We start from the raw sequence: 54,979 nt of genomic DNA, 5'->3' as shown, positions 1-54,979 counted from the left end.
TGTTAACCGCGTCGGCACGCGCTAAGGTGGCAGTACTTTTCGTTCCACCGGCAGCTACCGCATGACTCGCCTCACCCACTTTGACGACGCCGGCCAGGCCCACATGGTCGATGTCGGCGCCAAGAGCGAAACCCGCCGCGTTGCCCGCGCCGGCGGCTACATCGACATGGCGCCCGCGACCTTTGCCCTGCTGCAAGCCGGCAACAACAAAAAGGGCGACGTAGTCGGTATCGCGCGCCTGGCCGCCATTCAGGGCACCAAGCGCACCGCCGACCTGATCCCGCTGTGCCACCCACTGGCACTAACCCGCGTGGCGGTGGAATTCAGCGCCGATGCGGCGACCCACCGCCTGTATATCGAGGTGACCACTGAGACCGTTGGCCGCACCGGCGTGGAAATGGAAGCACTCAGCGGCGTGATGGCCGGCCTGCTGACGGTGTACGACATGCTGAAGGCAGTGGACAAAGGCATGACCATCGCCGGCGTGCAGCTACTGGAAAAACAGGGCGGCAAGAGCGGCCACTGGCTGGCCAGCGCGCCGGAACACAAAGACTGAGCCGCAATGGCCGTGCCATGCGGCCGTTTTTTGTCGCACCGTTAACCCATTTTTGAATAGCGAAGAATAGCGATGAACGATCCCTGGCAACTGTTTGCCGGCCGCGGCGCCAGCCAGCGCCTGCAGCTGCTGCGCGCCATTGCCCAGCACGGCTCGATCAGCGCCGCGGCCCGCGCCTGCAAGCTGAGCTACAAGGCCGCCTGGCAGCAGATAGACAACATGAACCAGCAGAGCGCCGCGCCGCTGGTGGCCCGCGCCACCGGCGGCCGCGGCGGCGGCGGCACTCGCCTCACCGAGCTGGGCGAGCAGCTGCTGCACGCCTGGGACAACGCCGGCAGCGCGCTACAGAGTGCCGACGCCCAGCCGGCGGCGCTCACCGAGCTGTCCCGCCTGCCGCTGCGCACCTCGGCGCGCAACCAGCTGGCCGGCACCATCACCCACATCGAACACGGCGCCGTCAACGACACCCTGCAGCTGCGACTGACCGGCGGCCAACCCCTCACCGCCCAGGTGACGCGCAACAGCAGCACAGAACTCGGCCTGGTGCCCGGCAAGCTGGCAGTGGCGCTGATCAAGGCATCGTGGGTGGCACTGGCCACCCCGGACGCCGCCAGCCGCATCGCCATTGCCAACCGGCTAGAAGGCAGCATCAGCCGGCTGACCCCGGGCGCCGTCAACAGCGAGGTGCTGGTGCAACTGCACGGTGGCGGCATGCTGTGCGCCATTGCCGACAACGACAGCCTCGCCAGCCTGCAACTACAAACCGGCAGCGCCGTCACCGCGCTGTTTTCCGCCCAGAACGTGATTCTGGGCATTCTTGATTGACACAGGAGTCATCACCTCATGCGTTACCCTGCCCTTACCCTGCTCGCCGCCGTGTTTTGCGCCCCCGCCTTTGCCGGCCCGGTCAAGGTAGCCGTTGCGGCCAACGTGCAGTACGCCTTTGCCGACATCGCCACCGCCTTCACCCGCGACACCGGCGTGGCGGTGGAGCCGTCCTACGCCTCCTCCGGCAAGATTGCCACCCAGGTACTGGCCGGCGCGCCGTTCGAGCTGTTCCTGTCCGCCGACGACGAAACGCCGCGCAAGCTGGCCGCCGCCAGCCAGACCGTGCAACCGCCCAAGACCTACGCGCTGGGTGCGCTGGTGCTGTGGTCCACCGACAACTCCTTTGATGGCAAGCAGTGGCAGAACTGGCTGAAGGCCGCCAGCGGCAAGGTGGCGATCGCCAACCCGCAGACCGCACCCTACGGCGCCGAGGCACTGCGCGTGCTGGACTACTACAAGCTGGCCGACAGCGTGAAGCCGCGCCTGGTGCAGGGTGACAACATCGCCCAGGCCGCGCAGTTCGTGGATAGCGGCGCGGCTCAGGCCGGCTTCGTGGCCAAGGCGCTGGTGCTGGCACCGCAGATGCAGGGCAAGGGCCGCTGGGTGGATGTGCCGGAACAGAGCCACCAGCCCATCGTGCAGGACATGGCGCTGCTGAAACCGGCTGCGGCCAACCCGGATGCGCGCAAACTGTTCGACTACCTCAGCTCGCCGGCCGCACGCGCCATCCTGCAGCGCTACGGCTACCGCCTGCCATGAACCGTCTGCCCGGCTTCGTTACCGGCGTGCATAGCGCCGACGGCATCCACCTGCTGCAGGTCAGCGTCGGCGAGCACCACTGCACCACGCTGACGCTGGGCGATGCCGCACCGGCCGGCGTCGGCCAGCAGGTGGTGCTGGGCTTTCGCGAGCTGGATGTGGCACTGGCCTGCGACTTCGTCGGCGACATCAGCATCCGCAACATCCTGCCCTGCCGCGTGACCGAGGTGACGCTGGGCGCGCTGCTGGCCCGGGTGGCGCTGCGCTGCGGCCAGTTGCGCTTTCACGCACTGATCACTCGCCAGTCGGCGCTGCGCCTGCAGCTGGCACCGGACATGGCGGTGAGCGCGCTGATCAAGTCGCACGCCATGCTGCTACTGCAAGGAGGCGCCGATGATTGATCTGCAACCGCTGTGGCTCACCGCGCGGCTGGCGGCCACCACCACCGCCATCCTGCTGCTGCTCGGCGTGCCGCTGGCCGGCTGGCTGGCGCACAGCCGCCGCTGGTACAAACCGCTGCTGGAGACCCTGGTGGCCATGCCGCTGGTACTGCCGCCGTCGGTGCTGGGTTTCTACCTGCTGCTGGCCTTCGCCCCGACCGGCCCGCTGGGGCAATGGCTGCAGCGCTTCGACATCCGGCTGCTGTTTTCCTTTTCCGGCCTGGTGGTCGGCTCGGTGCTGTTCAGCCTGCCGTTCATGGTGCAGCCGGTGGCCGCAGCACTGTCCAGCCTGCCGGACAGCCTGCGCGAAGCCGCCTACACCCTGGGCAAATCGCGGCTGCATACCTTTGTGCGGGTGGAGCTGCCGTGCATCCGGCCGGCGCTGGTGGCCGGCATGGTGATGAGCTTTGCCCACACCGTGGGCGAATTCGGCCTGGTGTTGATGTTGGGCGGCAACATCCCCGGCGTCAGCCGCGTGGCGTCCATCGCCATCTACAACGAGGTGGAGGCACTGAATTACGCCACTGCCCATGTCTACGCTGCCGTGCTGTGCAGTTTCTCCTTCCTGGTGGTGCTGGCGGTGAACCTGCTGCGCCGCCACGGCGAAAGGTTGGCCGCATGATCCGCTTCCAGCTGCAAAAACGACTGTCGCCACAGATGGCGCTGGACGTGGCCGCTACCCTGCCTGCCGGGCGGATCACCGCCATCACCGGCGATTCCGGCGCCGGCAAGACCACGCTGCTGCGCCTGCTGGCCGGCCTGACCGATGCCGACAGCGGCAGCCTGCAGGTGGCGGGAGAGTGCTGGATCAACGGCAGGCACAGCCTGCCGCCGCAGCAACGCCACGTCGGCATGGTGTTTCAGGATTACGCGCTGTTTCCGCACCTGGACGTGCGCGGCAATATCGCCTTCGGCGCCGCGGCGGGCGATGCCGCGCTGGTGGAGGAACTGCTGACACTGACCGGCCTCGCGCCGCATGCCGCCCAGCGCCCGGCACAGCTGTCCGGCGGCCAGCGCCAGCGGGTGGCACTGGCGCGCGCACTGGCGCGCCGCCCGCGGCTGTTGCTGCTGGACGAGCCGCTGTCGGCACTGGACCCGGCGCTGCGCAGCCGGCTGCAGGACGAGCTGCTGCAACTGCAGCAGCGCTTTGCCGTCACCACCCTGCTGGTGAGCCACGACATTCCGGAAGTGTTCAAGCTGGCCAGCCAGGTGTTGCAGCTGTCGCAGGGCCGCATCGTGCGCCAGGGCAGCCCGGCCGAGGTGTATCTGCAAGGCAATGCCGCCGACCGGCTGCGGCTCAATGCCACCGTGCTGGCCATCCAGCCGGCCGACCTGCTGTGGCGAGTAACGGTGCAAAGCGGCGGCAGCATGGTGGACATCCTGCTGGATGCCGAGGAAGTGGCCGGGCTGCGGGTGGGCAGCCAGCTGCCGCTGCTGGCCGGCACCCTGTGCCCGCTGCCGCAACCGGGCTAAGGCCACGCCAGCAACAAAAAACCCTGCCGTCTGGCAGGGTCAGTGGGCGGCCCGAAGCCGCCGGCCACGGCGCCGACCCTCAGGCCGGCAGCTCGCGCAGGTATTGCGCCACCTTGGCGGCCGGCACTTTCTGCAGCTTGCACAACAAACCGTGATCAACGGCGCCACGGCCATGCCGTTGCCGCAGGGTGACGCCCAGATGCAGCAGCAGGTTGGCCGCCATTTCGGCATCGGCCAGTGCGCGGTGGGCGCGACCGGTGGCCGGCAGCCCTGCCCAGCGAGTGAGCGTGCCCAGCTTGTGGTCCGGCGCCTGCGGTAGCAGCCGGCGCGACAGCAGCAGCGTACAGGCGAAGGCCTGCGGCCGGCTGCGGCCCAACTGCGCTAGCTCGTAATCCCAGAACTTGCTGTCGAAGCTGGCGTTGTGCGCCACCAGCGGCGTGCTGCCGACAAAATCTGCCGCCTCGCGCATCACCTGCGCTACCGGCGGCGCGCTGCGCAGCATGGCATTGGAAATGCCGGTGAGCTGTTCGATCATCGCCGGCACGCGCACGCCGGCGTTCATCAGGCTCTGGTAACGATCGACAATCTGCCCATCCTCCAGCAGCACGATGCCGATCTCGGTGGCGCGGCAACCTGGCCCCGGCGTGATGCCGGTGGTCTCGAAGTCGATGACCGCCAGGCGCTGCTTCATGCCAGCGCCTGTTTGGCCGCCTCTGCCGGGCTCAGGCCGTCGTAGAACATGTCGGTATACCACTCGGCCTGTTCTTCGATGTGGTCCTGCGCCTCTTCCGGGGTGGCGCCAGCGGCCACCAGGTGGGTTTCCACCTCCATGCACCAGGCCAGCAGCGCCAGGGTTTCGTCGTCGAGTTCGTCGTCGTGCTTCTGCTTTTTGGACATGGTTTTTCCTTGCGGATCAATACAATAAAAGAGCCGCGCATTGTACGCGGCCCCGCGGTTTGTGCAAGCGCCTCGCCGACTAATTATCGTCCGGCAGCAGCACTTGCCAATCCATTTCTTCCAGTGGCAGGTGACAGGCCAGCCGCGGCGTGGCCTCGGTATCCGGCCAGCTGTCGCGCGCCGCCAGCGCGGCATCGACCAACCCGGCGCGCAGCAACACGTTGCGCTCCTTGCGGCCAACCATTACCTCGCGCGGCTGTGCCGTGTGGCGGATGTGCACCGCGCAGGTGCCGCAGGTACCCTGGCCGCAGCGCCAGTGCAGCGGCACATCGTGAAAACGGGCGACATCCAGCAGCATGTCGCCAGGCTGGGCGTCGTCGATCTGCGCCAGCAACACGCCGCCACGCCAGAAGCTCAACCGGCTCACAGCGGGTAGACCGCCACCATGTCGCCCGGCGCCACGCGCTGCCCCGGCTGCAGGCGCACCAGCGCATCGGCCCAAGCGCAGGAGGTCAGCACGCCGGAACCCTGGTTGGGGTAGCGGCTCACCGCCAGCTGGCCGTCCTGCTCGATCAGGCGTACGCGCAGGAATTCCTCGCGCTTGGCATCCGGTTTGTTCCACTCGAACGCCGCCGGCAGCAGCCGCACTTGCGGCCAACCTTGCACCGCCTCGCCCATGCGTGCGCGCAGGAAGTCGCGCACCAGCACCGCGTAGGTAACGAAGCCGGACACCGGGTTGCCCGGCAGGCCGATAAAGTCGGCCTCGCCGACCCGACCGCTGACCAGCGGCTTGCCGGGCTTGATAGCGATCTTCCACAGCTGCAGCTCGCCTTCGGCTTCCACCGCCGCCTTGACGTGGTCTTCCTCGCCCACCGACACGCCGCCGCAGGTCATCACCACGTCGGCGCTGGCCGCCGCTTCGCGCAGCGCGGCACGGGTGGCCTCCAGGCTGTCCGGCACGATGCCCAGGTCCAGCACCTGGCAGCCCAGCCGGCGCAGCGCCGGCACCAGCCAGTAGCGGTTGGAGTTGTAGATCTTGCCGGCGGCAAGCGGCTGGCCCGGCTCCACCAGTTCGTCGCCGGTGAAGAACACCGCCACCCGCAGGCTGCGCCGTACCGGCAGCGCCGCCACGCCGATGGAGGCGGCCAGGCCGATGTCGGCATCACCCAGCCGGCGGCCGGCAGTCAGCACCACCTGGCCGCAGGCGATATCTTCGCCGCGACGGCGGATGTTCTGCCCGGCAGACACCGGCGCGGTGAAGCGCACGCTGCCGTCGTCCTGCAGCTCGGCCTGCTCCTGCATCACCACGGCGTCGGCAGCGGCGGGAATCGGCGCGCCGGTAAAGATGCGCGCGGCGCTGACGGCGGCCAGCGGCGGCGGCTGGCTGCCGGCCGGAATGCGCTGGCTTACCGGCAAAAGGTTGGCCGCATCGGCAGCGCGCACGGCATAGCCGTCCATGGCGCTGTTGTCGTGCGGCGGCACGTCCAGGGTGGCGACCACGTCGGTGGCCAACACGCGGCCGGCGGCATCCAGCAGGGAAACGGTTTCGATGGTTTGCAGCGGACGGGCCTGGGACAGCAGCCAGTCGCGGGTGTGATCTACGCTTTGCATGACGGCAGGAAACGGCTAGGGGAAAGCCGCATCATCGCACAGCTTGCGCGGTGGCGGCATACGCCATCGGCAGGGGTGGAAGGCTAGTAGAACTGAGGCTCTTCGAAGCGCTGCCAGTTGGTGATCATGATGCGCGGCAGGCGCAGCTCGGCAGCCAGGCGCTGCTCGATCTCCTCCAGCACCTGGTGGCTGTGCAGGGTGCCGGCCAGGCTGATCTCGGCACGGCGGGTGGCGGAGTCGTCGGAAGTGACAAACCAGATGCAGTAGCGATTCATGTGGCGGCGGTCCGGAAACAGCGATTAGCTGATATATCGGACAAGTCGCTGCCATTCTTCAAGTTTTTTATCAAATGCCGTGGTCAGCGCCGGGCTGGACGACGGCAGCACCAGCAGCTCCACCCCGCAGCCGGCCAGCTGTGCCTGCGCCCGACCCGCGGTCTTGCCGTTGAACGCCACCGCCCGCAGCGCCGGCAGCTCGGCCAGTAGTGCCAGCAAGGGGTTGTAGCGTGCCTCACGGATGTCGGCATCCAGGCTGCCGCGGCGCTGCGCGTCGGCCACCACATCCCACAGGCCGACGCCGTGCGCCTGCAATGCGGCCAACCTTTGCGGGTAGTCCAGCGCCGGCAGCGCGCTGCCGGTCACCGCCGCCATCAGCCGCCAGAACTGGTTGCGCGGATGCGCGTAGTACTGACCGGCCTGCAGCGATGCCTCGCCCGGCAGCGAGCCGAGAATCAACAGCCGGGTGTCTGCCGCCACCACCGGCGGAAAACTGGATTTGCGCATGGTCTGTTCGGCAGCACCGAGCGCACGGCAATCGTCCGCCGCAGGCTCGGCCGACACCGCCGCGGTTGGCACCATGGCCGCGGTAGGCCGCATTAAAACAGGCTGCCCTGCTGCGCCGCCAGCTGCGCGCGCACCGGCGCGAAACTGCGGCGGTGCTCGGCCAGCACGCCGTGCGCCACGATGGCGGCCAGGTGTTCCGGCGTCGGATAGCCCTTGTGACGGGCGAAGCCGTACTGCGGGTGCAGCTGGTCGAGCGCGATCATCTCGGCATCGCGCGCGGTCTTGGCCAGAATGGAAGCGGCGGAGATTTCCGCCACCCTGGCATCGCCCTTGACGATGGCCTCGGCCGGCAGGCGCAGGGTCTTGGGCACCTTGTTGCCGTCGATCAGTACCTTGTCCGGGGTGATGGCCAGCCCGTCCACCGCGCGCACCATCGCCAGCATGGTGGCCTGGAAGATATTGCGCTGATCAATCTCGGCGGCGTCGGCCCTGGCAATAAACCACGCCAGCGCCTTGGCGCGGATCTCCAGCGCCAGCACCTCGCGCTTGGCTTCACTCAGCACCTTGGAGTCGGCCAGGCCGGCAATCGGCCGTGCCGGATCCAGAATCACCGCGGCGGTGTAGACGGCCCCCACCAGCGGGCCGCGTCCGGCCTCGTCCACGCCACAGATCAGCATCGCGCCACCCGCAGCACCGCGCGTGCGGCCAACTTGGCGGAGTCCTGCTTCAGCACCTCGTGCATGCGCTCGAAGGTGCTGATGATCTCCTGGCGGCTGTCCTGATCCTGGTACAGCTTGCCCACCGCGGCGGCCAGCTTCTCCACCGTGGCATCCTTCTGCAGCAGCTCCGGCACCACAAAACGGCCGGCCAGCACATTGGGCAGGCCGACATACGGCAGCTTGAGCTTGCGTTTCACCAGCTGGTAGGTCAGCCATGACAGCTTGTAGCTGATCACCATTGGCCGCTTGGTGAGTGCCACTTCCAGCGTCGCCGTGCCGCTGGTGACCAGCACCACGTCGGCGGCGATCATCGCCATCTGCGCATGGCCGATCAGCTTGCGGATCGGCAGATCCCAAGCCTTGTGGCGGGAGAGCAGCTGGTCGAACTGGTCCAGGGTTGGCCGCGTGGCCAGCGGCACCAGGAACTGCGCGTCCGGGTAATCATGCAGCAGCTTGCGTGCCACTTCGATATACAGCCCGCCCATGAACTCCAGCTCGCTGCGGCGGCTGCCCGGCAGCAGCGCGAACACCGGGCCGTCCTTGCGCAGCCCCAGCTGCTCGCGCATGGCATCGCGATCCGGGGTGAACGGGATTTCGCTGGCCAGCGGATGACCGATGAAGGTGGCGTGCACGCCGGCGGCGTCGTACAGCGGCTTTTCCATCGGGAACAGGCACAGTACCAGGTCAGCGGATTCGCCGATCTTGCTCACCCGCTCCGGGCGCCACGCCCATACCGACGGGCTGACGTAGTGCACGGTGCGCAGGCCGGCCTGGCGCAGGCTTTTTTCCAGCCCCAGGTTGAAGTCCGGCGCGTCGATGCCGACGAACACGTCCGGGCGCTCGGCAATCAGCGTCTTGCGCAGCTGGCGGCGGATGCGCAGCAGCGACGGCAGGCTTTTCAGCACCTCCAGATAGCCGCGCACCGCCAGTTTCTCCTGCGCCACCTGGCTATGGAAGCCACGCGCCAGCATGCGCGGGCCGCCGATGCCGGCAAATTCGATATGCGGATGTGCATGCCGCAGGGCATCCATCAGATGCGCGCCCAACAGATCGCCCGAGGCCTCGCCGGCGACCATGGCCACCTTGAGGGCACCCGGGCGGGTAAACAGCTTTGCAGTCATGGCTTAACGGATGATGCCGCGGTTGGCTGTCTCGAAGAATTGCACGAACAGGTCGAGCTCGGCATTGCCGGCCGCTGCGGCCGTGATTTCCGCCTTGGCGTCATCAAACGACAGGCCTTTGCGATACAGCGACTTGTAGGCGTTGCGGATGTTGCGGATCTGCTCCGGGCTGAAGCCACGGCGCTTGAGGCCCTCGGCATTGATGCCGGACGGCACCGCGCGGTTGCCGTGCGCCATCACGTACGGCGGTACATCCTGCGCCACCGCGCTGGAGAACGCGGTCATGGCATGGGCGCCGATATGGCAGAACTGGTGCACGCTGGTGAAGCCGCCGAGGATCACCCAGTCGCCCACATGCACGTGGCCCGCCAGCGTGGCGTTGTTGGCGAAGATGGTGTGGTTGCCCACCTGGCAATCGTGCGCCAGGTGCACATAGGCCATGATCCAGTTGTCGTTGCCGATGCTGGTCACGCCGCCGTCCTGCGCGGTGCCGATGTTGAAGGTGCAGAATTCGCGAACGGTGTTGTTGTCACCGATTACCAGCCGCGTCGGCTCACCGGCGTACTTCTTGTCCTGCGGCATGGCGCCCAGCGAGCAGAACTGAAAAATGCGGTTGTTCTTGCCGATGCTGGTATGGCCTTCGATCACAACATGCGGACCAACCCAGGTGCCGCTGTCGATGCTGACATTGGCACCGATGATGCTGTAGGCACCGATTTCCACATCCGGCGCAATCTGTGCGCCATCAGCGATGATGGCGGTCGGATGAATGGCCATGCTTACACCTCGCGTTTTGCGCACATGATGACGGCTTCGCAGGCCACCTGGCCGTCCACCAGCGCGCGGGCGCTGTACTTGCCGATGCCGCGCTTGACGGTGATGGTTTCCACTTCGAATACCAGCTGATCGCCCGGCACCACCTGGCGCTTGAAGCGGGCGTTGTCGATGCCGACGAAGAAGTACAGCTCGTTGTCGGCGCGTTGGCCCTGGCTCTTGATTGCCAGGATGCCGGCGGCCTGTGCCAGTGCCTCGATGATCAGCACGCCCGGCATCACCGGGTACTGCTCGAAGTGGCCCATGAAGAACGGCTCGTTGATGGTGACGTTCTTCAGCGCCTTGATGCGGGTATCGGCCACGAATTCGGTGACACGGTCCACCAGCAGGAACGGGTAGCGGTGCGGCAGATAGCTCATGATCTCGCGCACGTCGATGTGTACTGCGGCGTTGTCGGTGTTGTTAACTGCGTCGGTCATGCTTGTACGTCCTTGTTCTGTTGCACTTCTTTTAGTGCTTTTTCAAGTTGTTTGACACGGGTAACCAGCTGATCCAGGTGCCGCAGGTGCGAAGCATTGGTCAACCAGTCTTTATAAGTGGAAAGCGGGAACGACGACGCGTAGTTGTCGGCGTTGCGAATGGACTTGGACACCAGGGTGCCGCCACCGATATGGGTGCGATCGGCGATCTCGATATGGCCGACCATCATCGCGGCACCGCCGATGGTGCAGTTGGCGCCGATCTTGGTGCTGCCGGCGATGCCGGCGCAGCCGGCGATGGCGGTGTGGGCGCCGATTTCCACGTTGTGCGCCACCTGCACCAGGTTGTCGATTTTGGCATCCCGGCGAATGATGGTGTCGGTCAGCGCGCCGCGGTCGATGGTGGTATTGGCACCAATCTCCACGTCGTCCTCGATGATCACACGCCCGGTCTGCGGAATCTTGAACCAGCTGTCACCGGCCCAGGCCAGACCGAAGCCGTCGGCGCCGATTACCGTGCCGCTGTGCACGCCGACGCGGTTGCCCAGCCGGCAGCCGTGGTAGACGGAGACATTGGGGTACAGCACCACGTCGTCGCCCAGCACCACGTCGTCACCCAGCACCACGCCCGGGTGCAGGATGCAGCGTTCGCCGATCACCACGTTGCGACCAACGCTGACCAGCTCACGCACCTCGGCGCTGGCGGCAATGCGCGCGCCCTCGCCGATCACCGCGCGCGGATGAATGCCGGCGCGAGCGTGGGCCGGCGGGTTGAACAGCGTCGCCACCTTGGCAAAATACAGGTATGGATCGGCCACCAGAATCAGGCTACGCCCGGCGGCGGCAGCTTCCTCGGCCAGTGCCGGCTTGACGATGATCGCGCCAGCCGTGGCCGTCGCCAGCTGGCTGCGGAACTTGGGGTTGGCCAGAAAGGTGATTTCCTGTGCCGTCGCCTCGCCCATCGGGGCCAGGCGGCCGATGTCGCGGTCTTCGCCGCGCAGCTCACCGCCCAGCGCGGCGACAATTTGGGAAAGTTTCATCGCTTGTCATCAACAATGAAGCCGACGGCTGTCGGCTTCGGGGTTTCTTGGCGGCTGGCGCTTACTTCTCCAGCTCCTTGAGCACTCTTGGCGTGATGTCGAGCTTGGGACTGACATACACCGCATCCTGCAGTATCAGGTCGAACTGCTCGCGTTCCGCCATCTGCCGGATGATGCGGTTGGCACGCTCCTGCACGGCGGCAAATTCCTCGTTGCGGCGCTGGTTCAGATCGTCGCGAAAATCGCGGGTCTTGGCCTGATACTCGCGCTCGACCGACGCCAGTTCACGCTCCTGCGCCTTGCGCTCGGATTCGTTGTTGCGATTGCGCGCAATCAGCGCTTCCAGCTCCTTGCCACGAGCGGCCAGCCGCTTCAGCTCCTGCTCGCGCAGCGCAAACTCCTTTTCCAGCTTTTTCTGGGCGATGACAGCCGGCGCCGCTTCACGATACACGCGCTCGGTATTGATGTAGCCGATCTTCAGATCGGCGGCCTGCACCCCACCGGCCAGCGCCAGCAGGGTACACAGCACAGCTTTATATAACGCAGGTTTCATCGGCAGTCCTTAGAAGGTCTGGCCCAGCAGGAACTGGAAGCGCTGCACGTCATCGCCCTCTTTCTTGCCCAGCGGGAAGGCATAGCTGAACTTCATCGGTCCGATCGGCGACAGCCATGCCAGGCCGACACCGGTGGAGTAGCGCAAGGCATCGGTCGCGGTGACCGAGGTGTCCTTGTCATCCCACACCGTGCCGGCGTCGAAGAACACGCTAGCACGCAGGCTGCGGTTGTCACGCATGCCCGGGAACGGGAACAGCAGCTCGGCAGAACCGCTCATCTTGCGGGTACCGCCCAGCGCATCGCCGTCGGAATCGCGCAGACCCAGACTGCCACTGTCGTAGCCGCGCACCGAACCGATGCCGCCGACGTAGAAGTTCTGGAAGAACGGCAGGCGCTTGGTCTGGCCATAGCTGTTGGCAAAGCCGACATCGCCGCTCAGGGCGAAGGTGATGTTCTTCGACACCGGCCAGAACCAGCTCTCACTGTGCGTCACGCGGTAGTACTGCAGATCACCGCCCGGCAGGCCCATGTTGACGTTGACGCTCATGCTGTTGCCACGCGTCGGCCACAAAGCGCTATCACGGGTATCGCGCGACCAACCGGCCGTGGCCAGGAAAGTGGTGTTGCGCGCGCCGTTGTCGGCAACGAACTCCTGATACTGATCCGGGCTGTCATCGCTCAGGGTCAGGTTGCTGAATTCAGCGCCCAGACCGAAGTTGATCCGGTCATACTCGGTAACCGGCACCCCGAAGCGCATCATCGCACCGGTGGTGGCGTTCTTGTACAAATCGTAATCGGAGGTATTGGAGTTGTACGGCGTGCTGATGCGGTGATAGACGTCGTAACCGATGCTGATGCCATCCGGGGTGTAGTACGGATCGGTAAACGACACCGCATAGACCTTGGACGACTTGCCCTGGTTGAAGTTGACGGATACCGACTTGCCGGAGCCCAGCACGTTGGACTGCGACACCGAGGCCGACAGCTGCAGGCCATCATCCTGCGCATAGCCGATACCGGCCTGAATGGAACCGGTAGAACGCTCTTTCACGTTTACCAGCATGTCCACCTGGTCCGGCGTATCGGCTACCGGCGGCGTTTCCACTTCCACCGTCTCGAAATAACCCAACAGCTCCAGGCGCTCCTTGCTGCGCTTCACCGCAGCGCCATTGTATTGTGCGCTTTCCAGCTGACGCAGCTCGCGGCGGATCACTTCGTCGCGGGTGCGGGCGTTGCCGGCGATGCTGACACGGCGCACGGTGGTCAAACGGCCCGGATCGACAAAGAAGGTCAGCACCAGGCTCTGCTTTTCCTTGTCGAACTCGGGGGTGACGTTCACGTTGGCAAAGGCATAGCCTTCCGCCCCCAGACGGTCGGACAAGGCGGTAACCGACTCGTTGACCTTCTCGCGATTGAACAGCACACCCGGTGTCACCGTCAGCAGCTTCTTCAGCTCGGCTTCCGGCACTTTCAGATCGCCCGCCAGCCGCACCTCGGACACCTTGTACTGCTGCCCTTCGGAAATGTTGACGGTCAGGTAGACTTCTTTTTTATCGGCACTGATCGACACCTGCGTGGAGTCGATGTTGAACTCGGCAAAACCCTGGTTCAGATAGAAGGCGCGTAGCTTTTCCAGGTCGGCACTGAGTTGCTGACGGGAATACTGGTCGGACTTGGACAGCCAGGTCATGTAGCCGGAAGTGGTCAGCGAGAATTCTTCCAGCAGATCGGCTTCGGCGAAATGGCGGGCACCCACGATATGGATGCTGTTGATCTTGGCAGTCACGCCTTCGACGATGTCCAGCGTGATGGCCAGACGGTTACGATCCAGCTTGGTGATCTGCGGGATGATCTCCACCGAGTACTTGCCCTTGCTGAAGTACTGGCGCTTCAACTCCTGCACCGCCTGATCCAGCAAGCCCTGATCGAAGATGCGCGACTCGGCCAAGCCGTTGTCCTTCAGCGCCTTGACCAGCTGCTCCTTGTTGAATTCCTTGGCGCCGCTGATATCCAGCCGCGAAATAATCGGCCGCTCGCTAACCGACAGCACCACGACATCACCATCGGTTTCAACCCGCACATCATTGAAAAAACCGGTAGCAAACAGCGCCTTGATGGCGGCGGAAGCCTTTTCATCGCTGAAGCTGTCACCCACCTTCAGCGGCAGGTAATTGAAGACGGTACCGGCCTCGGTACGCTGCAGGCCTTCAACCCGAATATCCTTAATGACAAAACCATCGGCCGCCCATACTGGCGACATCAGAACAGCGGAAACAGCAGCGGCAATAAAACGTTTATTCATCTAGTTTTTTTCCCTATTGGGCCAGCAGCCGGGCGAAGTCGTTGAATAGGGCCAGCAGCATGACAGTCATGATGAATGCCATCCCCAAGCGCTGACCGACTTCATAAGCACGCTCCGGGAGCGGCCGCCCCCGAATCAGTTCGACGACATGATACAGCAAGTGCCCACCATCCAATACCGGTATGGGGAGCAGATTGAAGACGCCCAGACTGACACTGATCAGCGCCATAAATTCCAGCAGCGCATCGACACCGGCATCCGCGCTCTTGCCGGCAAATTCGGCGATGGTCAGCGGACCGCTCAAGGCATCCAGCGACACGGTGCCGCCAAACATTGCCAGCATCATGCGTAAGGTGCTGCCGCTCAAGTCTGCGGTACGCTGCAATGCGGCGGCAATGGCGTCGACCACGCCGACATGCTTGCTTTGCAGCAACTGCTGCTGCCACGCCATATCCAGTGCCGGAGCCACCCCGATGCGGCCAACCTGCTGGCCATCCAGCTCCACCGCATCCGGTCGCAGCGACAGCGCCAGCAGCCGCGTGCCGCGCTGCACCTGCAGCTGCATGCCCTTGCCTGGGTGGTTCTGCACCCAGACCACCCATGCCTCCCAGCTGCGAATCGGCTTGCCATCCACCTGCAGCAAGCGGTCACCGGCTTGCAGGCCGGCCCGCGCCGCCGCGCCGCCCGGTTGCACCGCGCCCACCTGCGGCAGATAGCGCACCGGCATCAGACCCAGCTTGACAAACGTGTGTTGATCTAGGGTTTGCAAATTGAAACGCGGCAGATCCAACGGCAGCGACAGCTGTTGCTGCCGGCGCTGGATGCGCAATAGCGGCTTGTCGCCATCGGCGATGACATCGGCAATGCTGCCGCGCAACTCGGTCCAGTCCGCCACCGCACGACCATTCACCGCCAGCACCCGGTCGCCGGGCTGCAGGCCGGCCGCGGCGGCGGCAGTCTGCGCCACCACGGTTCCCACCAGCGGCTGCAGCGTGCTCTGGCTGCCGGACATGGTCCAGGAAAACAGCAGCACCGCCAGCAGCAGGTTGGCCAGCGGGCCGGCCACCACCACGATCATGCGCTGCCATACCGGGCGAGCGTCGAACGCCCGCTCGCGATCCAGCTCCGGCACCTCGCCCTCGCGCGAATCCAGCATGCGCACGAAGCCACCCAGCGGCACCAGCGCGATGCGCCACTCGGTGTCGCCGCGCTGCCAGGAAAACAACTTGCGACCGAAGCCGATGGAAAAGGTCAGCACCTTGACGCCGCAGGCGCGAGCGGCAAGGAAGTGGCCGAATTCGTGAAAGGTCACCAGCACGCCGATGACCAGCAGAAAGGCCAGGATGGTCATCAGACTATCCAGCCCTGAACCAGGCTACGTACCATGGCATCTTTCTCCAGCAGGCTGTCGAGGTCGCCGCTCGGCGCCAGATCGGCCTGCGCCAGTGTGCGCTCGATCAGCTGCGGAATCTGCAGGAAGGCGATGCGACCCTCGAGGAAGGCCGCCACCGCCACTTCGTTGGCCGCATTAAGCACCGCAGAAGCATCGCCGCCGGTGCGCAGACTGTCAAACGCCAAGCGCAGACAAGGGAAGCGCTCGAGATCCGGCGGCTCGAAAGTCAACGCCGACAACGCCATGAAGTCCAGCGGCGCCACCGGCGCGGTGATGCGCTGCGGCCAGGCCATGGCGTAGGCAATGGGGGTGCGCATGTCCGGTGTGCCCAGCTGGGCGATCACCGAGCCATCCTGGTAGCGCACCATGGAATGGATCACGCTCTGCGGGTGCACCACCACCTTGATGCGTTCGGCCGGAGTGGCGAACAGCCAGTGCGCCTCGATCACCTCCAGCCCCTTGTTCATCAGCGAGGCGGAATCCACCGATATCTTGCGCCCCATCACCCAGTTGGGGTGGCGGCAGGCGTCCTCGGCGCTCACCTGCTGCAGCTGCTGCAGGCTGTGCTGGCGGAACGGGCCACCGGAAGCGGTCAGGATCAGTTCTTCGATACCGGCAGCGGCGTGGTCGCCAGCAAAACCGGCCGGCAACGACTGGAACAGCGCATTGTGTTCGCTGTCCACCGGCAGCAGCGCAGCACCGCCGCGGCGTACCGCCTGCATGAACAGCTCGCCGGCCACCACCAGCGATTCCTTGTTGGCCAGCAGGATGCGCTTGCCGGCCAGCGCGGCGGCAACGGTTGGCCGCAAGCCGGCGGCGCCGACGATGGCCGCCATTACCATGTCCACTTCACCGGCGGTCGATACTGTTTCCAGCGCCGCGGCGCCGTGCAGCACTTCGGTGTGGCTGCCAGCGGCGGCCAGGCGGTTGCGCAGCAGTGCCGCGGCAGCGACATCCACCAGCACGGCGAAGGCCGGGCGGAAGCGCTGGCACTGCTCGAACAGCTTGTCCACCTGGCTGTTGGCAGCCAGTGCGTAGACCTGGTAACGCTCCGGGTGCATGGCCACCACATCCAGCGTATTGCCGCCGATGCTGCCGGTAGAACCCAGAACGGTGATTTTTTGAATCGTCATGATGCCCTTAGGACGAAAGGTGCTCAGGCAAACAGGGTATACAGGGCGGCGGAAACGGACAGCACGGCAATCAGGCTGTCGATGCGGTCATACACGCCGCCGTGGCCCGGCAGCAGCTTGCTGCTGTCCTTGATGCCGGCGCTGCGCTTGAACCAGGACTCCAGCAGATCACCCACCACGCTAACCGCGGTGAGGCCCAGCGCCAACGGCAGCAGCAGCGACAACGGCAGCTCCAGCTGCAGCCAGCCCAGGCGGGTAACCGCCCACACGTAGACGGCCACACCCAGCACAGCACCGGCCACACCCTCCCAGCTCTTGCCGGGGCTGATCGCCGGCGCCAGCTTGCGGCGGCCAAAGGCCTTGCCGGCGAAATAGGCGGCAATATCTGCAATCCACACCAGACCCATCACCGCGAACAGCTGGGTGGCGCTGGCCGCGTTATCGTCCGGCCGCCAGGCGATGAAGCCCAGCCAGGCCGGCAGCATCAGCAAGCAGCCCAGCAGCATGGCCTTGCCGCCGCGCGGCATCGCCCAGCGGCGCGACAGCCACAGCGGCGCCAGCAGCAGCCACACCGGCAGCGACAACAGCAGCAGCAACTTGCTCACCACGGCAAAACTCGCGGCCGGCAGCTGGTAAATACCCGCCGCCAGCAAGGAGCTGAACAGCAGATAAGCGGCTTGCGGCCAACCTTTGATGCCGGCCATGCGCGAGAATTCCCACAATGCCAGGCCGACAACCAGCCAGGCAAACGCCGCCCACAGCGGCGCGGACAGGTAAAACACTGCGCCCAGCATGATGGGTAGCAGCAGCAACGCCGTAATGACGCGGGTTATCAGCATGAATCAGCCTCGGCGATGGGCTTGCGGCAGTTGTTCACTGGTGCGACCAAAACGGCGCTCGCGGCTGCGGAAGGAGGACAATGCAGCCTCCAGCGCTTCCTTGCCGAAGTCCGGCCACAACAGATCGGTGAAATACAGCTCGGCATAGGCCAGCTGCCACAGCAGGAAGTTGCTGATGCGCTGCTCGCCGCCGGTGCGGATGAACAGGTCCGGCTCCGGCGCGTAGGCCATCGACAGGTTGGCCGCAAGACCGGCCTCGTCGATCTGCGCCACACCTTGAGCATGCAGGCGGTTGACGGCCTGCAGCACATCCCAGCGGCCACCGTAGTCGGCGGCGATGGTCAGCACCAGGCCGCTATTGGCAGCGGTTTTGGCTTCGGCAGCATCGATGCGCTGGCGGATGGCGGCGGAAAAACGCTCGCGTGCGCCGATGACGCGCAACTGGATATTGTTCTGATGCAGGCGCTCGACTTCGCGGTCCAGCGCCACGAAGAACAGCTCCATCAGAAAATTGACTTCATCCGCCGGGCGGCGCCAGTTCTCGGTAGAGAACGCGAACAGGGTCAGATAGCCGACACCCAGATCGATACAGGTCTTGACGGTGTCGCGCACCGCGTCGAGGCCGCGCTTGTGGCCTGCCACGCGCGGCAACAGCCGCTTCTTGGCCCAGCGGCCATTGCCATCCATGATGATGGCAATGTGCCGGGGCACAACCTGTACCGCCGGCACGCTTTGCGTGGAACTTGCAAACACGCAATGCTCCTTACACGGCCATCAGTTCGGTTTCTTTGGCGGCCAGGGCCTTGTCGACTTCGGCAATGTACTTGTCGGTGAACTTCTGCACGTCGTCCTGACCGCGGCGCTCGTCGTCCTCGGTGATTTCCTTGTCCTTGAGCAGATTCTTTAGGTCGTTGTTGCAGTCGCGGCGCACGTTGCGGATCGACACGCGGGCACCTTCGGCCTCGCTGCGCACCACCTTGATCAGGTCCTTGCGGCGTTCTTCGGTCAGCGCCGGCATCGGCACGCGGATAATCTCGCCCATGGAGGACGGATTCAGGCCCAGGTCGCTGTCGCGGATGGCTTTTTCCACCTTGGCCGCCATGCTCTTTTCCCATGGCTGCACGCCGATGGTACGGGCATCGATCAGGGTAACGTTGGCCACCTGGTTAACCGGCACGTCACTGCCGTAGTAATCGACCATCACATGATCCAGCAGGCCGGTGTGAGCACGGCCGGTACGCACCTTGGCCAGGTCGGTCTTGAAGGTTTCCAGCGACTTTTGCATGCGCTGTTCAGCCGACTTTTTAACGTCGTTGATCATGATTACTCCCATTGCATTCTGAAAAACAAGGCGGAAAGCGGCCCGGGGCCGTTTCCGCCTATGTGGAATCACTAAATCAGCAGTGTACCAGCGTGCCTTCGTCTTCGCCAAGCACGACACGGGTCAGCGCACCCTGCTTGAAAATGCTGAATACCTTGATATTCAGGTGCTGGTCACGGCACAAGGCGAAGGCCGTCGCGTCCATCACTTTCAGGTTGCGCGAAATGGCTTCGTCGAAGGTCAGGGTTTGATAGCGCACGGCATCCGGGTTCTTTTTCGGATCGTCAGTGTAGACGCCGTCCACCTTGGTGGCCTTCAGCATGATGTCCACGTTCATTTCCATGCCACGCAGCGCTGCCGCGGTGTCGGTGGTAAAGAACGGGTTGCCGGTGCCGGCGGCAAAAATCACCACCTTGCCTTCTTCCAGATACTGCATCGCCTTGCCGCGCACGTACGGCTCGGCAATCTGCTGCATGGTCAGCGCGGATTGCACACGGGCAATCAGGCCGGCCTTGGTCATGGCATCCTTCAGCGCCAGTGCATTCATCACCGTCGCCATCATGCCCATGTAATCTGCGGTAGCGCGATCCATGCCGGAAGCGGCCGGTGCAACGCCACGGAAAATGTTGCCACCACCAATCACGATGCCGACTTGCACACCCAGATCAACCACATCCTTGATCTGAGCCACGATCTGCTCGATCGTGTTGCGGTTAATCCCGTAGCTGTCATCACCCATCAGGGCTTCGCCGGACAATTTCAGCAGGATGCGCTTGTAAGCGGGAACTTGGCTCATGATTACCTCTGGCAATAGGTTTGAATTCTGTTTGCGAAACGGCACCCTGTTTTGCAGGGTGCCGTTCCAGGTACAACGCGACTACGAATTACAGCTTGGCGGCAGCAGCCACTTCAGCAGCGTAGTCTACAACCTTCTTCTCGATGCCCTCACCCACCACGAACATGGCGAATGCTTTCACGGAAGCGGATTTTTCAGCCAGCAGCTTTTCAACGGTCACGTCCGGGTTCTTGACGAACGGCTGACCAACCAGGGTCACTTCCGCCAGGAACTTGTTCACGCGGCCTTCAACCATCTTGGCAACGATGTCGGCCGGCTTGCCGGATTCGGCAGCTTGCGCGGTGTAGATCTTGCGCTCTTGTTCCAGGGTTTCGGCCGGAACTTCAGCCTTGGAAACGCAGATCGGCTTGGAAGCGGCAATGTGCATGGCCACGTCCTTGCCCACTTGCTCTTCGCCTTTGAAGTCGACGATAACGCCGATCTTGGCACCGTGCAGGTAGGTAGCGATGGCACCGTCGGTTTCGTAACGTACGAAACGGCGGATAGTCATGTTCTCGCCCAGCTTGGCAATGGCTGCCTTGCGGGTTTCTTCCACCGACTGGCCGTCAACTTCAACGGCAGCCAGGGCTTCAACATCAGCCGGGTTGGCCGCAACAACTGCTTTGGCAGCTGCGGTAGCCAGGGCGATGAAGGTCGGGTCTTTGGCTACGAAGTCAGTTTCGCAGTTCACTTCCACCAGGGCGCCAACGCCGCCAGCAACGAAAGAACCGATGATACCTTCTGCAGCGACACGGCCAGCCATCTTGGAAGCCTTGTTGCCGGACTTGATGCGCAGGATTTCTTCAGCCTTGGCAGCGTCGCCATCGGCTTCTACCAGTGCCTTCTTGCACTCCATCATGCCCAGACCAGTCGCAACGCGCAGGTCGGATACCATCTTTGCGGTGATTTCCGCCATGACTAACTCCTTAAAAATAAATACGTCCCGGAGGATTTAAAAAAAGGGGCTTTCGCCCCTTTTCGCCAAGTGCTTACTCGGCGGCTGCTTCGGCAGCAGCTACGATTTCCTGCAGCGACTGCGCGCGGCCTTCCAGTACGGCGTCGGCAATGCCGCGAGCGTACAGACGGATGGCACGGCTGGAGTCGTCGTTACCCGGAATTACGTAATCAATGCCTTCCGGCGAGTTGTTGGTATCAACCACGCCAATAACCGGGATACCCAGTTTCTTGGCTTCAACGATGGTACCTTTCTGGTAGCCGGTATCGATAACGAAGATCGCGTCCGGCAGACCTTTCATATCCTTGATACCGCCCAGCGAACGCTCCAGTTTTTCAACTTCGCGCTGCATATCCAGCAGTTCTTTCTTGTTGAAACCGGACTGGTCGCCAGCTTCGAGCTGGGCACGCTTGTCTTCAAGACGCTTGATGGACTGCTTCACGGTCTTGTAGTTGGTCAGCATGCCGCCCAACCAGCGATGATCCACGAACGGAACGCCAGCACGGCTGGCTTCTTCGCGGACGATCTCACGCGCCTGACGCTTGGTACCCACGAACAGCACGGTACCCTTGTTGGCAGCCAGACGACGCACATAGTCCTGAGCCTGCACGAACAGCGGCAGGGTTTTTTCCAGGTTGATGATGTGAATCTTGTTGCGGCTGCCAAAGATGTACTGAGCCATCTTCGGGTTCCAGAAGCGGGTTTGGTGGCCGAAGTGTACGCCGGCCTCAAGCATTTGACGCATGGTCACATTGGTGGACATTCTTTAATCTCCAAAAGGGTTAAGCCTCCATCCGTACAGTCAACCCTTGCGGGCACCCTATTGCGTACGGATGTGCGTAATTTCCCCCGGAATTGAGGGAACTCGCAATTGTAGCATCAGCGCAAATCCGCGCTCAAGCCCCATCCTGCTCTTCCCGCTCGCGAATGCGCTGCCTATGCCTGCGCAGCTTGATCCACAGCAGCAGCCAGGTGGGCAAGAAACCCAGCAACAGCAGCACCATCAGCGACTGCACGACCGAGTTCTGCCCCACCGCCAGCATCAATACAAAGTACAACCAGCCTATCAGCACCAAATACATATCAAACAACCGTTTGAAATTTATCGAAGATTGCGACAAGAATAGCGCACTACCACGCACTACACAGGGCTGACCACATGCAAACCCGCTTCACTCAGACATTCGGCGTCGCCAGACCGCTGCTCTGCCCCGGCATGAGCTACATCGCCACGCCGGAACTGGTGGCCGCCACCTGCAACGCCGGCGGCCTGGGCATCCTCGCCACCGGGCCGCTCAGCGCCGAGCAGACGCGCCAGGCCATCCGCCGTATCCGCGAACTTACCGACCAGCCGTTCGGCATCGGCTGCACGCTGATGATGCCGGGTGCACAGGAGAACGCCGAAGTCGGCCTGCAGGAGCAGGTGCCGGTGATCAACTTCTCGCTGGGCAAGGGCGACTGGATCGTGCAGCGCGCCCACGCCTACGGCGGCAAGGTGATTGCCACCGTGGTCAGCGAGAAGCACGCGCAGTCTGCGGCCAACGTTGGCGTGGATGCGCTGCTGGTTACCGGCCACGAGGCCGCCGCCCACGGCGGCGAAGTCACCTCGCTGGTACTGATTCCCGCCATTCGTCGCCTCACCGACTTGCCGATCATCGCCGCCGGCGGCTTTGGCAGCGGCCAGGGGCTGGTAGCGGCACTGGCGCTGGGCGCCGATGCCGTCGCCATGGGCAGCCGCCTCGCCATGACCCGTGAAAGCCCGGTGCACCAGACCACCAAGGAGATGATTCGCCAGCGCACGGTGGCGGACACCCTGTATTCGAAAAACTTCGACGGCCTGTGGTGCCGGGTGATGGACAGCCCCGCCGCCCGCCGCGCCACCCGCAAGCCGCTGGGCCTGCTGCAGGCAGCCTGGCGCGCGGCCGGCGCGGCACGCAAACTGCAGACGCCGCTGCTGAAGGTGGTACTGGGCGGCATGCTGCGCCAGCCGCAGCAACTGCGACAGCTGGCGCAGTTCGGCGCCGCCACCGAGTCCATCCGCCTGGCCATCGAAGACGGCGACCACCAGCGCGGCGTGCAGCTCATCGGCCAGGTGCAGGGCTTGATCGATGACGTACCCAGCGTCGCCGAACTGTTCCAGCGCCTGGAAGACGAAGCACAGCAATGCCGCCAGCAGCTGGGCGCGCTGTAAATAAATAGCAACGGCATTGTCGGAATAAACGATAACGATTATCATTTGATACTATTATCGCCATGTGCCAGCCACCACGGCGCGCACCTTCCGACAGGAGTCCGCATGCTACGGCCCGCCTATAACCTGCAATACCAGCCAGCCGCCACCCACGATGCACCGGCTCGCACCATCAACCTGCAGCTGCCGGCCAACCGCCTCAGCATCGTCAGCGGCGGCAGTGCCGGCGAGCGCAGCCGGCTGCTGGCAGCGCTCGCCGGTCGTCACGACGGCGTACACGGCCAACTGTTCGGCCAACCCGCCTGCCCACAAAGCCTGCAACAACTGACCTGCCGCAGCGCCGAATGTGAGGATGGCTGCCGCCAGACGCTGCACCGCTACGTACTGCAAGGGCGTCAGCCGCACGGCTTCTGGTGGCCGCGCCATGATGCACACGATTTGCAGGTCGTCGAGCTGCTGCTGCGCGAGCTGGGCCTGGTGCCGCTTTCCCAGCAGCGGCTGTGCCAGCTGGATGCCACCACCCGGCAACTGGCCAGCGTGGCCCGCAGCCTGGCCGCCGCCGCCCCCATCGTGCTGTTGGACGAACCACTACCCGCCGCGCAGCCCGCCACCCGTTACCAGTTGCTGACACGGCTGCAACGGTTGGCGCGCACCGGCCGCACCATCGTGCTGAGCCTGGCCGATGCCGTACTGGCCGCCGAGCTGGCCGACTGCCTGCTGGACCTGGACGCGGCCCCGGCGGCACGCAGCGGCCTGCCGCATGCCGCCTGACTTGGTGCCGCACCGCCGCCAGGCGTAGAATCCGTGCATCCCAGCCCAAACGGCCTGCCATGAGCCTGCACCTTCCCGCCAGCCCAGATCCGCAACTCCCGATGCAATGGTGCGTTTTCGATGGCAACGGCCTGTACCTTGCCGCCGAACAGCTGCCGACCAGCGCCCCGCCACAACACACCGGCGCCCGCTACATCGGCCACAACGCTGCGGCCAACCTGTTCGCCACCGAACTGCTGGGGCCGGCGCCAGCCAACTGGCAACAGGTCAGTCTGCGCCAGGCGCTGCTGACCCTGCCGGCCGAATACACCCCGCTGCTGGCACGCGCCGCCCAGCTACGCCGCTTCGAGCACACCCACCGCTACTGCGGCGCCTGCGCCGGGCCGCTGCTGCCCAACAGCCACGACCACGGCAAGCACTGCCCCAGCTGCGGCGAGCTGTACTACCCGCGGCTGTCGCCGGCGATGATGGTGCTGATCTACCGCGGCCGCGAAGTGCTGCTGGCGCGCAGCCCGCAATTCGCACCCGGCATGTACAGCGCGCTGGCCGGCTTTGTCGAGGCCGGCGAAAGCGTGGAGGAATGCGTGCACCGCGAAGCGTTCGAAGAAGTCGGCGTACGCCTGCGCGCGCTGCGCTACATGCGCTCGCAATCCTGGCCGTTCCCGCATTCGCTGATGCTGGCCTTCGTCGCCGAGTACGACAGCGGCGACATCACCCCGCAAGCCGGCGAGATCGAAGACGCCGCCTGGTTCGACGTCGACCGCCTGCCGCTCACCCCGCCGCCGCGCTCGATTGCGCATTTCCTGCTGCTGGATCACCTGTCCAGCCTGCAGCACGGCCCGCGCTGAGCAGCAAACCGGCCGCGGCACAGGCAGCCATGTGTTGCACGGCTGGTTCCAGATGAAACGCCGCACCGGCCCTGTCCGCGTTAACACTTCAACAAACCACGTTCACGTTTTACTATCGACCGACATATAAAACGACCAGCACATTTTAAAGATCAACACCAAGCTGGCGCCCACCCAACCTACAAGTACTTCAGCAAGGAAAAACAACTATGGGGAAACTCTCACTGGCACAGCGCCTGGGCCTTGGTTTTGGCGCTGTCATTCTGCTGCTGGTTCTCGGTTCGGCATTCACCCTCTACCGCCTGACCACCATTCAATCCCGCGTCTCCGAACTGGTGGAGTACCGCATCCCGGTGATCCAGAACTCCCGCACCCTCAGCGGGGCGCTACTGGCATCCACCAACGCCGCGCGCACCATCCTGCTGGAAAGCGACGACAAGCTGGTGGAAGAAAAGATGGCCATCCTGAAAAACTCGGTGACGGTGGCGCGCACCCAGTACGAGCAGATGAAGGCCATCTCGCGCGACGCCTCCGAAGTGGAGCTGGTCGGCAAGATCGGTAAATCGCTGGGCGAATTCACCGGCCTGGTCGACAAGCTGCTGCCGATGATCACCCGCCAGAAGTGGGATGCCTCGATCATCGTCAGCGAAAAACTGGAGCCGCAGGAAAAACTGCTGGGCATCCAGCTGGACAAGCTGATCGCCTATCACACCAAGGTGATGGAAGAACAGAAATCCAGCACCACCAGCACCCTGCGCGACACCATGGTGGCATCGCTGCTGGCGATCGTGGTCAGCGTAGGTGCCAGCATCTTCGTGGCGCTGCTGATTGCCCGTACCCTCACCCGCCAGCTGGGCGGCGAGCCGGACTATGCGGCCAACGTGATGAAGGAAATCGCCCACGGCAACCTGGGTGTAGAAGTGAAAATCCGCAAGGGTGACAACAGCTCGCTGCTGTACAACCTGTCGCGCATGACCAAGGAGCTGAACGACGCGCTGCACACGGTGGAACGCAGCGTGCAGGAAAGCGCCGCCGCATCCGGCGAGCTGCAGAACACCATGCAGCGCCTGATGACCCGCTCCGAAGAGCAAAACCGCGCCGCCGACGACATGGTCAGCGTGATCCAGCAGATGGCGGTGGGCGTGCAGGAACTGCACCGCAGCGCCGACGACACCGAGGCCGCCGCCCGCTCCGCCAGCGGCGAAGCGCAACAGGGGGTGGAAGTGATCAAGGGCGCAGTGCGCGAGATGGACGCCATCAGCACCCTGATCAAGGAAACCTCCGGCAGCATCAACGAGCTGGGCCGCCAGTCGCAGACCATCGACAACATCGTGTCGGTGATTCGTGACGTTGCCGACCAGACCAACCTGCTGGCACTGAACGCCGCCATCGAAGCCGCCCGCGCCGGCGAACAGGGCCGCGGCTTCGCCGTGGTGGCCGACGAAGTGCGCAAGCTGGCCGAGCGCACCACCAAGGCCACCGGCGAGATCGCCGCCATGATCGGCGCCATCCGCATCAGCGCCCAGCAGGCGGTGGAAGCGATGAACCAGTCGGTGGAACGTGCGCACACCAGCGCTACCCAGGGCCAGCTGGCCGGCCAGTCCATCGTGGCGATCCAGAACGGCACCGACAATGTCGGCCAGAGCGTGCAAGGCATCGCCAGCGCGCTGTCGGAGCAGGCGCGCTCCGGCGAGCAGGTGTCGCGCGAGGTGCAGCGCATCACCTCCATCGCCCAGCGCAACCGCGATGCGGCCAACGAGGCCGCCTCTGCAGCCGCGCGCATGAGCGAGCTGACCGAGGAAATCAGCCGCAGCTTCCGCCGCTTCCAGACTACCTGAGCGCCCGCCCGCGCCCTGCCAAGCCGCTGCCCGTGCAGCGGCTTTTTCATGTCAGCAGCCGCAGCAGGCACGGCGCGGCGCAGGCGGAGCCCAGCCGCAACGCCACCGCCGGGCGCCTAACGCCGTTCGCCCGGCCAAGCGCCCGCCCCGCTCGCCCTTGGCCGTACAATTTGTTGCTTGACGCCACCCGCCCGCGACGGCACAAACAGCGACTTGCTTGAAGAGGCGGCACATGCACCATCTGCAAACCATTTATCACCTGCAACCCCGCGCCAGCGCCCGGGTGCAGCAGCGGCTGGCGGTACGCGGCATCGTGGCGCGCGGGCGCGAACTGTTGCTGCTGTACACCGGCCGTTACGACGACTACAGCCTGCCCGGCGGCGGCGTGGAGGCGGACGAGGACCACGCGCTGGCACTGGCACGCGAACTGGCGGAAGAAACCGGCGCGCGCGAGGTCAGCATCCAGCGGCCATTCGGGCTGATCGACGAATTCCGCCCGCCGCGCGGCGACTACGACGTGCTGCACATGCTGTCGTATTGCTATGTCTGCCGGATCGCCGACACGTTGGCCGCACCGCAGATGGAAGCCTACGAAATCAAGAACCGCATGGAGGCGCGCTGGCTGGACGTGGACGCCGCCATCGCCCACAACGAGGCGGTGATGCAGCGCGGCGCGGCCGGCATGGGGCTGTCCATCGTACGCGAAACCGTGCTGCTGAAACTCATCGCCCAAGCGCTGGACGGCGGCCGGCTGTAGACGCCGCCACGCAACGGCCAGGAAAACGGCGCCGGCAGCATGCTCGCAGCCCACGGCTGCGCACCGCTGCCGGCGCCGTTTGTCGGCTGGCCGGCTATTTCACCGGAATCATCAGATGCTGGTACGGCGTGCCCGGCCACATCACGTACGGCACCGAGGTATCCGGCGCGGCTTCCTTGGGATACATGTCGTAGAAAGCCGGCTCGGCGCCGACAATCATCACGTGCGGCCCGGTTTTCACCCAGTGGTTCTGCGCGTCCGGCTTGCTGGCGTAGGGGTCGGTATTGCTGGCATCGGTACCGCCGGACAGCATGTACATCAGGCCGATCTTGCCGGCCGGCGGTGTGGAGTGGCCGATCCAGGCCATCGCCCAGCCCATCGCGGCCTTGTCCATGCACATCGGGTCATGGCCGGGGGTGGCCGGGTTGTCCGGCATGCAGGTAAAGCCGTTGCTGCCCTGGCGCAGCGTGCGCATCTTGCCATCCGCCTCCATCGTCACGATGCTGGCCGTGGCCGCCACCTTGCGCGGCGCCGCGCTCATCGCGCTCTTGATCATCTGCCGTTCGCCGGCCGGTGATGCCTGCGCGGCAGGCAGCTGGATCAGGGTGGCCAACCCCAGGGCAATGGCCAGACAGCGGTGTGTCAAAGCCGGTGTCGACATGATCACTCCTTTGCGATTCAACGGGTGTATACCCGGCTGCCGGCACGGCTGTGTGTAACACCTGGATTGTGCAGAGAACAGTGCACGGCGCTCGCCTTCTCGAGCTGGCAGCCGGGAGCTGAAAACGGAAGGCGCGACACCGCGACAAGTGCGCCTTAAGTGTAGGCAACGCCCGGGCAAGATCAACCGGCCCGCCAACACCTGCGCCGGCCGCCACTGGCAACCCCACGCTGGCGGCCAACCTTGCCGCCACAATGACCAAGGCCCTGCGCTGGCAGGGCCTTGCACTTGGCACCGTGGGCAGCGGCGCGGTTACTCGGCGGTGGTCGGATCGATCATGCCGCGCACCTGCGACACCCGGTTGGCCGGAAAGCCGCCCCGGCGCGCATGCTCCCGCACCAGCTCCTCGTTGGGGGCGATGTACACGCAGTACACCTTGTCGTCGGTGACATAGCTTTCCAGCCACTGCACGCTCGGCCCCAGCTCCTGCAGCACCCCGCAGGACTTGGCCGAGATACCCTGCAGCTCGGCGGCGCTGAGTTTGCCCGCCCCCGGTATCTCCCGTTCAATCACATACTTCGGCATGACAGTCTCCTGCTGGACCAACACCACTGGCGGCTGCGCCCGCAGCGCCTGTGCTCAGCATAGCTGCCTGCGCCGGCAATGGCGGGGAGATTGCGGCACCCGGCCCGCGGCCAACGTTGGCCGCACGCTCAATCGGCCGGTGGTCCTTTCTTCAGCTGCTTCATGAAGGCGCCGAAATGCGGCCGCAGGTCGGCAAACAGCGGGTGATCCTTGTTTTCCAGCATCACCTCGCCAAACAGTTTCAGGCCGATAGCGAAGGCGTCGGTATTGATGCCGGCCAGATCGCTGCGCTGGCGCAGGCGCTGCGCGATCTGGAACAGGTCGTCGTGGTTGCCCGCTTCGAACTGCAGCGGCGCATCGTAAGCGGACGGCTCACCGTTGGCGGTGGCCAGGTGCTCCACGGTCAGGCGGTAGCGATGTTGTTTCATGATGATTATCCATGGTGAAGGCTTGCGGCCAGCCGGTTGGCGGCCACGGGATTAGCGCATGTGGAACAGCTCCTGGTGAAAGCGTGCCGCCGGCAGGCCCAGCGCCAGCAGTTTGTCGCGCAGCTGCCGGCCAAAACCGGCCGGGCCGCAGAACCAGATATCGGCCTCGCGCCAGTCCGGCACGGTACGGGTCAGCCGTTCGGCATCCAGCCGGCCGTCGTGCGGCTGGCACAACAGGTGCAAGTCCACGCCGGCGGCACGCGCCGCGACGGCCAGGCGTGCCATGCTGGCGGCGTCGTAATCGCTGCTGGCGTGGAAAAAGTCGATCTGCTGGCGGCCAGGCTGGCTGGCCAGCGCCTGCAGCCGGGCGACGAACGGCGTCACGCCGATGCCGCCGCTGATCCAGATCTGGCGCCGGTGCGCGCCGGCAAAGGTAAAGCGGCCGTACGGACCTTCCAGCTGGATGCGGTCGCCCACCGCCAGCGTGTGCGGCAGGGTACGGGTGTAGTCGCCCAGCGCCTTGATCAGCAGTTGCACCCGGCCGTCACCCTGCCAGGCCGAGGCCAGTGTGAACGGGTGCGCGCCTTCCTGCGGATCGAAGGTAACGAAAGCGAACTGCCCGGCCTGATGCCCCGGCCAGGCCTTGTCCAGCTGCAGCTCCACCGCCAGCACCTTGAGTTCCGGCTGATAGCTCAGCGCGCTGATGTGCCCGGCGGTGCGCGGCTGGCCGCGGTGACGGCGCAGCAGCGACAGCAGCGCGGACATACTGCCCCCGCCCATCAGCAGCGCTAGCAGCCAGCCGCTAGGCGTGGTCCAGTTGCCGAACTGCAGCAGTACCACGGCATGAAACACCAGCACTAGGTAGGCAAGCGGTAGCAGGCGGTGCAGCTGGGCAAAGCGGCGGTACGGCACCAGCTTGACCAGCGCCACCAGCATCAGGGCGGCCGCAGCATAAAACGCCCACTCACCCAGGCTTTCGGCGCTGTGACGCAGCGACATCAACAGCTGCTGCAAGCTGCCGTCCGGCAAGTGCAGCGGCGGCCGGCGCGGGCGCCCGCCGCGAATCAGCCCCAGCACCGCCAGCCATTTGGGGCTTTGCGTCAGCGCCCAGTGGCTGAGCGACAGCAGCAGCCCGGCGATGCCCAGCCATTTGTGCAGCCGGTACATCTTGTCCAGCCCGCCCAGGCGCGTTTCCAGCCAGGTTGGCCGCATCGCCAGCAGCATGGCGATGCTCATCACCGTCATACCCAGCACTCCGCTGTACTGGATCAGGACATTGCGCCAGGCAATGAAGTTGGGCTGCCCGCCCAGGGCGGCGGGGTTGCTGGCCAGCCACAACAGCGACGCCAGCGCCAGCGCGCCCCAGAAAAACCATGTGATCCTGCGCATGTCTCTTACCTTGCAAGCAAATACCGAATGGTGGCAGCCTAATCGCCACATATCTTTCTCGCAAGATAACTACACAACCGTTAACATCTTGCCGCCACCGTTAACAACTCCGGCAAGGAAACCGCCGATGCGCCAGAAAAACCGCATGCAGGATCACCAGTGGGACAGCGCGCTGGACCCGCAGACCGTGCCGCTGTTCTTGCAGCTGCAATGGGCACAGGCGCAGTCGCTGCTGACCATGCGCCCGATGCTGGCGAAATTCGCGCTGAGCGCGGTGGAGTTCGACGTGCTGGCCACGCTGCGCAACGCCCCCGCCCCGCACCAGCTGACGCCGTCGGCGATTCAGGCGGCGGTGGTGATCAGCTCCGGCGGGTTGACCAAGGTGATGCTGCAGCTGGAGGCGCGCGGCCTGGTTACGCGCCAGCAGCAGGAGCACGATCTGCGGGTCAAGCCGGTGTGTCTCAGCGCCGCGGGCAGCAGCCTGATCGAAGCCGCCATGATGGAAACCGTGGCCGACACCGGCCAGTGGCTGCGCGCACGGCTGGACGCCGCGGAAATCGCGCAGCTGACGCAGTTGCTGGCGCGGCTGGCCGACTAGCGCCGGCACTGCGGCCAACGTTGGCCGCAGGCAAAGCATTTGCCCGCGCCGCCGCCGCGCGCTGCAGATGCCCCATCGCCGCGCGCACAGCGCCAGGCAGGCGGCACTCAGGCCGTGGACAAAGTCACCTGGTTACGGCCGGCGTATTTGGCGTGATACAGCGCGGTATCCGCCGCGTAGATCAGCTGCTCCAGCTCGGCATCGCTCGCCGCCGCCGCGGCCACGCCGATGCTGACGGTGATGCGGATGCTGCCGCCCTGCGGCAATGGCACCTCCGCCTGCTGCACCCGCTGCCGGATGCGCTCGGCCACCTCCAGCGCATCGTGCGCGTCCATCGCCTGCAGCAGGGCCACGAACTCCTCGCCACCCCAGCGGCAGAACAGGTCGTTGCGCCGCAACACGTCCTGCATGATCGCCGTCAGCTGCCGCAGCACCGCATCGCCCATGGCATGGCCATGCTCATCGTTGACGCGCTTGAAGAAGTCGGCATCCATCATCAGCAGCGCCACCCCCTGCCGCTGGCGCTGGGCACTGGCAATCAGCCCGGAGGCGCCGTCGCGGAAGGCGCGCCGGTTCATCGCCCCGGTCAGCGGATCCTGCATCGCCATCTCCGCCAGTTGCTGCCGCAGCTGGTAGCTGTGCACGTATTCGCGATACAGCGCGTACTGCGCGGCGATAGCCAGGCCGGTCGCCGGCCAGATCTGCACCGCGTACAGCAGGTGGGGAAAGGCCAGCTGCGGGTTGAGCAGCGCCTGCAGGTGCGGGCCGAGGGAAAACAGGATGTGCGCGATCATGATCAGCGGAAACGACAGCCCCTGCAGCACCAGAAAGCCGGCCATCTGGAAATACATATAGCCGCCGATGCCATAGATGAAACCATCGTGCAGCCGCAGCAGAATGTCGAAAAACAGCACATCGAACAGGAAAGCGGCGGCAAAGATCATCAGCCGCGAATGGCGCAGCGACAGCGCCGGGTGCGCCATACCCCAGGCCACCCCGAACGCCAGCAAGCCCATGACGAGGCGCAGGCCGATGGTGTGCTGCGCGCCGTTGGCATCGATCACGTAATCCCAGATCCACATACCGGTGGCAAACAGCCCCGATAGCTGCCACATGCGCTGCGAATAGCGGCGCCGGTCGTGGAACTTGGCATCCAGAAAGCCGCTCGGCAGCACGCCCTGCACGGGCAGGCCGAGCGCACAGGCGGCAGCCGATGGCGGCGGCGCCTCTGGTGGCGTTGCAGTAGGCAAATGGTGGCTCATGGTCTCCCTGCCGCTGTGGCCGCGCATGAGGCGCTGACAGTCTTCAGTGTAGAGCGGCAGCGGCGACCGTGCGGCCAACTTTGCAGGCAATCTGCTGTCCAAACCCCGTATGTAAGCACTGGCTGAAACAGCGCTAAGCAATACTGTGATCGTGCCGATAAACCGGCTATATCCGCCCCCGGAGGTCGCCATGATGCCCATCCGCCGCAAGCTGCTGGACGGCTTTAGCAGCACCTTCCCGCCCCTGCAGCAGCAAGGGCGCAGCATGGTGGCGGCCAGCAGCATGCCGGCGGCCAACCCGCAGAATCTGGCCGAGGAATACCTGGCCTGGGCGCGCTGGCTGGATGAGCTGCATCGCCACGCCAACAACGGCGGCGAGCGCGAAGTGCGCGCGCTGGCCGATGGAAAGCTCGGCTTCGTGCTGCGGCGCTGCATGGTGCTGCGCGAGAAAAGCATGCTCGGCGGTTCCGCCGGCCATGTGCTGCTGGACGAGGCCGCGCATCTGGCGCGCGAACTGGAACAGGTGGTGGGCGAGCTCAGCGGCCGCGAGATGACGGCGGTGGACGAATGGCCGCTGCCCTACCGGCTGTACAGCCGGCAGGCGCCGGCCAGCCACGCCCCCACCGCGCCGCCGCGCGGCCATCGCGAGCGGCGCCAGGGCCGCGAACACCGGCAGAACCTGCTCACCGCCGCCGAGCGCCACGATGCCCAGCTGGCACTGGGCAGCCTGCTGCTGGTGCTGCAGCTGCTGCGCCGCTGGCCGGCACTGGCCGAGGCGCCGGCATGGCGTGCGGCCAACCTCAGCCTGAGCCGCACGCGGCAGATGGGCCACCTTGCCGCCGAGCCGACGCCCCCCTCGGACCGCAGCGGCCCTGCCGCCGACAGCAGCCACACACCATAAGCCCGCCGCGTCTACCTTACCGACGCCAGACGCTGGCGAACCCGACCGCCGCCAGCAGCTCCGCACCCGGCCAGCACCAAAGGTTGGCCGCAAAAAAAAAAACGCGGAGCACACTCCGCGTTCCATCCCAGGCACCAGCAAACCCGACTCAGGCCGCCTCGGCGGTGGCTGGCAATGCTGCCGCCTGTTGCTGCCATTGCTGATAGCAGTCCAGGCCGCAGTAGTTGCTGACGTATTCGTCCTTTTCGCTGTTGTGATCCGCCGGAATCTCTTCCAGGCAGACCCGGCACTCAAGCAGGGTGTCCATGCTGCTTCTCCATGCGGCTATACCCCCAGCCTAGGCCACGCCATCGGCAGCGGGAAATCGATTGTGTCTATCCCGCCGATGGCCGCCGGCTATCAGCGCAGCGGACGATTGATCTCCACCGTAATGTGCGCCAGCTCCTCGTGCACTGCCAGCAGGCCGCGCACCTGATCCGGTGTGGTGTCGCCGCTGCTTTCCAGCGCCACGATGCAGGCATAGCTGCCCTGCCCCACCCGCCACAGATGCAGGTCGGTAATGCTGGCCGGCGGCTGCAGGCTGGCGATGGCCTGCTGGATCTCCGCCAGCTGCGGCGCATCCATCTCGGCATCCAGCAGCACCTTGCCGCTCTGCTGCAACAGCCCCCTGGCCCACACCGCCACCAGCACCGCACCGGCGATGCCCATCACCGGGTCCAGCCAGGCCGCACCCCACAGCATGCCGGCACACAGCGCCACGATGGCGAGGATGGAAGTCGCCGCATCCGCCAGCACATGCAGGTAGGCGGCGCGCAGGTTCAGATCGTGATGCGCGTCATGATGATGGTGATGCTCGTGGTGCGGCTCGTGGTGATGGCCGTGCCCGTGCTGATGACCGGCGGCATGCAGCAGCCAGGCGCACAGCAGGTTGACCAGCAGGCCCAGCAGCGCCAGCACGATCGCCTGCTGGTAGTGAATGGGGCTGGGGTTGAGCAGTCGCTGCAGCGACTGCACCAGCATCAGCCCGGCTACCCCCAGCAGCAGCAGCGCGCTGCTGAAGCCGCCCAGGATCTCGATCTTCCAGGTGCCGAAGGCAAAGCGCCGGTCGTAGGCGTAGCGGCGCGCGGCGGCATAGGCCAGCACCGACAGGCCCAGCGCCAGTGCGTGCGAGCTCATGTGCCAGCCATCGGCCAGCAGTGCCATGGAGTTGAACCACCAGCCGCCGAAGATTTCCACCAGCATGGTGATGGCGGTCAGCCACACCGCCCAGCGGGTGTTGCGCTGCGCCAGCGGGTTGCCGAGGTGAAAGACATGGGAATGGCTACGATTGTGCATATTGTGCAGGCCGCTTGATATACTGGCGGGCAGTATATTGCAACGCACTGCAACATACTATCCCCCAGTATATTCAGGACGCACCATGTCGCATCTCGCAGGTAACAACAAGGCGCTACTCACCCGGGTACGACGCATCAAGGGCCAGGCCGAGGCACTGGAAAAGGTGCTGCAGGACGGCGGCGACTGCGTGGCGGTGCTGCAGCAGATTGCCGCCATTCGCGGCGCGGTGAACGGGCTGATGAACCAGGTGCTGGCCGACCACATCCGCGAACACGTCGGCGCCGATGCGCTGACGCCGGAACAGCGCCAGCAGGAGGTGGAGCAGTTGCTCACCATCCTGCAAAGCTATCTCAAATAGATAGGTGGCAAGGTTGGCCGCAGATTCAGCGCAGCTGGCTGAATCCGCGGCCCGTCCGGCCCGGCTACCCGAAGGGCTCAGCCGCTGGCGGCCAGGTTGGCCGCATGAAAACGCAGATGCTCCTCGATGAAGCTGGCCACAAAGTAATAGCTGTGGTCGTAGCCCGGCTGCAGCCGCAGCGTCAGCGGCCAGTCGCGCTTGCTGGCGGCCAACTGCAGCGCCTCCGGTTGCAGCTGCTCCGGCTTGAAGCTGTCCTGCTCGCCCTGGTCCACCAGCGTCGGCAGCGGCTGCGCCTCGGCCAGCAGCTGGCAGCTGTCGTAAGCCGCCCACGCGGCGCGGTCTTCGCCCAGGTAGCTGCTGAACGCCAGCTGCCCCCACGGCACCGCGGCCGGGTTGACGATGGGCGAGAACGCCGACACCGAGGCATAGCGCCCCGGGTTGCGCAGCGCCACCATCAGCGCACCGTGGCCGCCCATGGAATGGCCGCTGATCGCCCGCTTGCCGCTGACCGGAAAACTGCCCTCCACCAGCGCCGGCAGCTCGTCCACCACGTAGTCGTACATGCGGTAGTGCGCGGCCCACGGCGCCTGGGTGGCGTTGACGTAGAAGCCGGCGCCCTGCCCAAGGTCGTAGCGGTCGGCATCGGCCACGCCTTCGCCGCGCGGGCTGGTGTCCGGCATCACCAGCGCCAGGCCCAGCTCGGCCGCCACGCGCTGCGCGCCGGCCTTGGTGGCGAAGTTCTCGTCGTTGCAGGTCAGCCCGGACAGCCAGTACAGCACCGGCACCCGCTCACCGTGTGCGGTCTGCGGCGGCAGATAGATGGCGAAGGTCATCGCCGTGCCGGTGCTGGCCGACTGGTGGCGGTAGCGCTTGTGCCAGCCGCCGAAGGCGCGCTGGCTGGACAGCAGTTCAAGACTCGCGCTCATGCCGGCCTCACTTGGCGAAGTGCACCACGCTGCGGATCGACTTGCCTTCGTGCATCAGGTCGAAGGCGGTGTTGATGTCGTCCAGCGGCATGGTGTGGGTGATGAAGTCGTCGAGGCGGAACTCGCCCTGCATGTAGCGTTCCACATAGCTTGGCAGCTCGGAGCGGCCACGCACGCCGCCAAACGCCGAACCGCGCCACACGCGGCCGGTCACCAGCTGGAACGGACGGGTGCTGATTTCCTCGCCGGCACCGGCCACGCCGATGATCACCGACTCGCCCCAGCCCTTGTGGCAGCATTCCAGCGCCGAGCGCATCACTTTCACATTGCCGATGCACTCGAAGGAGAAGTCCACGCCGCCGTCGGTCATTTCCACGATCACGTCCTGGATCGGCTTGTCGAAGTCGGCCGGGTTCACCAGGTCGGTAGCGCCCAGCTTGCGCGCCAGCTCGAATTTGCTGGTGTTGATGTCGATGCCGATGATGCGGCTGGCGCCGGCCATGCGCGCGCCGATCACCGCCGACAGGCCGATGCCGCCCAGGCCGAAGATGGCCACGGTATCGCCGGCCTTCACCTTGGCGGTGTTCATCACCGCGCCCATGCCGGTGGTGACGCCGCAACCCAGCAGGCACACTTCCTCCAGCGGTGCTTCCTTGCTGATTTTGGCCAGCGAGATTTCCGGCAGCACGGTGTACTCGGAGAAGGTCGAGGTGCCCATGTAGTGGTAGATCGGCTTACCGTCCTTGGAGAAACGGGTGGTGCCGTCCGGCATCAGGCCCTTGCCCTGGGTGGCACGGATCGCCTGGCACAGATTGGTCTTGCCGGACTTGCAGAACTTGCACTCGCCGCATTCCGGGGTGTACAGCGGAATCACGTGGTCGCCCACCGCCACGCTGGTCACGCCCTCGCCCACCGCCTCCACGATACCGGCGCCCTCATGGCCCAGGATGCAGGGGAACACGCCCTCGGAATCCTTGCCGGACAGGGTGTAGGCGTCGGTATGGCACACGCCGCTGGCCACGATGCGCACCAGCACCTCGCCCTTCTGCGGCGGCATCAGATCCACTTCTTCAATACTCAGCGGCTGGTTCGGGCCCCAGGCGACGGCGGCACGGGTCTTGATCATTTGCATCTCGGTTCTCCAGGTCAGGCGGTCAGGACTTGCGGCCAACCTTCGGGGCTGACCGCAGATGCCGTCATTGTAGGAATCGCCAATGCAGAAATAATCGGGTTAAATGGAAACATATTTTTGCAGGTGGGTAACAATCATGCAGTGGCAGGGGGTGGTGGAATTCGTGACCGTGGTGGAAGCGCAGAGCTTTACCGTGGCAGCGCAGCGGCTGGGCATGTCGGTAGCGCAGGTCAGCCGCCAGGTCACCGCGCTGGAGTCGCGGCTGGCGACGCGGCTGCTGTACCGCACCACGCGCCGCGTCAGCATTACCGAGGCCGGCCAGCTGTACTACCAGCATTGCCGCCCGCTGCTGGACGGCCTGCAGCAGGCGGAGCAGGCGCTGTCGCAGGCGCAGGGCACCCCCAGCGGCCACCTGCGCATCACCGCCCCCACCTACTACGGCGAGACGGTGATCGCCCCGCTGCTGACGCGCTATTTGCAGGCCCACCCGCAGATCAGCGCCGAACTGAACCTGGATAACCGCAAGATCGACCTGGTGGCGGAAGGCTACGATCTGGGCATCCGCCTGGGGCCGATGGACGAATCCTCGCTGCAGCTGCGCCAGCTGGGCAGCCGCCAGCACCACGTGTGCGCGGCGCCTGACTACCTGGCGCGCCAGGGCGCGCCGCACACGCTGGCCGAGCTGGGCCAGCACCAATGCCTGGTCGGCACCATCGACTTCTGGCGCTTCAACGATGGCGAGCGCCTGCGCGAAGTGCGCGTCGGCGGCCGGCTGCGCTGCAACAGCGGTGCGGCGCTGCTGACGGCCGCGCTGCAGGGGCTGGGGCTGGTGCAGTTGCCGGACTACTACCTGGCGCCGTACCTGGCCAGCGGCCAGCTGGTGCCGGTGCTCACCGGCTACACCCTGCGCGACGGCATCTGGGCCACCTATCCGCGCAGCCGTTTCATGCCACCCAAGTTGGCCGCACTGCTGGATTTTTTGGCTAAATCCCTGACAAAAAATGCTTAATTGCTATCTTTAACAGGCAGATAGTGAAGTTGAATACTTCGTTTACAATCATCGCCCGCAGAACGGCGAGAACAAGGGAAAACAAGCCATGACCACACTCTTCAAAGCATTACTCACCAGCAGCCTGTTACTGACCGCCAGCAGCGCAGCATTGGCGCTGGACAAGCCGCAGGGCCGCGCCATTCTCACCATCAACGGCCTGGTGGCCGAAAAGAATGCCGGCAACGAAACCCGCTTCGATTCCCGCATGATCGACGCGCTGCCGCAGGTGAAAATGACGGTTTCCACGCCGTGGTACAAAACCGCGCAGACCTTCGAAGGCCCGCTGTTCCGCGACGTGCTGAAAGCCGCCGGCGCCAACGGCAAGAAGCTGTACGTGGTGGCGCTGAACGACTACGCTGCCGAGATTCCGCTCAGCGACCTGGCCAAGTACGACGTGATCCTGGCACGCAAGGTGGGCGGCAAGGTGCTGAGCGTGCGCGACAAAGGACCACTATTCGTGATGTACCCGTTCCACAAAAACCCGGAACTGCAGACCAAGGACATCTACTCCCGCTGCGTCTGGCAGGTAAACCGCATCCGCGTCGAATAAGCCGAAACCTCTGATGCCGAACAACGTAAAGAAGCAGCTGTGGTGGCTGGCGGTACTGATGACGGTGGCGATGTGCACCGTGGGTGGCCTGTATTACAAGCAGCGCGCGGTGATGCAGCGCGTAGCCACCCTGGGCGAGGACAACGTGGTTTGGGTGTACACCCAGCTGGGCATCGACTACCACCGCGCCCTCGGCGCCGCACGCCTGGCCGAGACCACCAACGCCCCGGAAGACCTGGACGAGCTGCAGCTGCGTTACGAGATTCTGGTATCACGCATCAACATCCTGGCGCAGTACCGCTTTGCGCCGCTGTTCCACGACTCGGCCTGGCACAGCACGCAGATCGCCGCGCTGCGCAAGATGATCGAGCACACCGATGCGCTGCTGAACGCCGGCGACGGCAGCTTCGACCGCCAGAGCGCGGCCAGCTTCGAACACGAGCTGGATGCCGTCATCGAGCCGGTACGCGAGCTGACACTGGGCTCCAACACCCGGCTGAACCAGATGGCGCTGGAAAACAACCGCGCCATGGAAGGGCTCAACACCATGGTGGCGGCGCTGGCGGCGCTGCTGATCCTGATCACCGCCGCCATCGCCGTGCTGGCCTACCGCAACCTGGCCGCCAGCGAACGCCGCCGCCAGGAGGCCGAGCAGCTTAGCCACAAGCTGGACCGCGCGCGGGTGGAGGCCGAGGCGGCCAACGAGGCCAAGAGCACCTTCCTGGCCAATATGAGCCACGAGATCCGCACGCCGATGAACGGCATCATCGGCATGACCGATCTGGCACTGGACACCCGGCTGGACGAAGACCAGCGCCAGTACCTGAACCTGGTGAAATCGTCTGCCGACTCGCTGCTGGTGATCCTCAACGACATCCTGGACTTCTCCAAGATCGAGGCCGGCAAGCTGGAAATGGAATCGGTGCCGTTCTCGCTGCGCAACCTGATGGCGCAGACGCTGCACCCGTTTGCATTGCGCGCCGGCGAAAAACAGCTGGAACTGGTATGCAGCATCGAGCCAGGCATCCCGGACCAGCTGCTGTCCGACCCCTCCCGCCTGCGGCAGATCCTCAACAACCTGGTCGGCAATGCCATCAAGTTCACCGAGCAGGGCGAGATCGAGATCAGCGTGCGCCAGCTCGATGGCAACGCGCAGCAGCCGATGGTGCTGGAATTCGCCGTGCGCGATACCGGCATCGGCATTGCGCTCGACAAGCAGCAGCTGATTTTTGCCGCCTTTGCCCAGGCCGACAGCTCCACCACCCGCCGCTACGGCGGCACCGGCCTGGGGCTGGCCATCACCCGTCAGCTGGTAGGGTTGCTGGGCGGCCGGCTGTGGGTGCAGAGCCGCGAAGCACAGGGCAGCAGTTTCTACTTCACCCTGCCGGCCCGCCCGGCAGAGCCGCTGGCCATGCCGCGCGTGGTGGAGACCGACCTGGCCGGCCAGTCGGTGCTGGTGGCCGATGACAACGCCACCAACCGCAGCTGGCTGCAGACGCTGCTGCAAAGCTGGGGCATGCGGCCAACCTTGGTCAACGACGGTTTCGCCGCGCTGGAAGCGCTGCAGCACACCCCGTTCGCGCTGATCCTGCTGGATGCCCACATGCCCGGCATGTCCGGTTTTGACGTCGCGCAACAGCTGCAGACCGCGCGTCGCCACACCACGGTGATCATGCTCACTTCCTCGCGCGAGCGCGGCGACACCCAGCGCTGCCAGCAACTGGGCATCCGCGGCTACCTGACCAAACCGATACGCCAGGAAGAACTGCTGCTGGCCATGCGCCTGCTGCTCGGCGGCGATGCCGTCGAACAGCACAATGCGCCGCCGCTGCTCACCCAGGACACCATCCGCACCCTGAGCAACACGCACCACGTGCTGCTGGTGGAAGACAATCTGGTCAACCAGAAGCTGGGCATCAGCCTGCTGCAGCGCCACGGCTACCAGGTTACCGTGGCCGCCAACGGCCAGGAGGCGCTGGACCTGCTGACCGCGCAATGCTTCGACCTGGTGCTGATGGACATGCAGATGCCGGTGCTGGACGGCCTGGAAACCACCCGCCGCATCCGGGCGCAGGAAGTGCTCAGCGGCGACCACCTGCCCATCATCGCCATGACGGCCAACGTGATGAACGGCGACCGCGAGCGCTGCCTCGACGCCGGCATGGATGGCTACATCGGCAAGCCGATCACCGTCGAGAAAGTGCTCGACGAAATTGCCCGCGTGCAACGCGGGCAGGCCATGCAGCCGCGCCGGCAGGTGCACGCCGCCGTGGACAACATGGTGTTCGACTACCCGCAGCTGCTGCGCAACTGCGACGACGACCAGCACTTTGTTCCCGTCCTGCTGCAGGCCTTCCGCGACGATGCCCCCGCGCTGCTGGCCGAGATCGAACAGGCGCTGGCCGCCGCCGAGCTGCCGCGCGTCAGCGTTGCCGCCCACAGCCTGCGCGGCTCGGCGCTGTCCATCGCCGCCCCGGCGCTGGTGGCCGCCTGCCAGCAGCTGGAACAAGTCAGCAAAGCCGGCGAGCTTGCCGCGGCGCAGGCGGCGTTTGCCACGCTGCCGCGGGCGCTGGCACAGCTGCTGCAGGCGCTGGCGCCATATCAGGCCACCGCCACCGACTGACGCCCCCGCCGGCAGCGCCCGCGAATGCGGCGACACCAAAGACAAAGCCGACCAGAAGGTCGGCTTTGGGCTTGCAGTACTTCAAACGGACTGGCTCTACTCTTCCAGCCCACCGGTTGCAAAGCAGGCATCAATAAAGGCGGGAGCGTTGCCGGCGCGATGCCGGTTGCTGTTGCGTCCGTACGCTCACACGGACGCGCTTCAGGGGAGACGCTTTAACAAAGAACATTACTGCGGCTACAACACTACACAACAATGTCAGCGATACCATTTTGCCCCCCTCCTTTCTGCTGCCTGATTTCGATATAGATTACCCGTCACACCGCTGCAAGAAATCATTCGGCGGCGTCGTCACCCTCGTCGTCCAGCGACGGCAGCAAGTGTGATGACAGCTGCTTGCTGGTGCGCGCGCCCAGCTTGCGCAGCCGCTCGGCGCGGCCAACCAGGTTGCCGCTGCCGTTCGACAGCTGCTTGATGGCATTGCCGTGGGTTTCCTGCGCCAGGCTCAGCTGGCGGCCCAGTTTCTCCAGCGTGTCGATCAGCCCCACCAGTTTGTCGTACATCGCCCCGCCCTGGCGCGCGATCTCCTGCGCGTTCTGGTTCTGGTATTCGTAGCGCCAGATGCTGGCCACGGTACGCAGCGTGGCCAGCAGCGTGCTGGGGCCGACGATCATGATGCGGCGCTCGAACGCCTCGCTGAACAGGCTCATGTCGTGCTGCACCGCCAGCAGGTAGGCCGGCTCCACCGGCACGAACATGAACACGAAGTCCAGGGTGTTGAGCTTGTACAGGTCCTGGTAGCGCTTGTCCGACAGGCTGCGGATATGCTGCCGCAGCGCGGCGATGTGCGCCTTCAGCTCCGCCTCGCGCTGCGTCTCGTCGCCAGCGGCGGTGTAGCGTACGTAGGCGTTCAGCGACACCTTGGAATCCACCACCAGCTGCTTGCCTTCCGGCAGGTCGATCACCACGTCCGGCTGGTAGCGGCGCTGGCTGCCGTCCTCCTGCTCCAGCGTGTCCGACACCTGCACGCGGTATTCGCGGTCGCGGGTCAGGCCGGAGGTTTCCAGCACCTTCTCCAGCACCATCTCGCCCCAGGTGCCCTGCGCCTTGTTGTTGCTGCCGGTCAGCGCATTGGTCAGCGCCACCGCGTCGGCATTCAGCCGGGTGTTCAGCTCCTGCAGCCGGCGCAGCTCCTGCTCCAGCGTCAGCCGCTCCTTGGAATCCTTGTCGTAGGTGTCCTGCACCAGCTTGCCGAAGTGCTGCAGCCGCTCGCCCATCGGCCCCAGCATCTGCTCCAGATTGACCCTATTCTGCTCGGTGAAGCGCTGGCTCTTTTCTTCCAGAATCTCGCTGGCCAGCGCCTTGAACTGGTGACTCAACGCCTCGCGCGCCTCGGCCAGCAGCCGCAGCTTCTCGGCAGATTGCTGCCGTTCCTGCTGCAATAGCGTGCTCAGTTCCTGCTCGCGCACGCTCAGCCGCGTCAGTTCGTCCTGCAACTGTTGCTGTGCCTGCTGCCACTGCTCGCGCTGCGCCTGCAGCTGCGGCAACTGGCGACCCTGCTCCTCGCTGGCGGCCAGGCGTGCGGCCAAGCCTCGCGCTTCGTCCTGCTGCTGGAACAGGCGCTGTTCGCGCGCCGCCAGTTGCTGCTCCAGCTCCGGCACGCGCTGCAACTGGCTGCCGGCGGCGGCCAGTTTCTGCTGGGCATCGCCCAGTTGCTGGCGCGCGTCGTCCAGCTGCCGCTGCAGTGCCTGCTCGCGCGCGGCCAGCTCCTGCCATTGCTGGCTGGCGCTCTGCCACTTGGCCTGCAAGGCAGCCAGTTCCAACTGCACTTCGTTGCGGCCTTGCTGGTAGGCGGCATCCTGCCGGCTGCGCTGCACACCCCACACGGCGGCGCCGCCCAGCGCCATGCCGACCAGGGTGGAAATCAGGGTTTCGATCATGCTGTGCTTATGTCCTGTGCGATGCTGGCCGGCGCCGCGGCGCCAGCCGGCCGGTCATGCCGGCTGCCAGTGCTGGATGTAGATCTGCAGTTCCTTGCGGCCCTGCCATTCATTGGCCGCCAGCTGGTACACCGCGTCCACTTGCTGCGGCAGCCAGTCGGCATGGTTGAACAGCATGCCGTCGCACTCCACCTGGCCTTTGGCCAGCCGCAGCTTGAGGTGCTTGCCGCCCACCAGCCGCTGGCTGACGATGTGGAAGCGGTCGTTGAAGGTGGGCGGCGGGAAGCCCTGCCCCCACACTTCTGCAGCCAACGTTTCGGCGATTTCCAGGCACAGCTCGCGCGGCTGCAGGCTGCCGTCGGTTTCCCACACCCGCGTCAATGCCGACTCCGCCAGCAGCTGGCGCGCCACACGCTCGAACGCCTGCTGGAAGGCGGCGAAGTCCTGCTCGCGGATGGTCAGACCGGCGGCCATGGCGTGGCCGCCGAATTTCAGCAGCAGGCCGTCGTGGCGCTTGGACACCATGTCCAGCGCATCGCGCAGGTGGAAGCCGGGAATCGAGCGGCCGGAGCCCTTGATCTCGCCATCGTCGCCGGGGGCGAACACGATGGACGGCCGGTGGTAGCGCTCCTTCAGCCGCGACGCCACCAGCCCCACCACGCCCTGATGCCAGTCGTCGCGGTACAGCGTCAGCGTGTAATGGTTGGCCGCATCGATGCCCGACAGCACCGTCAGCGCCTCGTCCTGCATGCCGTGCTCGATGGCGCGGCGCTCGCGGTTGAGGCGGTCCAGCTCCTGCGCCAGCGGCGTGGCGGCCTCCTCGCTGGCCGACAGCAGGCAGGCGATGCCCAGGCTCATGTCGTCCAGCCGGCCGGCGGCATTCAGCCGCGGGCCGATGGTGAAGCCGAGGTCGAAGGCGTTGGCCTTGTGCGCCGCGCGGCCGGCAATGCGGAACAGCGCGGCAATGCCCGGCGCCAGGCGGCCGGCGCGCATGCGGCGCAGGCCGGCGTCCACCAGGATGCGGTTGTTGCGGTCCAGCTTCACCACGTCGGCCACGGTGCCCAGCGCCACGATGTCCAGCAGCTCGCCCAGGTTCGGTTCAGCGCCATTGGCGAACGCGCCGCGCTGGCGCATCTCCGCGCGCACCGCCATCAGCACGTAGAACATCACCCCGACGCCGGCCAGATGCTTGGAGGCGAACTCGCAGCCCGGCTGGTTGGGATTGACGATCAGCGCCTCCGGCAGCGTGTCGCCCGGCAGGTGGTGGTCGGTGATCAGCACCTCGATGCCGCGCGCACGCGCCGCTTCCACCCCGGCCACGCTGGCGATGCCATTGTCGACGGTAACGATGATGTCCGGCTGCTGCTGTGCGGCCAACGTTACGATCTCCGGCGTCAGGCCATAGCCGTACTCGAAGCGGTTGGGCACGATGAAATCGATGCGCGCGCCCAGCAGCGCCAGGCCGCGCACCGCCACCGTGCAGGCGGTGGCGCCATCGGCGTCGTAGTCGGCCACCACCAGCAGGCGCTGGCCGGCGGCGATGGCGTCGGCCAGCCGGCGCGCCATCGCTTCGATGTTCTTCAGGCCCTGGAACGGCAGCAGGCCCTTGAGGGCGTAGTCCACCTCGGCGGCATCGGCCACGCCGCGGGCGGCATACAGCCGCGCCAGCAGCGGCGGTACGCCTTGTTGATCCAGTTGTTGCAACAGTTGCGGCGGGCAGGATCGGGTAAGAATCTGGCTCATTGCGGGTACAGGTCGCCCAGCGCGTGCGGGCGTTTCCAGAAGCGCCACAGGTCGCTGGGGCGCAGGGTGAGGGTAAAGCCGGCGTCGCCGTGGCAGCGCACGGTCAGCTCGGTAAGGCGGCGTTGTTTCAGCGCGGCCAGCAGCGGCGCGAACCAGTCGCGCTCCAGTTGCTGCAGCCCCTCGCGCCAGCCCCAGGCATCGCGGAACTGCGCGGCGGCTTCCACCGTGTCCAGCTGCACCAGCACGTCGCCGCTGGCATCCAGGCCGCTGAAGGCGAACGGCGCCAGTTCGGCCGGCTTGCCGGCGGCCGCGGCCAGGCCCTGCCACATGGCGTCGGCGGCCAGCAGCTGGTCGTGGCGCAAGGTTGGCCGCAGGCTTTCGTCGCCCTGCTCACCCCACAGCCACACGCTGTTGACCGCCACTTCGCCGCGCGCCTCGCGCGCATCGTTCACCGGGTGGGTGTACAGCAGCATCTGCAGCTCGTTCAGGTAGCGGCTCCACAGCATACCGTTGCCGCCACGCGGCAGGTGGCGGTTGATGTCGTTGCCGATCACGTCCGGCAGTGCGGAAAACTCGGCGCCGCTGGCGGCCGGCAGCGACAGGAACCAGCGCTGCGGGCTGGGGGCATGGAACACGAAGCCGTCTTCGGCAAACAGCTGGTTGAGGCTGGCCACCAGGGCATCGGCCTCCTGCTGCGACAAATTCATGATGCCGACATCGCCGAGCAGCGCGCGGTCGCGGTCGACGCGCAGGTTCACCGGGTCGGCCACCAGCCAGTGGCGGCCGGCGCTCTCCAGCCCGCTGGCAGCGGCCAGGTCGGCGGCCAGCGCCAGGCGCGGCAGGCCGAAGGTTTGCTGCAGCAGCGCGCTGGCGCTGGCCGCCTGCGGCTGACGTTGGCCGCGTGCCAGCAGGGTCGCCAGCGCCGGCAGCGGCAGGTTCTTGCTTACTTCGCGGCCATCGTGGGCATCCAGCCAGGTCAGGCCGGGAATGATCAGAGTCAGTTTCATTGCGGGCTTGGCGTTAACGCCGTAATTGTTTTTGGGCAAAATATATTTTTCGGATGAGGAAACTCGCCGCCAGCTTTGCCAGTCTTGGGAAGTTGCTGGCCACATGGGCAGTAGCTCATTGATTTGTCAGCAATTTCTGTTTACAGCCGGCGCCGGCTTTTGATAGCATCGCCCACTTTGCAATTTCCTGCCAGAAAGCCACCCGCTTTCAGGCAAAACCGGCGACAGAAACGTACATATCGGCACGCCTATGCCAACCGGGTATGAGAGAACATGAATTATCGCAAACTGCTGCAACTACCGCAAAAATGGACATCCCGCGTGGTGAACAGCCACGCCGTCTGGCTGGGCGCCATCGCCAGCCTGCCCTTCATGGGCGTGTTGACCGCGGTGGCGGTGACACAGGGTAACAGCCCGGAGGCCAAGCAGCCGCCGCTACAGCAGCATGTCACCGAAGCGCTGGCGCTGCCGCCGCTGCAGCTGGCCGCCAGCAACACCGTGCGCTACTGGCGCGACGAAGCGGTGCAGCGCGGCGATACCATCGCCCGCCTGCTGAACCGTCTGGGCGTGCGCGACAGCGACGCCACCCGCTTCATCCTGTCCAGCCCGCTGTCGCGCGACCTGCTCAAGCTCAAGACCGGCGCCACGCTATCGGTGGAGCTGAACGACCAGGGCGAGCTGTTCGGCCTGCGCTTCCTCAACGACGACGAGAACGGCGAAAGCGTGCTGGTGGCCATCGAGAAGGTGGGCGATACCTGGCAGGCCAGCGCCGATGCACCGCACACCGAGGCGATGCAGACCGTGCGCGCGGTGGAAATCACCAGCAGTGCCAGCGGCGCGCTGGCGCAGGCCGGGGTGCCGGTAGAGGTGCGCACCCAGCTGAACGAGATCTTCTCCGACCAGTTCGAGCTGTCCAGCATGAAGCGCGGCGACAAGATCAACCTGGTGTACGAGACCCTGCTGTACAACGGCGCTCCGCTCACCACCGGCAACATCCTGGCGGTGGAAATCGAGCGCAGCGGCACGCAGTACCAGGCGTACTACTTTGCCCATGACAGCGAATCCGGCGCCTATTACGACGCCGCCGGCAAGCCGCTGAAAAAAGGTTTCAACCTGCAGCCGGTGGCCGGCGCACGCATCAGCTCCGGCTTCGGCATGCGCTTCCACCCGGTGCTGCACGCGCTGCGCATGCACCAGGGCATCGACTACGCCGCCGGCACCGGCACGCCGATCCTGGCACCGTCCGACGCCACCGTGGACGCCGTCGAGCAGCAGAACGGCTACGGCAATGTGGTGATCCTGCGCCACAGCAACAAGCTCACCACGCTGTATGCGCACATGAGCCGCTTCCAGTCCGGGCTGAAGGCCGGCAGCAAGGTCAAGGCCGGCGAGGTGATCGGCTATGTCGGCACCACCGGCCGTTCCACCGGCCCGCACCTGCACATGGAGGTGCGCATCAATGGCCAGGCGGTCGACCCGGCCACCACCGCACTGCCGACCCGCGAGCTGGCCAGCAGCGAGCGCTTGGCCTTCGCCAAGCAGAGCGTTAAGCTGGCGGCCAACCTCAAGCTGCTCAGGGACATCCCGGTCAACGTGGCGCAACTGGATTAATCCGGCAGCCCCCCCCCGACAACCCTGGCAGCGCACTCCTGCCAGGGTTTTTCATGTCTGAAATCTTTATCGGTTTGATGTCCGGCACCAGCCTGGACGGTGTCGACGCCGTGGTGGCACGCTTTGATGGCAGCCGCATGCAGCTGCTGGGCGAGGCCTTCGTGCCCTACCCGGCCACCGTCTGCCAGCAGGTGCTGGCGCTGCAGCAGGTCGGCGACAACGAGCTGGAGCGCAGCGCGCGGCTGGGCAACCAGCTGGCCGCGCTGTACGCCGCCGCGGTGCAGCAAGCGCTGCAGGTCTGCAAGCTGGCCGCAGCGGACATCCGCGCCGTGGTCTGCCACGGCCAGACCATCCGCCATGCGCCGCAGGCCGGCTACACGCTACAGCTGGGCAACCACGCGCTGCTGGCTGAGCGGGTCGGCATCGATGTGATCGGCGACCTGCGCAGCCGCGACGTGGCCGCCGGCGGCCAGGGCGCACCGCTGGTGCCGGCCTTCCACCAGGCGATGTTTGCCGACGCCGCCATTCCGCGCGCCATCCTCAATATCGGCGGCATCGCCAACCTCACCCGGCTGCAACCGGATGTGCCGGTGATCGGCTTCGACACCGGGCCGGGCAATATGCTGCTGGACGCCTGGATCCGCCACCAGCGCGGCGACGGCTACGACGCCGACGGTGCCTGGGCCGCCAGCGGCCAGTGCGATACGGCTTTGCTGCGCATCCTGCTGGCCGAGCCGTATTTTGCCGCCGAACTGCCCAAGAGCACCGGCCGCGACCTGTTCAGCATGGAATGGCTGGCCGAGCGGCTGGCGCGTTACCAGCAACAGCACGGCGCCATCGCTGCGGCCAACGTGCAGGCCACGCTGCTGGCGCTGACCGCGCACAGCATCGCCGATGCCATCGCCCGCTTTGCGCCGCACACCCGCGAGCTGTACCTGTGCGGCGGCGGCGTGCGCAATGGCGCGCTGTGCCGGCTGTTGGCCGCATTGCTGCCGCAGCTGCACATCGCCGCCACCGATGAACTGGGCCTGCCAGCGCAGCAGGTCGAGGCGGCGGCGTTTGCCTGGCTGGGGCAGCGCTTCTGCCAGCGTGCCGCCGGCAACCTGCCGGAGGTCACCGGTGCCGCCGGCCTGCGCGTGCTGGGCGCGCTGTATCCGCGCTAGCGGCGACACTTCCGTACGGCAAACGCGCGGCGGCAATAAAAGCCGCGCATTTGCCGATATAATGCGCGGCTGACACCCTACTTATTCAAAATCAATGCGCCTGTTCAAGCGTAAAGCCGTCGTCCGCAACACCCAACCGCTGCCACCAAAACTCGCCGGACTGATCCGCGAGGCCTGGTGGCTGCTGCTGGCGGTATCCGCCGTGTACCTGGTGCTGACGCTGGCGAGCTACTCCTCCGCCGACCCGTCCTGGTCGCACAGCTCGGCCGACCCCACCATCCGCAACTACGGCGGCGTGTTCGGCGCCTGGATGGCCGACATTCTGCTGTACCTGTTCGGCTACTCGGCCTGGCTGCTGGTCGGCTTCTGCCTGTTTGCCATCGTATGGGGCTACCGCCGCATCGAACAGACCGACTTCGACGAGGGCCCGCTGACCTGGCCGGCGCTGATCGGCTTTCTGCTCACCCTGATCGGCTTTGCCAGCCTGGAATACCTGGTACTGGGCGGCAAACTGCTGTCGCTGCCGGCCGGCGCCGGCGGCCTGCTGGGCAAGACGCTGGGCAACGGCGCCGCGCACGCCTTCGGCGCCACCGGCGCCAGCCTGTTGCTATTGGTGCTGGCCGCCATCGGCATTTCGCTGTTTACCGGGCTGTCCTGGCTCAACCTGATGGAACGCATCGGCGGCGTGCTGGAAGACGGCGTGCTGCGCAGCTGGCAGGCATGGCAGGCGCGCCGCGACCGCGAGATCGGCCGCGAGGTGGCGCAGCAGCGCGAAGAGAAAGTCGTCAGCGAGAAGAAAAAGATCGAGGAAAAACCGCCGGTGCGCATCGAGTCGCCGGTGCTGGAAGTACCGGTATCGCCCAAGGCCGTGAAGCCGGTGCAGCAGTCGCTGTTTGCCGCGCCGGGTGACGACGCGCTGCCGGGACTGGCGCTGTTGGCCGCACCGAAGGAACAGGCCGAGCCGGTGTCCGCCGAGACGGTGGAGTACACCTCGCGCCTGATCGAACGCAAGCTGGCGGATTTCGGCGTGGACGTGAAGGTGATCGCCGCCTACCCCGGCCCGGTGATCACCCGCTACGAGATCGAGCCGGCAGTGGGGGTGAAAGGCGCGCAGATCGTCAACCTGATGAAGGATCTGGCGCGCGCGCTGAGTCTGGTGTCGATCCGCGTGGTGGAAACTATTCCCGGCAAGACCTATATGGGCCTGGAGCTGCCAAATCCGAAACGCCAGATCGTACGCCTGTCGGAAATCGTCGGCTCGGAAGGCTACCAGAACATGGGCTCGCGGCTGGCGATGGCACTGGGCAAGGACATCGCCGGCCAGCCGGTGTCCGCCGACCTGGCCAAGATGCCGCACGTGCTGGTGGCCGGCACCACCGGCTCCGGTAAATCGGTAGCCATCAACGCCATGATCCTGTCGGTGCTGTACAAGGCCACGCCGAAGGAAGCGCGCCTGATCATGGTGGACCCGAAGATGCTGGAACTGTCGGTGTATGAAGGCATTCCGCACCTGCTGGCGCCGGTGGTTACCGACATGAAGCAGGCAGCCAACGCCTTGAACTGGTGCGTGGGCGAGATGGAGCGCCGCTACCGGCTGATGTCCAAGCTGGGCGTACGCAACCTCGCCGGCTTCAACCAGAAGATCCGTGACGCCGAGAAGAGCGGCGAGAAGATCCCCAACCCGTTCAGCCTGACGCCGGACATGCCGGAGCCGCTGGATACCCTGCCGCTGATCGTGGTGGTGATCGACGAGCTGGCCGACCTGATGATGGTGGCCGGCAAGAAGATTGAGGAGCTGATCGCCCGCCTGGCGCAGAAGGCGCGCGCCGCTGGCATCCATTTGATTCTGGCCACGCAGCGGCCATCGGTGGACGTGATCACCGGTCTGATCAAGGCCAACATCCCGACCCGCATCGCCTTCCAGGTGTCCAGCAAGATCGACAGCCGCACCATTCTCGACCAGATGGGCGCCGAGACCCTGCTCGGCCAGGGCGACATGCTGTACCTGCCGCCGGGCACCGGCTACCCGCTGCGCGTGCACGGCGCCTTCGTCGCCGACGATGAGGTGCACCAGGTGGTGGAGTTCCTCAAGACCACCGGCGAGCCGGACTACGTCGACGGCATCCTCAGCGGCACCAGCGAAGGCGAGGATGGCGCGGTGGAAGGCGGTATCGCGGGCGGCGCTGGCGACGGCGAGGCCGACCCGCTGTACGACGAGGCGGTGGCCATCGTGCTCAAGACGCGCAAGGCCTCGATCTCCTCGGTGCAGCGCCAGCTGCGCATCGGCTACAACCGCGCCGCGCGGCTGATCGAGCAGATGGAAGCCAGCGGCATCGTGTCGGCGATGGAAACCAACGGCAACCGCTCGGTGCTGGTGCCGGCACGCGAAGAATGATACGCACGGCAGCGCGCCCCGGCCCGCTGCCGTTTTTACTTGCGGCCAACGTTGGCCGCAACGCAACCGTAAGCCGATACCCATGCCCCACTACCTGACCGAACCGGCATTCAATCACGGCTACACGCCGAAAACCGGCGTGCTGCTGCTGAACCTGGGCACCCCGGAGGCGCCCACCGCCAAGGCACTGCGCCCCTACCTGAAACAGTTTCTGTCCGACCGCCGCGTGGTGGAGATTCCGCGGGCCGTCTGGTGGCTGATCCTCAACGGCATCATCCTCAACCTGCGGCCGAAGCAGAGCGCCGAGAAGTACGCCAGCATCTGGAGCCAGGAAGGCTCGCCGCTGCTGGTGCACACCCGCAAGCAGGCCAGTCTGCTCAAGGGCCTGCTGGGCATGCAGGGGCAGCAGCTGGTGGTGGACTTCGCCATGCGTTACGGCAACCCGGCGGTGGAGGATGTCATCCAGCGCATGCGTGCCCAGGGCGTGGAGCGCCTGCTGGTACTGCCGCTGTACCCGCAGTACGCGGCATCGTCCAGCGGCACCGCGCTGGACGCGGTATTCCGCACGCTGCTGAAGATGCGCAACATGCCGGAGCTGCGCACCATCCGCCATTACCACGACCAGCCGGGCTATATCGCCGCGCTGGCCGCCAGCGTGCGCGAGCACTGGCAGAAGAACGGCCGCGGCGACAAGCTGGTGATGAGCTTTCACGGCGTGCCGCGCTACACGCTGGACAAGGGAGACCCCTACCACTGCGAGTGTCTGAAGACCGGCCGCCTGCTGGCCGAGGCGCTGGAATTGTCCGGCGACGACTATGTGGTGAGCTTCCAGAGCCGCTTTGGCAAGGCGGAATGGCTCAAGCCTTACACCTTCGATGTCCTCCGTTCGCTTGCGAAACAAGGCGTTGGCAAAATAGACACGATTTGTCCGGGCTTCGCCGGCGACTGCCTTGAAACGCTGGAAGAAATCGCCATCGAGGGCAAGGAGCTATTCCTTACCAGTGGCGGCAAGGATTATCGCTATATCCCGTGTCTCAACGAGCGCCCGGACTGGATTGCCGCCATGGCGGAATTGGTCACGGCCAACCTCGGTGGCTGGATAGCAACACCTGACGATGCAAATATGAGACAACTCCGCGCCCGGGCCTGTGGCGCAAAACACTAAAAAAAATGGCCGGTTTTTTCACAATGGCGCACCAATCCGGGGCGCCATTGTTCGTTTCTGAACAGAATACTGGTGCAAGCCGATTTTCCTTGGTGCATGCGGCAATGCAGCACACCAGACTGTTACACCCGAATGTAAATACATTCTCCCGCCTGTAATTAACATTCATTGACACCCGGAAAAGGGCCTCCGCATAATCGCCGCAACTGCTCATCCACAAGATGCCAAGCAGGTTTACCAAGTCACAGACTTAAGATCAGGGGAAACACAAGATGAATAAATTTGCTCGTCTGAGCCTTTTTGCAGCTGCCGCCATCGCACTGACCGCTTGCGGTAACAAAGAACAAGCACCGGCAGGCGAAGCCTCCGCTGCAGCTGCCAGCACCGGCGGTGACACCGTGGTGAAAATCGGCCAGGTATCGCCGATGACCGGTCCGATCGCCCACCTGGGTAAGGACAACGAGTTTGGCGCCAAGCTGGCCATCGAAGACCTGAACGCCGAAGGCGTTGAGATTGGCGGCAAGAAAGTTAAATTCGAACTGGTTTCCGAAGACGACCAGGCCGACCCGAAAATCGGTACCCAGGTTGCCCAGCGTCTGGTTGATGCCGGCGTTGTCGGCGTTGTCGGCCACCTGAACTCCGGCACCACCATCCCGGCTTCCAAGATCTACTCCGACGCCGGTCTGCCGCAGATCTCCCCGTCCGCCACCAACCCGGACTACACCAAGCAAGGCTACAAGACCACCTTCCGCGTTATCGCCAACGACGTACAACAGGGTAAGGCCCTGGGCGAATTCGCAGTTGACGGCCTGAAAGCCAAGAAAGTGGCCATCATCGATGACCGCACTGCTTACGGCCAAGGTCTGGCAGACGAGTTCGAAAAAGCCGTTAAAGGCAAGGGCTCCTCGGTTGTGAAGCGCGAATTCACCACCAACACCGCCACCGACTTCAACGCCATTCTGACCTCCATCAAGGCTTCCCAGCCGGACGTGATCTTCTACGGCGGTATGGACGCACAAGCTGGCCCGCTGGCCAAGCAGATGCAGCGTCTGGGCCTCAAAGCCAAGCTGATGGGTGGCGACGGCTGGCAGACTCCGGAATTCGTGAAGCTGGCTGGTGAAGCTTCCGAAGGCCAGTACGCATCCAGCTGCGGCGTGCCGCGCGACAAGATGCCGGGTTTCGCTGCCTTCAACGACAAGTTCAAGGCCAAGTTCAACACCGAAGTACAGATCTACGCTCCGTACGAGTACGACGCAGTTCGTGTACTGGTTGACGCCATGAAGCGCGCCGGCTCCACCGACCCGAAAACCTACCTGGCTGAAGTTGGCAAAACCAACTACACCGGCGTAACCGGCCAGATCGCCTTCGACGAGAAGGGTGACATCAAGAACGGCGCGGTAACCGTGTACCAGGTTAAAGGCGGCAAGTGGGAAGTGGTTTCCACCGTTGGCGGCCCGGCTGCTGCTGCAGCACCGGCTTCCGCAGCCAACTAAGCACTGGCTTGTACCCAAAACGGCACCGCAAGGTGCCGTTTTTGTTTTTGTATCGGCTTGCACATCCGTAATCGCCTCGCTACCATGTTGCAGTGCGATGTCGATTGTATCCTTTCGATATTCCCCCTTCCGGCAGACCCACCACCCTTGGGTTGCCGCCGGATTCTGTAGTATCGCGCGCCCCAACAGGGCGGCCGACCGCTGACCAAGATCACCAGAAACCAATAATTTAATGCTCCCATGCAGGAGCAGGGACCGGCTTTACCTATGAAAATCGCAAATTTTGCCCTGGCCGCCGCTACGGCTGCCACCCTCGCCGCTTGCGGCAACTCCCAGCAATCCGCCAGCCAGGAAGCCAGCGCCGCCGCCCCGGCTGCCGCCGGCAAAGTGGTACGCATCGGCTCGGCCAACCCGCTGACCGGCCCGTTCGCCCACTGGGGCCGCGATGCCGATAACGGCGTCAAGCTGGCCGTGGACGAAGCCAACGCCGAAGGCCTGACCCTGGATGGTCAGAAAGTCAGCTTCGAAGTGATGTCCGAGGACGACCAGGCCGACCCGAAAGCCGCCACCCAGGTTGCGCAGCGCTTTGTCGATGGTGGCGTTGCCGCCGTTGTCGGCCACCTCACCTCCGGCGCCGCCATCCCGGCCTCCCGCATCTACAACGATGCTGGCATCCCGATGGTGGCAGGTTCAGTCACCAGCCCGAAATTCACTCAGCAGGGTTACAACAACACCTTCCGCATCATTGCCAACGATCTGCAGCAAGGCCAGGCGCTGGCCAAGTTCGCCGTGGGCGAACTGAAGGTGAAAAACGTCGCCATCATCGACGACCGCACCACTTACGGCCAGGGTCTGGCCGACGACTTTGCCAAGGCAGTGGAAGCCGCCGGCGGCAAGGTAGTGAAGCGCGAATACACTACCAACACCGCCACCGATTTCATGGCCATCCTCACCTCGCTGAAAGGCGCCAAGCCCGAGCTGCTGTTCTACGGCGGCATGGATGCCCAGGCCGGCCCGCTGGTGAAACAGATGCGCAAGCTGGGCATGGAAACCCGCTTCATGGGCGCTGACGGCGTAAATACCGCCGAGTTTGCCAAGCTGGCCGGCACCGCCGCCGAAGGCGCCTATGCCTCCAGCGCCGGCGCCTCCAAGGAACTGATGCCGGGCTTTGCCGCCTTCAACACCAAGTACAAGGCCAAGTTTGGCAGCGAGATCCAGGCCTACGCGCCGTACACCTACGACGCCGCCAAAGTGCTGATCGATGCCATGAAACGCGCCGGCTCGGCCGACCCGAAAAAATTCCTGGCCGAAGTGGGCAAGACCCAGTTGCAGGGCGTGACCGGCCCGATCGCCTTCGAAAGCAATGGCGACGTGAAGAACGGCACCGTTACCCTGTACCAGCTGCAAGGCGGCGCCTGGAAAGGCGTGATCCCTGCGGCCAAC

57 protein-coding genes (1 of these 57 running past the window's edge) are annotated in these 54,979 nt (G+C 65.1%); 23 read left to right on the top strand and 34 right to left on the bottom strand.

Annotated elements, in window-relative coordinates; all coding sequences use genetic code 11:
- Positions 1–61 precede the first annotated feature (61 nt).
- The 6 genes from moaC to ACFOLG_RS13425 all read left to right on the top strand — a co-directional run bounded on the left by moaC (position 62) and on the right by ACFOLG_RS13425 (position 4,056).
- Positions 62–556, top strand: a complete 495-nt coding sequence (gene moaC, locus ACFOLG_RS13450; RefSeq protein WP_386092689.1) for a cyclic pyranopterin monophosphate synthase MoaC — start codon at positions 62–64, stop codon at positions 554–556.
- A gap of 72 nt (positions 557–628) precedes the next feature.
- A complete protein-coding gene (locus ACFOLG_RS13445; RefSeq protein WP_386092687.1) occupies positions 629–1,381 on the top strand; it encodes a TOBE domain-containing protein in 753 nt (250 codons plus the stop codon).
- A gap of 18 nt (positions 1,382–1,399) precedes the next feature.
- Positions 1,400–2,143: a molybdate ABC transporter substrate-binding protein gene (gene modA, locus ACFOLG_RS13440; RefSeq protein ID WP_386092685.1), complete on the top strand. Its 744-nt coding sequence runs from the start codon at positions 1,400–1,402 to the stop codon at positions 2,141–2,143.
- Positions 2,140–2,544, top strand: coding sequence for a TOBE domain-containing protein (locus tag ACFOLG_RS13435; RefSeq protein WP_386092683.1), 405 nt, complete (start codon positions 2,140–2,142; stop codon positions 2,542–2,544). The genes modA and ACFOLG_RS13435 overlap by 4 nt, the downstream gene beginning before the upstream one ends.
- Positions 2,537–3,205 carry a molybdate ABC transporter permease subunit gene (gene modB, locus ACFOLG_RS13430; RefSeq protein WP_386092681.1) on the top strand — a complete coding sequence of 223 codons (669 nt, stop codon included), beginning with the start codon at positions 2,537–2,539 and terminating at the stop codon, positions 3,203–3,205. Before ACFOLG_RS13435 ends, modB begins: the two co-directional genes overlap by 8 nt.
- Positions 3,202–4,056 (top strand): ATP-binding cassette domain-containing protein, encoded by an 855-nt coding sequence (locus tag ACFOLG_RS13425; protein ID WP_386092679.1) that lies wholly within the window; start codon positions 3,202–3,204, stop codon positions 4,054–4,056. The genes modB and ACFOLG_RS13425 overlap by 4 nt, the downstream gene beginning before the upstream one ends.
- Before the next feature lie 79 nt (positions 4,057–4,135).
- On the opposite strand, the gene ACFOLG_RS13420 is transcribed toward ACFOLG_RS13425, so the two are convergent.
- The 22 genes from ACFOLG_RS13420 to ACFOLG_RS13315 all read right to left on the bottom strand — a co-directional run bounded on the left by ACFOLG_RS13420 (position 4,136) and on the right by ACFOLG_RS13315 (position 21,894).
- Entirely contained in the window at positions 4,136–4,747 is a 612-nt protein-coding gene (locus ACFOLG_RS13420) for a 3'-5' exonuclease (protein ID WP_386092677.1), read from the bottom strand.
- On the bottom strand, positions 4,744–4,953 hold the full coding sequence (locus tag ACFOLG_RS13415) for a hypothetical protein (protein WP_386092675.1): 210 nt from the start codon (positions 4,951–4,953) through the stop codon (positions 4,744–4,746). The genes ACFOLG_RS13420 and ACFOLG_RS13415 overlap by 4 nt, the downstream gene beginning before the upstream one ends.
- A 79-nt stretch (positions 4,954–5,032) precedes the next feature.
- A complete protein-coding gene (locus ACFOLG_RS13410) occupies positions 5,033–5,371 on the bottom strand; it encodes a 2Fe-2S iron-sulfur cluster binding domain-containing protein (RefSeq protein ID WP_386092674.1) in 339 nt (112 codons plus the stop codon).
- A 5-nt stretch (positions 5,372–5,376) separates the two neighbouring features.
- Entirely contained in the window at positions 5,377–6,564 is a 1,188-nt protein-coding gene (locus ACFOLG_RS13405; protein WP_386092672.1) for a molybdopterin molybdotransferase MoeA, read from the bottom strand.
- A gap of 83 nt (positions 6,565–6,647) precedes the next feature.
- Complete coding sequence (locus tag ACFOLG_RS13400; protein WP_386092670.1) at positions 6,648–6,839, bottom strand: hypothetical protein; 192 nt, start codon at positions 6,837–6,839, stop codon at positions 6,648–6,650.
- Positions 6,840–6,863: 24 nt separating this feature from the next.
- A complete protein-coding gene (locus tag ACFOLG_RS13395; RefSeq protein ID WP_386092668.1) occupies positions 6,864–7,346 on the bottom strand; it encodes a DNA-deoxyinosine glycosylase in 483 nt (160 codons plus the stop codon).
- A 92-nt stretch (positions 7,347–7,438) separates the two neighbouring features.
- Positions 7,439–8,023, bottom strand: a complete 585-nt coding sequence (gene rnhB, locus ACFOLG_RS13390) for a ribonuclease HII (RefSeq protein WP_386092666.1) — start codon at positions 8,021–8,023, stop codon at positions 7,439–7,441.
- Entirely contained in the window at positions 8,017–9,186 is a 1,170-nt protein-coding gene (gene lpxB, locus ACFOLG_RS13385) for a lipid-A-disaccharide synthase (RefSeq protein WP_386092664.1), read from the bottom strand. The genes rnhB and lpxB overlap by 7 nt, the downstream gene beginning before the upstream one ends.
- Before the next feature lie 3 nt (positions 9,187–9,189).
- Entirely contained in the window at positions 9,190–9,963 is a 774-nt protein-coding gene (lpxA, locus tag ACFOLG_RS13380; RefSeq protein WP_386092662.1) for an acyl-ACP--UDP-N-acetylglucosamine O-acyltransferase, read from the bottom strand.
- 2 nt (positions 9,964–9,965) lie between these two features.
- Positions 9,966–10,439 carry a 3-hydroxyacyl-ACP dehydratase FabZ gene (gene fabZ, locus ACFOLG_RS13375; protein ID WP_386092660.1) on the bottom strand — a complete coding sequence of 158 codons (474 nt, stop codon included), beginning with the start codon at positions 10,437–10,439 and terminating at the stop codon, positions 9,966–9,968.
- Positions 10,436–11,479, bottom strand: a complete 1,044-nt coding sequence (gene lpxD / locus ACFOLG_RS13370; protein WP_386092658.1) for a UDP-3-O-(3-hydroxymyristoyl)glucosamine N-acyltransferase — start codon at positions 11,477–11,479, stop codon at positions 10,436–10,438. Before lpxD ends, fabZ begins: the two co-directional genes overlap by 4 nt.
- Positions 11,480–11,540: 61 nt before the next feature.
- Positions 11,541–12,032, bottom strand: coding sequence for an OmpH family outer membrane protein (locus ACFOLG_RS13365; RefSeq protein WP_386092656.1), 492 nt, complete (start codon positions 12,030–12,032; stop codon positions 11,541–11,543).
- Between the two features lie 9 nt (positions 12,033–12,041).
- Positions 12,042–14,336 carry an outer membrane protein assembly factor BamA gene (gene bamA / locus ACFOLG_RS13360; RefSeq protein WP_386092654.1) on the bottom strand — a complete coding sequence of 765 codons (2,295 nt, stop codon included), beginning with the start codon at positions 14,334–14,336 and terminating at the stop codon, positions 12,042–12,044.
- A gap of 13 nt (positions 14,337–14,349) precedes the next feature.
- Positions 14,350–15,687, bottom strand: coding sequence for an RIP metalloprotease RseP (gene rseP, locus ACFOLG_RS13355; protein WP_386092652.1), 1,338 nt, complete (start codon positions 15,685–15,687; stop codon positions 14,350–14,352).
- The gene (gene ispC / locus ACFOLG_RS13350) at positions 15,687–16,862 is read right to left on the bottom strand and encodes a 1-deoxy-D-xylulose-5-phosphate reductoisomerase (RefSeq protein WP_386092650.1); all 1,176 of its coding nucleotides are present in this window, start codon (positions 16,860–16,862) and stop codon (positions 15,687–15,689) included. Before ispC ends, rseP begins: the two co-directional genes overlap by 1 nt.
- 23 nt (positions 16,863–16,885) lie before the next feature.
- The gene (locus ACFOLG_RS13345; RefSeq protein ID WP_386092649.1) at positions 16,886–17,701 is read right to left on the bottom strand and encodes a phosphatidate cytidylyltransferase; all 816 of its coding nucleotides are present in this window, start codon (positions 17,699–17,701) and stop codon (positions 16,886–16,888) included.
- A gap of 3 nt (positions 17,702–17,704) precedes the next feature.
- On the bottom strand, positions 17,705–18,454 hold the full coding sequence (gene uppS / locus ACFOLG_RS13340) for a polyprenyl diphosphate synthase (RefSeq protein WP_386092647.1): 750 nt from the start codon (positions 18,452–18,454) through the stop codon (positions 17,705–17,707).
- A 10-nt stretch (positions 18,455–18,464) separates the two neighbouring features.
- On the bottom strand, positions 18,465–19,022 hold the full coding sequence (frr, locus tag ACFOLG_RS13335) for a ribosome recycling factor (RefSeq protein WP_386092645.1): 558 nt from the start codon (positions 19,020–19,022) through the stop codon (positions 18,465–18,467).
- A 76-nt stretch (positions 19,023–19,098) separates the two neighbouring features.
- A complete protein-coding gene (gene pyrH, locus ACFOLG_RS13330; protein ID WP_349585941.1) occupies positions 19,099–19,818 on the bottom strand; it encodes a UMP kinase in 720 nt (239 codons plus the stop codon).
- A gap of 88 nt (positions 19,819–19,906) precedes the next feature.
- Positions 19,907–20,773 carry a translation elongation factor Ts gene (gene tsf, locus ACFOLG_RS13325; RefSeq protein ID WP_386092643.1) on the bottom strand — a complete coding sequence of 289 codons (867 nt, stop codon included), beginning with the start codon at positions 20,771–20,773 and terminating at the stop codon, positions 19,907–19,909.
- 73 nt (positions 20,774–20,846) lie between these two features.
- Positions 20,847–21,575: a 30S ribosomal protein S2 gene (gene rpsB, locus ACFOLG_RS13320; RefSeq protein WP_349585938.1), complete on the bottom strand. Its 729-nt coding sequence runs from the start codon at positions 21,573–21,575 to the stop codon at positions 20,847–20,849.
- Positions 21,576–21,708: 133 nt separating this feature from the next.
- Positions 21,709–21,894, bottom strand: a complete 186-nt coding sequence (locus ACFOLG_RS13315; protein ID WP_386092641.1) for a hypothetical protein — start codon at positions 21,892–21,894, stop codon at positions 21,709–21,711.
- Between the two features lie 77 nt (positions 21,895–21,971).
- On the opposite strand from ACFOLG_RS13315, the gene ACFOLG_RS13310 reads away from it, so the two are divergent.
- From ACFOLG_RS13310 to ACFOLG_RS13290, 5 genes are all read left to right on the top strand, one after another.
- Entirely contained in the window at positions 21,972–23,003 is a 1,032-nt protein-coding gene (locus ACFOLG_RS13310) for an NAD(P)H-dependent flavin oxidoreductase (protein WP_386092639.1), read from the top strand.
- Between the two features lie 105 nt (positions 23,004–23,108).
- Entirely contained in the window at positions 23,109–23,774 is a 666-nt protein-coding gene (locus ACFOLG_RS13305; protein ID WP_386092637.1) for a hypothetical protein, read from the top strand.
- A gap of 101 nt (positions 23,775–23,875) precedes the next feature.
- Positions 23,876–24,622: an NAD(+) diphosphatase gene (gene nudC, locus ACFOLG_RS13300; RefSeq protein WP_386092635.1), complete on the top strand. Its 747-nt coding sequence runs from the start codon at positions 23,876–23,878 to the stop codon at positions 24,620–24,622.
- 209 nt (positions 24,623–24,831) lie between these two features.
- Positions 24,832–26,460: a methyl-accepting chemotaxis protein gene (locus tag ACFOLG_RS13295; RefSeq protein ID WP_386092633.1), complete on the top strand. Its 1,629-nt coding sequence runs from the start codon at positions 24,832–24,834 to the stop codon at positions 26,458–26,460.
- 232 nt (positions 26,461–26,692) lie between these two features.
- The gene (locus ACFOLG_RS13290; protein WP_386092631.1) at positions 26,693–27,217 is read left to right on the top strand and encodes an NUDIX hydrolase; all 525 of its coding nucleotides are present in this window, start codon (positions 26,693–26,695) and stop codon (positions 27,215–27,217) included.
- A gap of 94 nt (positions 27,218–27,311) precedes the next feature.
- Here ACFOLG_RS13290 and ACFOLG_RS13285 read toward each other — a convergent pair whose 3' ends face one another.
- The 4 genes from ACFOLG_RS13285 to ACFOLG_RS13270 all read right to left on the bottom strand — a co-directional run bounded on the left by ACFOLG_RS13285 (position 27,312) and on the right by ACFOLG_RS13270 (position 30,280).
- Positions 27,312–27,878, bottom strand: a complete 567-nt coding sequence (locus tag ACFOLG_RS13285) for a hypothetical protein (protein WP_386092629.1) — start codon at positions 27,876–27,878, stop codon at positions 27,312–27,314.
- A 312-nt stretch (positions 27,879–28,190) separates the two neighbouring features.
- Positions 28,191–28,463, bottom strand: a complete 273-nt coding sequence (locus ACFOLG_RS13280) for a DUF4242 domain-containing protein (RefSeq protein ID WP_386092627.1) — start codon at positions 28,461–28,463, stop codon at positions 28,191–28,193.
- Between the two features lie 128 nt (positions 28,464–28,591).
- Positions 28,592–28,891 carry a DUF3861 domain-containing protein gene (locus ACFOLG_RS13275; RefSeq protein ID WP_386092625.1) on the bottom strand — a complete coding sequence of 100 codons (300 nt, stop codon included), beginning with the start codon at positions 28,889–28,891 and terminating at the stop codon, positions 28,592–28,594.
- 51 nt (positions 28,892–28,942) lie between these two features.
- Positions 28,943–30,280, bottom strand: a complete 1,338-nt coding sequence (locus ACFOLG_RS13270) for a ferredoxin reductase family protein (protein ID WP_386092623.1) — start codon at positions 30,278–30,280, stop codon at positions 28,943–28,945.
- Between the two features lie 127 nt (positions 30,281–30,407).
- Between ACFOLG_RS13270 and ACFOLG_RS13265 the strand changes: the two genes are divergently transcribed.
- Positions 30,408–30,878, top strand: a complete 471-nt coding sequence (locus ACFOLG_RS13265; RefSeq protein WP_386092621.1) for a MarR family winged helix-turn-helix transcriptional regulator — start codon at positions 30,408–30,410, stop codon at positions 30,876–30,878.
- Positions 30,879–30,985: 107 nt separating this feature from the next.
- Here ACFOLG_RS13265 and ACFOLG_RS13260 read toward each other — a convergent pair whose 3' ends face one another.
- Positions 30,986–32,140, bottom strand: a complete 1,155-nt coding sequence (locus ACFOLG_RS13260; RefSeq protein ID WP_386092619.1) for a GGDEF domain-containing protein — start codon at positions 32,138–32,140, stop codon at positions 30,986–30,988.
- Positions 32,141–32,330: 190 nt separating this feature from the next.
- Between ACFOLG_RS13260 and ACFOLG_RS13255 the strand changes: the two genes are divergently transcribed.
- On the top strand, positions 32,331–33,041 hold the full coding sequence (locus tag ACFOLG_RS13255; RefSeq protein ID WP_386092617.1) for a hypothetical protein: 711 nt from the start codon (positions 32,331–32,333) through the stop codon (positions 33,039–33,041).
- A gap of 148 nt (positions 33,042–33,189) precedes the next feature.
- Here ACFOLG_RS13255 and ACFOLG_RS13250 read toward each other — a convergent pair whose 3' ends face one another.
- Positions 33,190–33,348, bottom strand: a complete 159-nt coding sequence (locus ACFOLG_RS13250) for a DUF3330 domain-containing protein (protein ID WP_386092616.1) — start codon at positions 33,346–33,348, stop codon at positions 33,190–33,192.
- A gap of 92 nt (positions 33,349–33,440) precedes the next feature.
- Entirely contained in the window at positions 33,441–34,376 is a 936-nt protein-coding gene (gene dmeF, locus ACFOLG_RS13245) for a CDF family Co(II)/Ni(II) efflux transporter DmeF (protein WP_386092614.1), read from the bottom strand.
- 85 nt (positions 34,377–34,461) lie between these two features.
- On the opposite strand from dmeF, the gene ACFOLG_RS13240 reads away from it, so the two are divergent.
- A complete protein-coding gene (locus ACFOLG_RS13240) occupies positions 34,462–34,737 on the top strand; it encodes a metal/formaldehyde-sensitive transcriptional repressor (protein WP_386092612.1) in 276 nt (91 codons plus the stop codon).
- Between the two features lie 77 nt (positions 34,738–34,814).
- On the opposite strand, the gene fghA is transcribed toward ACFOLG_RS13240, so the two are convergent.
- Positions 34,815–35,663 (bottom strand): S-formylglutathione hydrolase, encoded by an 849-nt coding sequence (fghA, locus tag ACFOLG_RS13235; protein ID WP_386092610.1) that lies wholly within the window; start codon positions 35,661–35,663, stop codon positions 34,815–34,817.
- Positions 35,664–35,670: 7 nt separating this feature from the next.
- Positions 35,671–36,789 (bottom strand): S-(hydroxymethyl)glutathione dehydrogenase/class III alcohol dehydrogenase, encoded by a 1,119-nt coding sequence (locus ACFOLG_RS13230; RefSeq protein ID WP_386092608.1) that lies wholly within the window; start codon positions 36,787–36,789, stop codon positions 35,671–35,673.
- 142 nt (positions 36,790–36,931) lie between these two features.
- Between ACFOLG_RS13230 and ACFOLG_RS13225 the strand changes: the two genes are divergently transcribed.
- The 3 genes from ACFOLG_RS13225 to ACFOLG_RS13215 all read left to right on the top strand — a co-directional run bounded on the left by ACFOLG_RS13225 (position 36,932) and on the right by ACFOLG_RS13215 (position 41,019).
- Positions 36,932–37,804 carry a LysR family transcriptional regulator gene (locus ACFOLG_RS13225; protein WP_386092606.1) on the top strand — a complete coding sequence of 291 codons (873 nt, stop codon included), beginning with the start codon at positions 36,932–36,934 and terminating at the stop codon, positions 37,802–37,804.
- 88 nt (positions 37,805–37,892) lie between these two features.
- The gene (locus ACFOLG_RS13220; RefSeq protein ID WP_386092604.1) at positions 37,893–38,396 is read left to right on the top strand and encodes a molybdopterin-dependent oxidoreductase; all 504 of its coding nucleotides are present in this window, start codon (positions 37,893–37,895) and stop codon (positions 38,394–38,396) included.
- 13 nt (positions 38,397–38,409) lie between these two features.
- Positions 38,410–41,019: a response regulator gene (locus tag ACFOLG_RS13215; RefSeq protein WP_386092602.1), complete on the top strand. Its 2,610-nt coding sequence runs from the start codon at positions 38,410–38,412 to the stop codon at positions 41,017–41,019.
- Positions 41,020–41,354: 335 nt separating this feature from the next.
- On the opposite strand, the gene rmuC is transcribed toward ACFOLG_RS13215, so the two are convergent.
- Genes rmuC through ACFOLG_RS13200 form a run of 3 tightly spaced genes read right to left on the bottom strand, consistent with a single transcriptional unit; the run spans position 41,355 to position 45,709 of the window.
- Positions 41,355–42,959, bottom strand: coding sequence for a DNA recombination protein RmuC (gene rmuC / locus ACFOLG_RS13210; protein ID WP_386092600.1), 1,605 nt, complete (start codon positions 42,957–42,959; stop codon positions 41,355–41,357).
- 54 nt (positions 42,960–43,013) lie between these two features.
- Positions 43,014–44,702 carry a single-stranded-DNA-specific exonuclease RecJ gene (gene recJ / locus ACFOLG_RS13205; RefSeq protein ID WP_386092598.1) on the bottom strand — a complete coding sequence of 563 codons (1,689 nt, stop codon included), beginning with the start codon at positions 44,700–44,702 and terminating at the stop codon, positions 43,014–43,016.
- A complete protein-coding gene (locus ACFOLG_RS13200) occupies positions 44,699–45,709 on the bottom strand; it encodes a hypothetical protein (protein WP_386092596.1) in 1,011 nt (336 codons plus the stop codon). Before ACFOLG_RS13200 ends, recJ begins: the two co-directional genes overlap by 4 nt.
- A gap of 273 nt (positions 45,710–45,982) precedes the next feature.
- Between ACFOLG_RS13200 and ACFOLG_RS13195 the strand changes: the two genes are divergently transcribed.
- The 6 genes from ACFOLG_RS13195 to ACFOLG_RS13170 all read left to right on the top strand — a co-directional run.
- Positions 45,983–47,320: a peptidoglycan DD-metalloendopeptidase family protein gene (locus ACFOLG_RS13195; protein ID WP_386092594.1), complete on the top strand. Its 1,338-nt coding sequence runs from the start codon at positions 45,983–45,985 to the stop codon at positions 47,318–47,320.
- A 53-nt stretch (positions 47,321–47,373) separates the two neighbouring features.
- On the top strand, positions 47,374–48,483 hold the full coding sequence (locus tag ACFOLG_RS13190; protein WP_386092592.1) for an anhydro-N-acetylmuramic acid kinase: 1,110 nt from the start codon (positions 47,374–47,376) through the stop codon (positions 48,481–48,483).
- A 94-nt stretch (positions 48,484–48,577) separates the two neighbouring features.
- Positions 48,578–50,878: a DNA translocase FtsK gene (locus tag ACFOLG_RS13185; protein ID WP_386092590.1), complete on the top strand. Its 2,301-nt coding sequence runs from the start codon at positions 48,578–48,580 to the stop codon at positions 50,876–50,878.
- An 82-nt stretch (positions 50,879–50,960) separates the two neighbouring features.
- Positions 50,961–52,043: a ferrochelatase gene (gene hemH, locus ACFOLG_RS13180; RefSeq protein WP_386092588.1), complete on the top strand. Its 1,083-nt coding sequence runs from the start codon at positions 50,961–50,963 to the stop codon at positions 52,041–52,043.
- A gap of 272 nt (positions 52,044–52,315) precedes the next feature.
- Positions 52,316–53,536 carry a branched-chain amino acid ABC transporter substrate-binding protein gene (locus ACFOLG_RS13175; protein ID WP_386092586.1) on the top strand — a complete coding sequence of 407 codons (1,221 nt, stop codon included), beginning with the start codon at positions 52,316–52,318 and terminating at the stop codon, positions 53,534–53,536.
- 267 nt (positions 53,537–53,803) lie between these two features.
- Positions 53,804–54,979, top strand: partial view of a branched-chain amino acid ABC transporter substrate-binding protein gene (locus tag ACFOLG_RS13170; RefSeq protein ID WP_386092584.1) — the 5' portion only. The gene runs 24 nt beyond the window's last position; 1,176 of the gene's 1,200 nt are visible here — the first part of the coding sequence; the start codon lies at positions 53,804–53,806; its stop codon lies off the right edge, out of view.

The sequence above is a fragment of the Vogesella facilis genome (genome assembly GCF_042648525.1).
Lineage (GTDB): Bacteria > Pseudomonadota > Gammaproteobacteria > Burkholderiales > Chromobacteriaceae > Vogesella > Vogesella facilis.
The sequence above is the reverse complement of the archived record's forward strand: the minus strand, read 5'-3'. Positions and strand labels throughout refer to the sequence as shown.

Bases quoted from the DNA above. Each gene is read 5' to 3' on its own strand.
- moaC (WP_386092689.1), top strand. From the start codon at position 62: ATGACTCGCCTCACCCACTTTGACGACGCCGGCCAGGCCCACATGGTC.
- ACFOLG_RS13220 (WP_386092604.1), top strand. From the start codon at position 37,893: ATGACCACACTCTTCAAAGCATTACTCACCAGCAGCCTGTTACTGACC.
- ACFOLG_RS13260 (WP_386092619.1), bottom strand. From the start codon at position 32,140: ATGAGCCACCATTTGCCTACTGCAACGCCACCAGAGGCGCCGCCGCCA.
- ACFOLG_RS13190 (WP_386092592.1), top strand. From the start codon at position 47,374: ATGTCTGAAATCTTTATCGGTTTGATGTCCGGCACCAGCCTGGACGGT.
- frr (WP_386092645.1), bottom strand. From the start codon at position 19,022: ATGATCAACGACGTTAAAAAGTCGGCTGAACAGCGCATGCAAAAGTCG.
- nudC (WP_386092635.1), top strand. From the start codon at position 23,876: ATGCAATGGTGCGTTTTCGATGGCAACGGCCTGTACCTTGCCGCCGAA.
- rmuC (WP_386092600.1), bottom strand. From the start codon at position 42,959: ATGATCGAAACCCTGATTTCCACCCTGGTCGGCATGGCGCTGGGCGGC.
- tsf (WP_386092643.1), bottom strand. From the start codon at position 20,773: ATGGCGGAAATCACCGCAAAGATGGTATCCGACCTGCGCGTTGCGACT.
- ACFOLG_RS13275 (WP_386092625.1), bottom strand. From the start codon at position 28,891: ATGAAACAACATCGCTACCGCCTGACCGTGGAGCACCTGGCCACCGCC.
- ACFOLG_RS13405 (WP_386092672.1), bottom strand. From the start codon at position 6,564: ATGCAAAGCGTAGATCACACCCGCGACTGGCTGCTGTCCCAGGCCCGT.
- ACFOLG_RS13175 (WP_386092586.1), top strand. From the start codon at position 52,316: ATGAATAAATTTGCTCGTCTGAGCCTTTTTGCAGCTGCCGCCATCGCA.
- ACFOLG_RS13435 (WP_386092683.1), top strand. From the start codon at position 2,140: ATGAACCGTCTGCCCGGCTTCGTTACCGGCGTGCATAGCGCCGACGGC.
- ACFOLG_RS13395 (WP_386092668.1), bottom strand. From the start codon at position 7,346: ATGCGCAAATCCAGTTTTCCGCCGGTGGTGGCGGCAGACACCCGGCTG.
- lpxB (WP_386092664.1), bottom strand. From the start codon at position 9,186: ATGACTGCAAAGCTGTTTACCCGCCCGGGTGCCCTCAAGGTGGCCATG.
- ACFOLG_RS13185 (WP_386092590.1), top strand. From the start codon at position 48,578: ATGCGCCTGTTCAAGCGTAAAGCCGTCGTCCGCAACACCCAACCGCTG.
- rseP (WP_386092652.1), bottom strand. From the start codon at position 15,687: ATGACCATCCTGGCCTTTCTGCTGGTCATCGGCGTGCTGGTGACCTTT.
- ACFOLG_RS13270 (WP_386092623.1), bottom strand. From the start codon at position 30,280: ATGCGCAGGATCACATGGTTTTTCTGGGGCGCGCTGGCGCTGGCGTCG.
- ACFOLG_RS13225 (WP_386092606.1), top strand. From the start codon at position 36,932: ATGCAGTGGCAGGGGGTGGTGGAATTCGTGACCGTGGTGGAAGCGCAG.
- recJ (WP_386092598.1), bottom strand. From the start codon at position 44,702: ATGAGCCAGATTCTTACCCGATCCTGCCCGCCGCAACTGTTGCAACAA.
- ACFOLG_RS13200 (WP_386092596.1), bottom strand. From the start codon at position 45,709: ATGAAACTGACTCTGATCATTCCCGGCCTGACCTGGCTGGATGCCCAC.
- fghA (WP_386092610.1), bottom strand. From the start codon at position 35,663: ATGAGCGCGAGTCTTGAACTGCTGTCCAGCCAGCGCGCCTTCGGCGGC.
- bamA (WP_386092654.1), bottom strand. From the start codon at position 14,336: ATGAATAAACGTTTTATTGCCGCTGCTGTTTCCGCTGTTCTGATGTCG.
- ACFOLG_RS13445 (WP_386092687.1), top strand. From the start codon at position 629: ATGAACGATCCCTGGCAACTGTTTGCCGGCCGCGGCGCCAGCCAGCGC.
- ACFOLG_RS13415 (WP_386092675.1), bottom strand. From the start codon at position 4,953: ATGTCCAAAAAGCAGAAGCACGACGACGAACTCGACGACGAAACCCTG.
- ACFOLG_RS13305 (WP_386092637.1), top strand. From the start codon at position 23,109: ATGCTACGGCCCGCCTATAACCTGCAATACCAGCCAGCCGCCACCCAC.
- ACFOLG_RS13420 (WP_386092677.1), bottom strand. From the start codon at position 4,747: ATGAAGCAGCGCCTGGCGGTCATCGACTTCGAGACCACCGGCATCACG.
- ACFOLG_RS13230 (WP_386092608.1), bottom strand. From the start codon at position 36,789: ATGATCAAGACCCGTGCCGCCGTCGCCTGGGGCCCGAACCAGCCGCTG.
- rnhB (WP_386092666.1), bottom strand. From the start codon at position 8,023: ATGCTGATCTGTGGCGTGGACGAGGCCGGACGCGGCCCGCTGGTGGGG.
- rpsB (WP_349585938.1), bottom strand. From the start codon at position 21,575: ATGTCCACCAATGTGACCATGCGTCAAATGCTTGAGGCCGGCGTACAC.
- ACFOLG_RS13400 (WP_386092670.1), bottom strand. From the start codon at position 6,839: ATGAATCGCTACTGCATCTGGTTTGTCACTTCCGACGACTCCGCCACC.
- ACFOLG_RS13285 (WP_386092629.1), bottom strand. From the start codon at position 27,878: ATGTCGACACCGGCTTTGACACACCGCTGTCTGGCCATTGCCCTGGGG.
- lpxA (WP_386092662.1), bottom strand. From the start codon at position 9,963: ATGGCCATTCATCCGACCGCCATCATCGCTGATGGCGCACAGATTGCG.
- ACFOLG_RS13255 (WP_386092617.1), top strand. From the start codon at position 32,331: ATGATGCCCATCCGCCGCAAGCTGCTGGACGGCTTTAGCAGCACCTTC.
- ispC (WP_386092650.1), bottom strand. From the start codon at position 16,862: ATGACGATTCAAAAAATCACCGTTCTGGGTTCTACCGGCAGCATCGGC.
- ACFOLG_RS13290 (WP_386092631.1), top strand. From the start codon at position 26,693: ATGCACCATCTGCAAACCATTTATCACCTGCAACCCCGCGCCAGCGCC.
- ACFOLG_RS13195 (WP_386092594.1), top strand. From the start codon at position 45,983: ATGAATTATCGCAAACTGCTGCAACTACCGCAAAAATGGACATCCCGC.
- modB (WP_386092681.1), top strand. From the start codon at position 2,537: ATGATTGATCTGCAACCGCTGTGGCTCACCGCGCGGCTGGCGGCCACC.
- lpxD (WP_386092658.1), bottom strand. From the start codon at position 11,479: ATGAAACTTTCCCAAATTGTCGCCGCGCTGGGCGGTGAGCTGCGCGGC.
- hemH (WP_386092588.1), top strand. From the start codon at position 50,961: ATGCCCCACTACCTGACCGAACCGGCATTCAATCACGGCTACACGCCG.
- ACFOLG_RS13345 (WP_386092649.1), bottom strand. From the start codon at position 17,701: ATGCTGATAACCCGCGTCATTACGGCGTTGCTGCTGCTACCCATCATG.
- dmeF (WP_386092614.1), bottom strand. From the start codon at position 34,376: ATGCACAATCGTAGCCATTCCCATGTCTTTCACCTCGGCAACCCGCTG.
- ACFOLG_RS13310 (WP_386092639.1), top strand. From the start codon at position 21,972: ATGCAAACCCGCTTCACTCAGACATTCGGCGTCGCCAGACCGCTGCTC.
- modA (WP_386092685.1), top strand. From the start codon at position 1,400: ATGCGTTACCCTGCCCTTACCCTGCTCGCCGCCGTGTTTTGCGCCCCC.
- ACFOLG_RS13315 (WP_386092641.1), bottom strand. From the start codon at position 21,894: ATGTATTTGGTGCTGATAGGCTGGTTGTACTTTGTATTGATGCTGGCG.
- ACFOLG_RS13250 (WP_386092616.1), bottom strand. From the start codon at position 33,348: ATGGACACCCTGCTTGAGTGCCGGGTCTGCCTGGAAGAGATTCCGGCG.
- ACFOLG_RS13425 (WP_386092679.1), top strand. From the start codon at position 3,202: ATGATCCGCTTCCAGCTGCAAAAACGACTGTCGCCACAGATGGCGCTG.
- ACFOLG_RS13365 (WP_386092656.1), bottom strand. From the start codon at position 12,032: ATGAAACCTGCGTTATATAAAGCTGTGCTGTGTACCCTGCTGGCGCTG.
- ACFOLG_RS13280 (WP_386092627.1), bottom strand. From the start codon at position 28,463: ATGCCGAAGTATGTGATTGAACGGGAGATACCGGGGGCGGGCAAACTC.
- ACFOLG_RS13295 (WP_386092633.1), top strand. From the start codon at position 24,832: ATGGGGAAACTCTCACTGGCACAGCGCCTGGGCCTTGGTTTTGGCGCT.
- ACFOLG_RS13215 (WP_386092602.1), top strand. From the start codon at position 38,410: ATGCCGAACAACGTAAAGAAGCAGCTGTGGTGGCTGGCGGTACTGATG.
- pyrH (WP_349585941.1), bottom strand. From the start codon at position 19,818: ATGAGCCAAGTTCCCGCTTACAAGCGCATCCTGCTGAAATTGTCCGGC.
- fabZ (WP_386092660.1), bottom strand. From the start codon at position 10,439: ATGACCGACGCAGTTAACAACACCGACAACGCCGCAGTACACATCGAC.
- ACFOLG_RS13265 (WP_386092621.1), top strand. From the start codon at position 30,408: ATGCGCCAGAAAAACCGCATGCAGGATCACCAGTGGGACAGCGCGCTG.
- ACFOLG_RS13240 (WP_386092612.1), top strand. From the start codon at position 34,462: ATGTCGCATCTCGCAGGTAACAACAAGGCGCTACTCACCCGGGTACGA.